Below are 54545 nucleotides of genomic sequence, written 5' to 3' on the forward strand. Positions count from 1 at the left end.
GCGGGCGGCCCTGCAGCAAACGGTCGATGATCTGTACCGAGCCCAGATTGTCCTTGCTCAGCACCGGGCCGAACACCGCACCGGGAAGGATGGTGGTGAATTCGGTCGTGCCGCCGTGGCTGGCCATGAAATCCCAGGCGGCCCGTTCGGCGAGAATCTTCGACAGCCGGTAGGCATCGAAGGTCCGATCGGCGGGATCGGTCCATACGGCTTCATCGCTGACATCATCAGTGCGATGCGGGGGCCGCGCGGCCGCCGCGGCCGATGTCATCACCACGCGTTTGACGCCGGCCCTGGTGGCGGCACGCAGCACGCGCAGTGTGCCTTCGCGCGCCGGCGCGATCAGCGTCTCGGCCTGCCGTGGCGTATTGTTGCCGAGCGGGGAGGCGACATGCAGCACGTAGTCTATGCCAACCATGGCGGCATCCCATCCCTCGTCCCGGGTCAGGTCCGCAATCGCGAAGCTCAGTTTGTCGTCGAACTCATGAGCCTGTGCGACGGCAAGGCGCACGGCGGTCTGCTTGGCCGAACTGCGCACGGTGGTGCGGACGCGATAACCGCGCTGCAGCAGTTCGACGATGCACCAGCCGGCAACGAAGCCTGTTCCACCGGTCACCAGCACTGTCTCTGGCATGGTCAGTCTCCTTGAATGTTCAGCGCGCGCGCACCGCCAGCGCCGCGCCGTTTATGATCCCGGCCGACCCGCCGCCCGGAAAAACGGAATGACGGCGGCGAGCACGGCATCGGTTTCGCCATAGGTGATGGCGTGCCCCTTGCCCTCGAGGGGGACGATTTTCATCTGCGGCACATGGCGCGCCAGCACGCGCGATTGGTCGAACGGGTTGACGGTGTCGGCGGTGCCCCACACGGCGAGCACGGGCAGACCCGATCGGCCGAGCGCCGCATAGTCCTCAGGCTGCCAGGCGGCATCATAATTGCGCAGGTTGTTGAGAAGCCCCTCGGCGTAGCCGCGATAACGGGTCTGCGCGGCCATCCACGCCATCATGGGCTCGCGTGCGGGCGAGTTGGCATAGGCTTTCGCGATCACGTCGCGTGAATAGGAGCTGCCGAACATCCGAAAGGCGACATCGCCGATCACGGGCCAGAGCAGCGCGCCGTTCACCACCGCTACGCGGCCGCCGCCCGCCGGTGCCATCAGCGCCACTGATCGAACGCGCGCCGGAAAGGACGCCGTGAAGGCGGTCGCGATCGCACCGCCCATCGACGCGCCGACCACATGGACCGGTGTCCTGGTCCCGAGCGTGTCAAGCAGCTGGGCCAGCTGGTCGACATAGAACTGACGTGTGTACGGTGTGTCCGGCCGATCGGAGAAGCCGTAACCGAAGAGGTCGGGCACGATGATGCGGAAACCGGCGTCCGCCAGCGGCTTCTGCCAATTCTGGAAACCGTAGCCGCCGACCATGCCGCCGTGAATGAGCAGAACCGGCGGGCCGTTGACGGGTCCCGAGATCCGCACGTGCATGGTCCCCATCGGCAGTGTCACGAACTGCCGCGCCTGTCCGCTGCTCAGCAGGTTCGCACGCGCCGCGTCGTCGAGCTGTTCGCTCGACCAGCCGGCGAGCGGATAACCGATGGCGACGGCGGCCACGAGCGCGACCAGCGCTCTCTTTATCCATCTGATCATGGTGTCCGTGTACCCGTTTCCGCAATAAGTCTTCATGTGTATACTTATCGCGGAGTGTCAAGTCTACATGTGTTTAATTAAAAAGGGTGCGGCTGTTTGTCAGCCGCGGGCGAGTGCCACCTTTGTGGGCAGAAATATTTTGTTTTGTTGCGACCGCATTGTTGCCGGACATGTCCGCCCACATTGGCGCTTTGGGGATGCAGCAGGGGGCCCATTGATGCCGGCTTTTGAAGATTTTCGGCGTGGCAGGTGGTCGCGCGCGATCCAGTTTGGGGCAGTCCAGATCGGGTTGGTTCTGGTCTGGCTGGTCTTGCCGGCGGGAATCGGAGAAGCCCGCGCCCAAGGGCGGCTCGAGGCCCGCTACCAGGCGTGGCTGGCCGGGATTCCGGTGGCCAGAGGCGCCTGGGTCGTCGAGATCGCCGAGGATCGGTTCACGGCGTCCGCCGATGGCGGCTCGAGCGGATTGCGTTTTCCGGCGGCAAGGGCACCGGCGTTGCCCAGGGACGCGTCGTCAACGGTCAGCTCGTCCCCGTCAGCTTCGTGTCGACATACGCATCCGATAAAAAATCGAGCACGCGCATTCAGTTCGCCGGCGGCAACGTGATGGAAGCGTCGATCGAACCGGAGCCCGAGCCTGTGCCCGATCGCATCGCGTTGACCGATGCGCATCGCCGCGGTGTCGTCGATCCCATGACGGCGCTGTTGCTGCAGGTGCCGGGCACCGCCGATCTGGTGAGCCGGGAGGCCTGCACATCCGGCAGCGCGATCTTCAACGGGCAGATGCGGTTTGATCTGCGCTTCGAATTCAAGCGGTTAGAGACCGCCAAGACCAAGGGTTATCAGGGACCTGCGGTGGTCTGCGCCGTCTATTTCACGCCGATCGCGGGACACGTGCCCGATCGTCCCGGCATCAAATACGCCGCGACCCAGCGCGATATGGAGGTCTGGCTGGCGCCGATCGCCGGCACGCGTGTACTCGTGCCCTGCAGGGTTCGGGCGCCGACCCCGCTGGGGTTGGCCGTGCTCGAAGCCACGCAGTTCGTGTCGACGGCGACGGTGCGCACGGCGGCCAAGGTTCAGTAAACCACTCAGGCCGGCGGCTTGAAGTCATAGGAAATGCGGCCCGCCGGCAAATAGAACAGCGCGATCACCGCGCCGCCGCGCACTTCGGGAAAATGGCGGCTGCCCGGATCGGGCGCCGTCCATCCGGCGCCCTGCCAGCCCTGCAGGCCCTTGAGTTCGGCGCCCTCAGTGAGCGGAACCACCAGGTTCAGTTCGCCGTAGGGATGGCCGTGATAGTCCCCGCGCAGCACATCGTCATCGTGGTCGTCCCTGAACGCCTGCGGATCCTTGCTGTCCATGTAGACAGCGGTGATGCTGAAGTGGAATGTCTCGGCGGACGGCTCCTGGATGCGGCTGCGCCGGTAGTTCGGCCCGCCCACCTCGACATTGGCCGCCCATCCCTCCTGCACACCCTGTTTGATCAAGCGCGCCAGGTCCTGGTAGAGCGCGCTGTCCACGCCGTATGTGGTGTTAAGCCATTTCTCCATCGCGGCGCTCGGCGTCATGTCCTTGACCTCGGCGAGAAACGGAACGCTGCGCTGGATCAGGTCTTCGCGGTGTCCCATGATGGGTCTCCTTCAGTCGCGTCGGCGAAGCCGACAAATGTTGTGAACTCGCCGACCGCCACTTTCGGCATCAGGCCGCGGGTATCGGCCTCTTCGGCAAACCCCATCGAGATGCCGCAGACCACCATTTCCTCGGCGGAGATCGGCAGCAATTCCCGCAGTGGTCGGTGATACTTCGCGAACGTCTCCTGTGGGCAGGTCTGCAATCCGCGCGCGCCCGCGGCTATCATCACGGTCTGGATGAACATGCCGAGATCGAGCCAGCTTCCGGTTGCGAGCCTTCGGTCGATGGTCAGGAGCAGCCCGACCGGGGCGCCGAAGAAGCCGTAATTCTTCGCGGTCTGTCCGGCACGTGCCGCGAGATCGGACTGCGCGATACCGAGTGAGCCATAGAAGATACGGCCGAATTCGTTGCGCCGGCTCAAATAAGGCTCCGGCAGCTCGGGCGAATAATACGCATACTCCGATGCGTGCTGGTCGCGTTCGTCGGTATGCGCCCGCAGCAGCGCCTGCGAGACTTTGTCCTTTTCGGGACCGGCGAGAACATAGACGCGCCATGGCTGGATGTTCGCGCCGCTGGGGGTGAATCGAGCGACCTCGAGAATGTCCGTGATCATCTGCTGCGACACCGGACGGCGCGCGTACCGGCGGTTGGCGAAGCGACGCCTGATCACGCTGTCGACGGCGTGCGAATCGGGGCCGTGCGTCACCACAGGCGCGTCGGCGCGCGTCATTTCTTGCTGACCAGCGGGCATTCACCGTTCTCCATCGCTCTGAAGGCATCATCGCCGGGGATCGTGGCGAGAGTGCTGTAATAGTCGAAGCGGTATCTGGACTGCTCCGGCGATTTGACCTTGAACAGATACATGTCGCGGACCAGCCGGCCGTCCTCGCGTATCCTGCCGTTGCGGGTCATGAAATCGTTGACGGGCGTGTCCTTCATCCTGCGCGCCACTGCCGGTCCGTCGATCGTGCCGGCGCTTGCGATCGCCTTGAGGTAGTGCATCACGGCGCCGTAGGTGCCGGCATGGATCATGGTGGGCACCTTCTGGGTGCGGTCGATGAAGCGCTTCGACCACGCCCGCGTCTCGTCGTTCAGGTCCCAGTAGAACGCCGAGCTGAGGATCAGGCCCTGTGCGCTCTTCAGGCCGAGACTGTGAATGTCGGCAATGAACACCAGCAGCCCCACCAGCTTCTGGCGGCCACCGGACAAACCGAACTCGCCGGCCTGCTTGACCGAATTGATGAAGTCGCCGCCGGCATTGGCGAACGAGATCACGTCCGCCCCCGAGGCCTGGGCCTGCAGCAGGAAAGAGGAAAAGTCCGCGGTGTTGATCGGCGCCCGCACCGCGCCGACAACCTTGCCGCCCTCGGCCGCGATCACGCTGCGACTGTCGGCCTCCAGCTGGGTGCCGAGCGAATAGTCCGCTGACAGGAAAAACCAGCTTTTCACGCCAAGCTTCGACACCGCGCGCGTCGTGCCCTGGGCCAGCGCATAAGTGTCGTAGGTCCAGTGGATGCCGGTGGGCGAGCAGGCATCGCCGGTCAGCCGCGAGGTGGCGGCGCCTGTGGCCAGGAACAGCTTCTGCTTCTCCCGCGTGATGCCCTGCACCGCTAGCGCCACCGCCGAATTGGGCACGTCCAGGATCGCTTCCACCTGATCGTTGTCGATCCAGCGGCGGGTGATCGCGCTGCCCACATCGGCCTTGTTCTGGTGGTCGCCGGCCACGACCTCGATCCGGCGCCCCAGCACCGTGCCGCCGAAATCATCGACAGCCATTTGCGCCGCCACCACCGAGCCCTGGCCGCCGTTGTCTGCGTAGAGCGACGACATGTCGGTCAGCACGCCGATCTTCAGCGCCGGCGGAGCCGGTTGCGCGGCAAGATCGCCGGCGGATATCCACGGCAGAAGGGCGAAACCGATCGCCGCGCCAATCATCCGATGCCCTGCCATTATGCTGATCCTCCCACCCGTGCCGGCCATCGGGATATTCGGAGGATCGGAGGGGCGGCGGAAGTGAAAGTCTGGCAGGGTCAAAATGAGCGGTGTTCAGGTTGCCCGGTTGGTTATCCACCGCATGCATAATCCAGCGTGTTCGCGTAATCTCTGTGCATGCCCGTGTCGTTTTCCAGCCTTGACCTGAACCTGCTCCGCGTCTTCGATGCGGTGATGGAGGAGCGCAGCGTGCTGCGCGCAAGCCAGAAGGTGTTCCTGAGCCAGTCGGCCGTCAGCCACTCGCTCGCCCGTCTGCGCGAGCTGCTGGAGGATGAGCTGTTCGTGCGCACGGCCTCGGGCATGCAGCCGACGGCCCGGGCGCTGGCGATGGCGCCGCTGGTTCGCAGCGCGCTCAAGTCGCTGGAGAGCGCGATCGAGTCGCCGACCTTCGTGCCGGCAACGTCAACCCGGACGTTCACCATCGCGGCCAACGATTTCACCACCATGATCGTGGCGCCCCGCCTGCTGCAGATCCTGAAGGCGGAAGCGCCGCTGGTCGATATCGTGATCCGGCCGGTCACGCGCATTGACCTCGCCGAACAGATCGACCTCGGCCGCATCGATGCGGCGCTCGGGACGTTCTCGGCCTTACCGCAGCGGTTCGCGTCCGACCTGCTGTTTGCCTATGACGATGTCCTGATCACGTCGCAAAGCCACGACCGGATCACGACCGACATCCTGTCGCAGATGTCGATCGTGGTGGTGTCGTTCGGTGGCGAGCAGGAAGGCGCCGTCGACGGCTTCATCTCGGAGCGCGGCCTGGCGCGTCGCTCGGAAATGTACGATCGCGCCGCGTTCGAGCGGGCATTCGCGACGGCGGAGCGCGTTCCCCGCATCGCGGTCTCGCTGCCGCATTTTCTGGTGCTGCCGGCGCTGCTCGAGGACTCCTCACTCGCAGCCATCGCGCCGCGGCCGCTTGCCGCGGCGTTCGCCCGCATCCACCCGGTTTCGATCTGCGAGCTGCCCTATGCGACGGCGCGTCTCGAGGTTCGCGCGTTGTGGCACGAACGCCACCGCGGCGACGCCTCGCAGGACTGGCTGCACGGCCTCCTGCGCCGTGCGACCGAGCATCTGCGCGAGACGACGGCGGGATAGGGCTGTGAGAAGCCGCAGCCGTCCGGATCCGCACTACCATTCCCTGCGCCGTCTGTTACTATTTTAACATCGTATTGCGCTCTCCATTCCCATTGGCGCAAAGCCGTTATTGACCGTGCAGTGGACCTCCGCAGAGACATGACCGACATCCAGGGGACCAACCCGAGCGACATGCGCGCGCTGCGCCTGCAGAAGCTGCAACGCGCCGTTGAAAAGGGCGGCGCGCTGCATCTCAAGGAGGCCGCCGAACTGCTCAACGTTTCGGAAATGACGGTGCGCCGCGATCTGGCGGCATCGAATGGCGTGTTGTCCTGCCTGGGCGGCTATGTCGCGCCGCAGCCGACCGGCAAGCGATACACCCTGGAACGGGAAATGGATCAGCACGCGCGGGACAAGCGGCTGGCGTCGCGATCGGCCATCGCCTCCGTCAAAGCAGGGGATACTATTTTTATCGATTGCGGGACGACCATGCAGTCGCTGGCGGACTGTCTGCCCGAAGACCTGCCGCTGTCCGTGATCTGCTATTCGATGAATATCGCGACCATTGTCGCGCGGCGCCCGGCGACGCAGCTGATGCTGATCGGCGGGCTTTATCATCCGTCGTCGCAGTCGTTTTCGTCCGAAGAAGGCATCGCGTACTTGCGCAAACTCGGGATCAACAAGGCTTTCATCTCCGCCGGCGGCGTCCATCCGGTCCGCGGCGCCAGTTGTTCGAATTTTCATGAGGTCGCGATCAAGACCGCCGTCATCGCCACCGCGATGGAGAACATCCTGGTGGTCGATTCCAGCAAGCTCGGCAGCCTCAAGCCGGCGTTCTTCGCCGGTCTCGACGGTTTCGCGCGCGTCGTTGTCGGCGGTTCTGCTTCTCCCGAGCAGCGCAAGCCGTTCAAGCATCTGTCGTTCGACTACGTGACGAAGGCTACGTAGCGGATGGCGGCACGCCGGATCGGCGATGCGCACATGAAACGCACGCATCGCCGGCCAGGTATTAGCGTATGATAAGTTGAAGCTGAATTATGTTCCGTCATCCTGAGGTGCGCGCTCTTGCGCGCCTCGAAGGATGAACGGCCCCGGAATCACCGTTCGGGCCGTCGCCCTTCGAGGGCCATCCCGCGGATGACCGCCTCAGGGTGACGGGTCACGTTGATCGAACTTGAATTCGTCATGACTTTCGTTGCGCGGCGAGCTTCAGTTGCAGGCGGGTTTGGCCTTGTTGCAGGCGTCGAGCAGCTCGGCCGGCGGGTCCTTCTTGAACACCGTCTTGTAGGATTCCAGCACGTTCGACTGCACCACCGGCAACGACTGCACGCCGATCCAGGCCGGCGTGGGCTTGCCGAGCAGGGCGTTCATCATCACCATGGCTTCCGCAACGCCCTGGTCGTAGGGGCGCTGCGATCCGGTCGCCTTCAGCGGGCCGCCCTTGGCGATCTCGATCGCCGACTGCAGGCCGAGGTCGACGGTGGTCATCGGGATGTTGATCCCCTGCGCCCGCATCGAGCTCAGCGTGTCCAGCGCCGGCTGATCCCAGACCGCGTACAGGCCCTTGATATCCGGATTGCCGGTCAGGAAGTCGCCTGCGATCTGCGAGACCTTGGGCGGATCGGTGAAGTCCACCTGCTTGAGCTTGATGTCCGGCCGGTTCTTTCCCATCCAGGCCCTGACGCCCTTGGTGCGTTCATTGGTGCTGAAATAGTCGACCCCGAAATTGACCAGGCCGATGGTGGCGCCCTGGGGGACGCAGGAGGCCAGCACCTGCGCGGCAATCTGGCCGTTGCCCAGGTTATCGGCGGAGACCATGGCGGCATATTCCTCCGGGTGCTTCAGGCCGGTCGGGATGCTGTCCATCAGCACCAGCTTGATGCCCGCCTTCGAGACCTTCTTGTAGGTTGGCGCCGTCGCGGTGAAGTCGACCGGAATCGAAATGATGCCGTGGGGACGCTGCTGGATGGTGTTCTCGATGTCGGCGATCTGCTTGTCCACCTGGTATTCGGCGGAGGCGACGCCCGTGACGGTGACGCCGTATTTCTTCAGGGTGTCGGTGATGCCCTGGATCTGCAGTTGCGCCCAGTCGAGATTGACAGTCTGCATCGAAATGCCGACCTTGAAATTCCCCGCCTTGATCTTCGCGGCCTCGGCCTCCGACAGCGCCAGAACGTCCGGCGATGCCGCCTTTTCGCCATTCGGGCCCTGGCCGATGATTGACGCGGGACCAAGCGTCGAAAGATCGACGCCCTTGACGCAGGACGCAGGAACTTGAGCCGTCGCGGGGGCCGCGATGAGGACGGCGGACGCGGCCGTGACGATGGCCGAGAGCAGAAGCCGGTGTCGCGAATTAAGGGTCATGTGTTTCCTCCAAATCTTTGTAGTTAAAGTTGTTGTCGTTATGTCGTTGTGGTCGCCGGATTGTCGGAGGGCCCGCGACCTCGCCCTTGGAAATTCAAATCGGAGCTCTAGCGTTTGGTGAATGCGACGGCGGCCACGATGATCGCCCCCTTGATGACCAGCTGCATGGGAGAGCTGACCCCGAGCAGCACGAGGCCGTTGTTCAGCGTGCCGATGATCAGGCTGCCGAGCAGTGTGCCCAGGATGAAGCCGCGCCCGCCGAACAGGCTGCAGCCGCCCAGGATCACCGAGGCGATGACGTCGAGCTCCATGCCCTGGACCACGTCCGGCCGCGCCGCATGCGATCGCGCCGACAGCACCAGCGCGGCGAGGCCCGCCAAGAGTCCCGTGAGCACGAAGGCGAGCGTGGTGACGCGCCTGACGCGGATGCCGGAGTACAGCGCCGCGGTCGGATTGCCGCCGACCGCATAGATGCGCCGGCCGAACACGTTGTAATGCAGCAGCAGGATGCCGACGATGACGGCGGCCAGGGTCCAGGCGATCGGCGCCGGCACGCCGAACAGCGAGCCCTCGCCGAAAACAGCGAAATAGGTCTCGTTGGTGATGATCACCGGCTTGGTGTTGGTGATCATCATCGCCAGGCCCCGCGCGACACTCAGCGTGCCCAGCGTCACCAGGAATGACGGGATCGCCAGCTGCGTGGTCAGGATGCCGTTGAGCAGTCCGACGAGCGCACCGGTGCCGAGTCCGGCGATCGCTCCCACCACCCAGTTGTTGTCGATATGCGCCATGGCGAGCGCCGCGGCCATGCCGGAGAGCGCGAGGGTGGAGGCCACCGAGAGATCGATCTGACGCGCGATGATGACGAATGTCATGCCGATCGCGATGATCGACACGAGAGTGGTCTGCCGGCCGATATTGAGGAAATTGTCGACCGACAGAAACCACGGCGAGGCCAGGCTGAAGACGACAAGCAGGATCGCGAACGCAACATAAAGCATGTAGGGCCGCTCGCCGCGCAGCAGTGTGCGCGCCAGCTTGCGCCAGCGGCCCGCGGGGGCGGGCGCAGGCGGCCTGGCAACTTGGGATGCGGCAACTTGGGTGGCGCTCAGGTCGATCATGCGGACAGCTCAAGAGATGTGGGTGGCTCTGCGGCCTGCGACAGCTGCAGCAGATGGTGGAGCTCCTCGGCGTTGCCGAGTTCGCCGCGTTGAAAGGTTTTCGTGACGCGGCCTTGGACCACCAGGGAGATCCGGTCGCAGAGCTGCAGCAGCTCCACAAGGTCGGATGAGACGACGAGAACGCCGGTGCCGCTGGTCGCGGCGTCGCGGATCACGCCATAGATTTCCTCGCGCGCGCCGACATCGACACCGACGGTCGGCTCGTCGAGCAGCAGCACCCGCGGCTGCGGATGACTCCATTTCGCGAACACCACTTTCTGCTGGTTGCCGCCGGAGAGCGTCCTGACCAGGCTGGAGGCGCCCGGCGCCTTGATGGCGAGCCGCCCGATTGCAACCTTCGCCCTGCGCGCGGCGGCGCGCTGCTGCATCCATCCCCACCACGAGAAATGGGGGAGGCGCGCCAGCGTTACGTTGCGCTCGATCGAATGCTCCAGGACCAGGCCCTCCGCATGACGATCCTCGGGCACCAGCGCGATGCCGCGCTCGATCGCGTCAGTTGGTCCCTGCGGTTGTCGCGCCTCACCGCCGATCGCGACTGTGCCGCTGTCGGCGCGGCGCAGACCGAAGATCGTCTCCAGGATTTCCGTGCGTCCGCTGCCGATCAGGCCCGCAAGGCCGTGAATTTCACCACTGCAAACCGTCAGGTCGACTCCGCGCAGCCGATCGTTGCTGACCCTCGCGAGCGTGAGCACCGGCGCGTCGGCCGCGCGGACGGGCGGCGTGGTTTCCACGGGCTGGGACAGTGCAGTCTGTGCCGCGTGGTTCGGGCCGACGATGGCGGTCACCAGGCGCTTCATGTCGGTCTCGGCGGTGGCGAATGTGCCCGCATTGGTGCCGTCGCGCAGCACCGTGACCCGTTGCGAGATGCGAAACACCTCATCCAGGCGATGGGTCACGTAGATCACGCCGACCCCGCGGCGGGTCACCGCGCCGATGGCGTCGAACAGGATCTGGACCTCGTCGCCGGTCAGCGAGGACGTCGGCTCGTCGAGAATGAGCAGGCGGACATCGCCGAGCAGCGCCTTGGCGATTTCCGTCATCTGGCGATAGGCGAAGGGCAGCGAACCGACCGTGGCCCTCGGATCGAGCGGAATGTGGTGCTGCTTCAGGAAGCTCTCGGCTTCCGCCATCAGTTTCTGCTTCCTGAGAAACCCCAGGCGCGTCAGCGGCTCGCGACCGAGCATCAGGTTCGCCGCGACACTGAGGGATTCGACCAGGCTCAGGTCCTGATAGACCACGGCGATGCCTGCCGCGCGCGAGTCCACAGGACTGGTAAAGGCCGCGGGCCGGCCGGCGATCTCGATGGTGCCGCCGTCGTGGGCGTGGACCCCGCTCAGGATCTTGATGAGGGTGGATTTGCCGGCGCCGTTTTCGCCCAGCAGCGCATGGACTTCGCCGGGCCGGACGTCCAGGCCGACACCGCGAAGCGCGAGCACGCCGCCAAAGCTCTTGGTGATGCCTTCAACCTTGACGAGCGGCGCCTGTGGGCAGCCTTCGACCGCGACCGCACAGGGCTGGTCCATCTGTCTCCTCCCGCTCCAGTCGATGTAAGCATCGCAACATCGAATGATATTTTTATAACTTTTTGTGACTATTCTATCATGGGCGGGGGCTGTCAATAGATTAAGCGGGGCCAGGGACGGTTCGGCGGTTTGCATCCCGGAGTTCGGGCTGGCGCGGCGATCGGAAATGTATGATCTCGCCGCGTTCGAGCGCGCGTTCGCGGCGGCGGAGCGCGTTCCCCGCCGTCTCGCTGCCGCATTTTTTGGTGCCGCTTGCCGACTCGGCGCTGGCGGCCATCGCGCCGCGGTCGCTGGCTGAGGCGTTTGCCTGCATCCACCCGGTCTGTGAGCCACCCTATGCGACGGTGCGTCTCGAGGTTCGTGCCTTGTGGCACGAGCGCCGACGCGGTGATGCTTCACAAGACTGGCTGCGTGGTATCCTGCAGCGCGCGACCGACCATCTGCGTGAGACGGCGACGGGATGAGTCAATCCTGGCACTACGCACCGCACGATCTAGATAACATTATGCAAGATTATCTGATTTCACATTTCGTCCAAGCGTTCGGCAGCGTAATCAAAATCAGATAATTGATATTATGCTGCGTAGAAAACGAATTTTGCGGTTAGCGTTTTCACCGAGTGCACCAACACGAATACTTGGTGGCCCTGGGTGAACGATTCTGCGATGCATTCGTGCCTGGTGCCGTTCCGGTCGACGAGAGCGATATTGCGCTTCCCCGAGGACTTTCGTTTTCCTTGGGGGATCAATCGTCCGATGGCGTCGGCCGGCGTGTAGTACGGTGCGGTCCAGAAATTCTCGCCGAAGAGCTGGGTGAAAGACGGAGACTGTACGACCCGGCGGAGATTAGCGCGGAAGCCATCTCCCTCAATCAGTCCCGGCATGTCGAGCACCACGACGGCACAAGCTCGATAGTTTTTTGAGACGTATTGCCGGATAGAGGCATAGATGGACGCCTTGAATTGCTTCGCCAGGCGTACCGGCGTCCACACCTCGAAGGTGCGGCTCTCGGCCATGTCCCGGAACGCGTCTAACTGAAATAACACTTCGGAAGCGAAGACGTTCGCCTCGCGGTCGAACAGGTCTGCCGCGTCGGGATCGAGTGATTTGTCGCAATCCTCCACGACCGCGTACAGCGGTCGTTGCCAGGGTAGAAATCCATGGGCCGATTCATGGAGGCGAACGAACCGTTTTTTCACCTCGATCAAACTCTGGTCGAGATAGACCAATCCGGCGCTTGCGTGAAACAGCCCCATCACTTTCGAGATGGCGCGCTTCAGGATGCCGCCGGCCTTCTCTGCCCCGGCGCGAATCTTGGCCAGAAGTCCCGGCGTTAGAAGATCTTCCTCAACCTCCTCCACGTTGGCCACCGACATGATCCTTTCGACCGGTGTCGGAAATACACCGAGCGCGCCTGCTTCCCGCAGTGCGCGCTCGGCTTCTCTTCTGATGATTGCCAGTTGGCCGGGCGTTAGGGAGCAATCGTCCGGCCGTCTCATTGGTTACTTCCGCTTCGAACGAATGAAATTAAGATAGTCCATCAGTTCCTTTTCTTCGTCGGATGACAGGTTATCGATCGAGTAGGTAGCGGCCTTCCCATGTTTTTGTCCTTCCGCTCGCTGGCCAGAAGGAACGATGTACCCCGCGCGCTCCATTAGCGTCTCGTACGGGACGCCGAGCGAGGTGGAGAGGGCATACAGCACATGGACGGACGGCTTAGAAATTTTTCCGGATTCAAGCTGCGAGAGGTAGGCGTTCGACACCTCTTTTCCGGTTGCTTCCTCAACATCTCGCAGTGTCATTTTGCTCCCTAACCGCGCGCTCTTCAGATAGCGCCCAAGACTCTCGGCCGTGTTGGTTTCATCGGGTTTCTCATCTGACATTCGTCCTCCGTTCCCAGAGGCCGGGACCATCCCAGCCTAGCCGAATTATAGAGGATATGCTAAATATTTCAAGCATGCTAGGTGATTGCTTGACATATTTAGCAAATTCGATAATCTTAGCGAGCCATGAAACACCGGCTCGTCCGGAGATAGGAGACGCTATGACCATCCAGGAAAATGCACCGGAACACCGCGCTGCGGGGCAGGCCATCGAAGTCGCGGACGAAAATCTGAATTTTCGGCAGGTGCTTATCAACGATGCTACCCCGAGTGGAACGCAGATCAGCCGCGGGGCGGGCTTCAGCCCAGCCCAGCAGACCGCGGTGTTGCAGTTCCACCCCGACGGCGATCTTGAAGAGATCCGTCCGAACGAAAGTGCCGATCTCAGCATCGGCCGGCAGTTCATTGTGGTAGAGACGGACCGGCTGTTTTTTCTGACGATCAATGGAGTCCGGTTCGATTGGCCTGCCCGAACGATCTCGAGCGAGGTCGTCCGGAAGCTTGGCAAGATCGCGCCCGACGACGAACTTCTGCTGACGCGCATTGACCAGCCGGACCGAGCTATCGAGCCGCATGAAGTCGTGGACCTCGGTCATCGCGGCACTGAAACGTTCGTCAGCCGACAGCGAGTCTGGAAGTTGAATGTTCAGGGCGTTGTTCTCGAACTGAACGAGCCCACTATCGTTGTCCGGAAGGCGGTCGAACTGGCCGGCTTCGATATCACCAAGCGATGGCAGATTTTCCTTATCGTGAAGGGCGAACCAAAGCGGGCCGTGGGCCTCGACTATACCGTCGACCTGCGGACCCCCGGCATCGAGAAGCTTCGGCTGACCCCGGACGGTGTCCACAACGGAGAAGCTGTCGCCAAGCCGCGGCGGCAGTTCGATCTGCTGGAGGTTGACGAGAAGCACCTGGATGCCCTCGGTTGCTTCTGGGAGACGGTCTTGGACGCCGACCGCCGCTGGCTCCTGATCCACCACTATCAGGTGCCTGCCGGCTACGCGTCTCAGATCGTTCTGCTCGGGCTTGAGATCCCGCCCACCTATCCGGGTGCACAGATCGATATGTTCTACACCAGCCCTCCTTTGCGGCTGACGTCGGGAAGGGCAATCGATAGGACACAGGTCTCTGCGGTGATCTGCGGTACCTCCTTCAACGGCTGGTCGCGCCATCGCGGCCCGGAGGCTCCCTGGAATCCGCGCACCGATAACGTGATCACGCATCTGGCCTTGGTTGAATCTGCGATCGCCAAGGAAGTCGGGCAATGAGTTCGCCCGTGCTGGCCCTGACAGGTGTTTTGTACAAGCGTCTCCAGGCACACCTCTATCCAGGCGACGGCAAGGAGGCCGCGGCGATCCTGATCTGCTCGCGCGCACCCGGACCGCGGTTGCGTCTTCTGGCTAAGGACTTGATTGTTGTCCCGTACGCGGAGTGTGACGTTCGCGAACGGGACGAAATCTATTGGCCCGGCGAATACCTGGAGAAGGCTATCGACCAAGCAGAACAGTTGGGTTGTGCGATCATCCTGGTGCACTCCCATCCCGGCGGCCTGTTGGTGTTCTCGGTGGCCGACGATGCGAGCGACCACATCGTGATGCCGTGCCTGTTCGAAGCTGGGGGAGACCTGCACGGCAGCGCCATCATGACGCCCGACGGAGCCATCCGCACCCGCCTGTACGACCGGCACTTGAAGGAAACGGCCGTGGAGTTAGTCAGTGTGGTCGGCCACAATCTCCTGTTCTTCTGGGAACGGGACGCTCACAAACCGCAACGTGCGCAGCGCCCGATGGCTTTCGCGTCCGGTATGACGGCCGAGCTCAATCGGCTCTCAGCGACCATAATCGGCGTTTCGGGGACCGGATCGATCACGGCCGAGCAGGCGGCGCGTATAGGCTTTGGACACAACCAGTACATCGAATTCGATAAGGTCGAGCGAAAGAACTTGAACAGGATCCTGAACTCCACCCTGGCTGACGCGGCAAAGGGTACGCCGAAAGCCGAGATGTTCGCGAACGCGGTTGCTACCTATCGCGGTCCCGGAGTGGCATTCTCCGTACCGCTTTCGATCACAACTCGGGAGGCCGTCCTCGCGGCGAGCCAATCGGACGTGTTGTTCTGCTGCGTCGATACGTTGGAAGCACGGCAACTCGCCGATCTCATATCCAGCGCATTCCTTATCCCGATGTTTGATGTCGGCGTGGCCATACCGACGAGGAAAAAGCCCGATGGCAGCGCGGCCATCGCGGAAGTTTGCGGCCGCATCGATTACGTCCAGCCTGGACGATCAACTCTGCAGGACCGTGGCGTGTACTCGCCCGAGACGCTTAGAGCGGAGTATCTTGCGAAGTCGTCTCCGGATGCGCATCGCGCGGAAGTGGAGGAAGGATACATCAAGGGCGTGATCGAGGAGGCACCTTCCGTCATCACACTAAACATGCGTGCTGCGTCGGCCCTAATGAATGAGTTTATCGCGCGCGCATACCCGTTCCGGCTAGACTCAAACCAGAAGTACGCCCGTACCGAATTCCGCCTCGCTTCTTGCGAAGAGGAATTCACCGCCGAAGAGGAATTCTCCGTTGCACCAAACCCTGTCCTAGCTCGTGGAGCTCAGGAACCATTGCTTGGTTTGCCGATGTTGGGCAATCGCCGGAAGGAGAGTTCCTGATGTTGCCGAAGTGGCTAAGACGCGCCTGGGACAAGTTCGGACCAAGGCGCGGTCTGAAGGTCGTAGAAGGCGATAGCCTGCCCCAAGTGCTGCCCTGGCGAAACCTAGTCCTTGCTCGCGAAGGCAACGAGGATTGGTGTGTCGGGATGAGATGTCCTTGCGGTTGCGGTGAAACAATCGAACTTTTGGTGATTCAAGAGGCAGAGCCTCGATGGGATCTGCTGGTCGACGGCTCGGGAAGGCCGACCTTGAAGCCCTCTGTATGGATTCAACACGGTTGCCGCTCGCATTTTTGGCTGCGCTGTGGCCGCGTAGAGTGGTGCGACTAGCCCCTACGGGGTCTCTGGCTCGATCGAGAGCAGAGTGTAGCTCTCTCGCACGATCGTATCGTTTCGCAAGACGCGCTTAATCTGCAGGTGAGCGCGAGCGTTAACGTTGACGTAGTCCTTGTTGAAGAGACCAAGTTGATGAGCGGAGAGATCGCGGTGCACCTTACCACGGATTGTTCCGCGCTCATCGACTACTCGAAACTCGAACTGATGGAACTCGGGGAGAACACCGGCAAGCTGTCCAGCCACCGCCTCGTCGAGATCTTCCACCGTCGTTGTCTTTGCGCGCTCTGCCGCGCGGGCGACCGCATCGGCGCTGAAACTGTGATCCGCGTCTCCTGCCACAAGACGCATTGTCGCCCCACTTCTTCGCATGAGGTCAAAGAAGTCGCGCGTTGTACCCAGCACTCGTTGGTCTATGTTCTCAACGGCCGTTCGAAATTTCTCCTCATCGTCTTCCCCGAACGCATCTAGCAGCCGCGTTGCCTCATCGACAGCCACTTTGAGTGACGAATCTACGATTTGCAATTGCGGCTGGATTTCTTCCAACAGAAAGCCGAAAGAGCCCCGCACGATATTCGTGATATGCAATGTCGACGCAGCTTTCCGTGGCACAGTGCCGCGCTCAGCCAACCTTCCAGTGTCGTTGGCCACGATCTTTGCAACGAGATCCTGAAACTGCCCGACTGCCACACCGGCAAATTCGCTCTCAATTCCGTGCGACCCAATGACCGGCTTACCGCCGAAAAAAAGTGCGGCAGATGCCGCCATTTCTGGAGGCACCTCTTCGAGTTGCGCCAGCGAGCTTTGCAACTCCACAAGCTTCTCCTCGAGACCGAAACGGGACATGACATCCTCTTCACCCAGCCGTGCCATCAAGCTGCCGACGGCCTTGATGTCCGCCTTAAGGAAGTCTCGTTCCAGCTTTCGCACGGTGCTCATGGCGGAGATCCCGCTGCTGTCGTTGGTTCAAGGCCTAGAAAATCCAAAGCATCTTGATCCTCTGCGCCATCCATCGACACCTGAAGCATGCCTTTCCAGAGGAAGTCATCCCTGCGGTGGGAGAAAAGGCTGGTGTAATATCGTGTCATGCCGACCAGACCTTCGGGCGTTCCCTGGAGATCGATCGGCATAAAGTCGACGTGAAAGGCAGCCTTTACCTGGGCTCTGCTGAATATTGCGCGATTAGCCTGGCGATGCAGGGCCAACGCCGTCGCGGTCGTTGCGTTCGATGGTCGGCGGAAGAACGTCACGACGTCGATATCCTTTGGTTCCTTACCCTTCTCGACAAAGCTTCCATCGATCCATTGAAACCCGTCATTGAAGCCGATCGCCCGTAGCGCCTTTCGGTGGAGCAACCATCCCCGCAGTATCGTTTTTCTTCCTTCGCTGAAGGCGAGGCCATGAACGATCTCCAGGACTGACACCTGGAAGGGTGAAAGGTCCTCCGGCGAGCCACCTGGGCCATCAGGCCCCACAAACGGAGGCAATACACCGTCGATGTTGAAGTCGGGTAAAGGCATGAACGTCCCGGTCGGCTGGCAGGGCTAGGGCAGCGGGCCGCTTCGGCGTTGGCAGGATTGAGCCTGATGAAATGAAGAATTGAGGCTAAGGGAAACGGGTTAGTTAATAACTAATTGACGCCAAAAGCACCCCGAGAAGTGAATACATCCTATTGGGGTTACGGCACTTTTCAAGGCCGGTGTGTGCTCAGATCTGTGTTTTTTGAGGAAACCGTCGATCTGATCTCGGAAAATCCCTGACACTCTTATGTGTCTTTTGGCACTCTTATGAGTCCCACGACAGGCAGCCGCGCGCGCCTACGGATCCAGCTCCGTATCCCAGTAGAGATAATCCAGCCAGCTGTCGTGCAGGTAGTTCGGCGGGAATAATCTGCCGTTGCGATGCAGCTGGTGCACTGTGGGTGCGTAGGGCGTCTGGCGCGGAAACATGTGGGCCTGCTGCGGCGTCAAATTGCCCTTGCGCAGGTTGCAGGGCGAGCAGGCCGCGACGACGTTTTCCCAGGTGGTCTGGCCGCCCTTGGAGCGCGGGATGATGTGGTCGAACGTCAGGTCGTCGCTGGCGTGACAGTACTGGCAGGAGAACCTGTCGCGCAGGAAGACATTGAACCGCGTGAAGGCCGGATGGGTCGAGGGTTTGACGAACGACTTGAGCGACACCACGCTCGGCAGCTGCATTTCGAAGGAAGGGCTGTGCACCGCGTGGTCGTAATTGGCGACAATATTGACGCGGTCGAGGAACACCGCCTTGATCGCGTCTTGCCACGACCAAAGCGAGAGCGGGTAATAACTGAGCGGCCGGAAGTCCGCATTCAACACCAGTGCCGGCCACCCGCCTTGTGGAACGTGCGCGTTCAACTAACGCTCCTCGTATCCCTTCAACGGCTGCGAAGCAGCTTAGTCCTCACATACTACATGCAGCGTGACGGCATTGTGAAGAGCCGTTTCGGGCATCCCCGCCTCGCGTGCCGCTCAGTCCCAAACCGACAGGATATGCCCTTGATCCGGGCTTGCGCGGCCTTTGAGCGTGTCGAGATAGACCTGCTCGACTGCGGCTTTTCCGCGGCTTTCCACAATGGTCAGGGAGCGTTCCAGCAGGGCCGTGACGCCCGGCCAGACGGCACTGATTCGCTGTTCCAGCCCGCCGGACCCCCATTCCTTGACCCGCTTGCGGATCTGGTCGGGCGCGAAAAACCACACCGGCTTGGCGCCGGGCAGGCCGTCCGGCTCGGGGGCGGCATCCTGATGGGTCAGTCCGATGCGGCCGCTGTAGACCAGCCTGTCGCCAAAGCGGCGATGCAGGTCGGCACGCAGCGTGGCACTGCCGGCCATGTCGACATAGGCCGCGGTGGTCTCGTTCGGCATTGTGGCGATGTCGTCATAGGTCACGACCTCGTCGTAACATCCCAGTGATCTGACAAACGGCACGTTGCCCTTCGAGGTCAGCCCGATCACTTTGATCGGCTTGCGCTGGCTGTGCACGAGAAACGCGAGACCGAACGCGGTCTTGCTCGAGGCACTCGACAGGATCACGCTGTGCGCGCCGAAGAAGTCATTTTCTGCCAAATAGTCGTCGACCAGGAACGACAGCATGAACAGCGGCCGCATCAGCGCCTGCTCGTCGCCCTTGCGCCCAGTGAATGCGGGATCGCTGCTTACCCTAGTATAGGCGTTGTACACTGGCGAGACTTCTTGCCGATGCGCCGCACCGTCGCGCAGGCCCCTCGGCGTGACGCCGGCGGCTTCGATCACCATGTGCGTCGCCATCGGCAGATAGCCGAACAATCGTTCGCCCACGGCGATGTCGGCATGCTGCGATTGCAGCACCTCGGCGAAGCCCCACACCGGGATCTGGCCATAGCCCGAGGGCGCCGGAAACAGCGACCAGTATTTCAATTGCTCGCCGATCACCGCGTAGGTGATGTTGTTGGCGGTGAAGGCGAAGCGATCGACCTTCAGCAACAACCAGTCATCCGGCAGCTCGTTGCCTTCCGGCAGTGTCGTTTCGATGAATTGGCAGTTGGTTAGGTCGTCACGTCTGACAATCAACTCGGACGTTTTCATCTGCTGTCCCTCTCCTGATCCGGCTTATGGTTCGCGCCAACGATGACGGCGATATGACCAAGGAGCGCTGCGATCGAGAGGGATGTGATTCCGTCACCGCGATGGCCGCGCCGCCTTGGCGTTGCGCGTCCGCTGCGGATCGAGTTTCCTCACCGTCGTATCGCTCGATGTCAGCGCACGTCCGTCCCGCGCGCGCAGTTCGAGCCTGCCGACCGGGCGTCCGCTGGTCGTGTCTACCAGAGCGGAATGGGGCTCGTCGCGTTTAAAACAGTAGTCTTCGCCCCATTGTCGCAGGCTCACCACCACCAGAAAAAGTTCGCGGCCCTTTTTCGTGAGCACATAGTCCTGATAGGCGCTGCCGTCGGACGCCGGCACCATCTCCAGCACGCCGAGATCGACCAGGTTGCGCAGGCGTGTGGTCAGGATGCCCTTGGCGATGCCGAGGTTCTTCTGGAATTCGCTGAAGCGGCGCAGCCCGTCGAATGCATCGCGCACGATCAAGAGCGACCACCAGTCGCCGATCGCATCCAGCGCGCGCCCCACCGGGCAGCTCACCGTGGCCAGGCTGACCCGTTTCACCATCGTGTGTTCTCCATCGAGCTTGACTCTGGTTCTAACATAGGACTAGGTGGCATGCAATCGGTCCTATAATAGGACCATATACGAAATGCGAATGGAGCCGAGACATGGAATTCGGACAGACGCCGGTGCGGATCGGCAACAAGGCTGGGTCAGCGGAAACCGCAACGAGCGCGGAGACATTGCCGACACGCGTCATCCTGCTGTTCGCGGTCGCGTGCGGACTGAGTGTCGCCAACATTTATTATGCGCAGCCGCTGCTCGACACCATGGCGCGCGATTTCGCAGTGTCGCCGGCCTCGATCGGCATCGTCATGACCATGACCCAGATCGGTTATGGGGTGGGCCTGATCTTCATCGTGCCGCTCGGCGATCTCATTGATCGCCGGGCGCTGATCGTCGGCCAGGCGGTGCTGTCGGTCGCAGCTCTGATCGCGGTTGGACTGGCGCCGACCGCCGCGGTGCTGCTCACGGCGATGGCCGCCGTCGGCTTGCTTGCGGTGGTGGTGCAGGTGCTGGTCGCCTTCGCCGCCACGCTGGCGGCGCCGCACGAGCGTGGCAGCGTGGTCGGCATGGTGACCAGCGGCGTCGTGATCGGCATCCTGCTGGCCCGTTTTGTGTCCGGCGCGCTCGCCGATCTGGCCGGCTGGCGGTCGGTGTATCTGGTCTCGGCCGTGATGACACTGGTGATGGCGGGCATTCTTTGGCACGTGCTGCCACGTCACGCCAAACCGGCCGCCACCTCGTCCTATCCGCAACTGCTGCTCTCGCTGTTTCAGCTGTTTCGCGAGGAGCCCGTCCTGCGCGTCCGTGCCGTCCTGGCGCTGTTGATCTTCGCCTGCTTCAACGTGCTGTGGACGTCGATGGTGCTGCCGCTCAGCGCGCCGCCATGGTCGCTGTCGCACACCCAGGTCGGGTTGTTCGGTCTGGCCGGTGCTGCGGGGGCGCTCGCGGCGGGCCGGGCCGGGCATCTCGCCGACCGCGGCCTTGGTCAATGGACCACGGGCATCGCGCTGACGCTGATGCTGTTCGCCTGGATTCCGGTCGCGCTGATGGGCGTGTCGTTGTGGGCGCTCATCATCGGCGTGGTGGTGCTGGATTTCGCGATGCAGGCGGTGCACGTCACCAACCAGAGTCTCATTTTCGCGGTCGGGCCGGAGGCGCGCAGCCGCCTGGTCGGCGGCTACATGGTGTTCTATTCCATCGGCAGCGCAACCGGCGCGATCGCGTCGACCATGGTCTATGCCTGGGCCGGCTGGCTAGGGGTCTGTTGTCTCGGCGCCGGCATCAGCGCGACGGCGCTGCTGTTCTGGGCGGCGACCCGTCACCTGACGCCGGCGGGTTCGGCGGATTAAGCGCGGCGGGCGCGACGCGGAGCTGGCGTCTTGGCTTTGATAGATTTGGGTTGCGATGATACTCGCGGCGGCTTGGCCACGGGAGCCTTGGTTGCGGATGCCGCCTCCGGCGGCAGCACCGCGTCAAACCCCGGCGCCTTGGCGACTTTGTAATATGCCCAGAACAGATGCGCGGCCGCGCCGCGCCAGGGACGCCAGGCCTCGCCGAGCACGGCCATCTCCTTCACCGTCGGCCGGGTCTTGAGACCAAAGGCCACCTTGATCGCTTCCTGGATCGCGAGATCGCCTGCCGGCCAGGCGTCGCCGTGGCCCAGACAGAACAGCAGGTAGACGTCGGCGGTCCACGGGCCGATGCCATGCAGCGCCGTGAGACTATTGTGCGCATCGTCGGCCGGCATCTCGGCAAGCTCTGCGAGATCGAGCCGGCTTTTGGCGATTTCGCCGGCGATGAACTTCAGCGTCTTGATCTTGGCCGCGGACAGCCCCAGCCGTCCGAGTCGTTCGGCGCGGGCGCGGCGGATGACGTCATGATGAAACGGGTCGAACGCCTCCGTCACCCGCGCCCAGATGGCGGCCGCGGCCTTGGTCGACAGCTGCTGGCCGCAGATCACGGCCGCGAGGCCTGCAAATCCACCCTCGCGGCGGCGGAGCGCAGGCATTTCGGTCTGCGCGAACAGCGGCTTGAGTCGCGGATCGCGCTCCACCAGCGCGGTGAGCGCGCGCGCGAGGTCGTCTTGGGTATGAAAATGGGTTGTCATGAAGTCCACAGCATGAAGGGATTCTTTTAGCGGTGCAAATCGCCGCAGTTGTCTGTTTCGTCTGTGCCGATCATATTTCGAATCATGCCGCCACCCGTTTACCGATTTGCGCCAAGTCCGAACGGTTATCTGCACCTCGGCCACGCCTATTCGGCGTTGCTGAATTTCGACATGGCGCGGCAGAGCGGCGGCACCTTCCTGCTGCGCATGGAGGATATCGACACCAGCCGTTGCCGTCCGGAGTTCGAGCAGGCGATCTGTGAAGATCTGGCCTGGCTCGGCATTTCCTGGCAGTTGCCGGTGCGGCGGCAGTCCGAGCATCTCGAGGTCTATCGTGCGGCAGTGGAGCGGCTGACCGTGGACGAGCTGGTTTATCCCGCGTTCGAGAGCCGCTCGGAGATCGCGCAGATGATCGCGGCGCGCGATGAGCTCGGGCCATGGCCGCGCGATCCGGATGGCATGCCGCTCTATCCCGGCACCGCGCGTGATGAAGATCCGGCGGAGCGCGACCAGAAACTGCGCGAGGGTCTGCCCTATGCGCTGCGGCTGGACATGGACGCGGCCCGCCGGCAGGCCGAGCAAATCTCGTGGCGGCCGTTCTGGACCGAGGAGGGCTCGGGGCCGGGCGGGGAAACCGGCCGTGTCACGGCGCGGCCGCAGGCCTGGGGCGACGTCATCGTGGCGCGCAAGGACACGCCGACCAGCTATCATATCTCCGTGGTCATCGACGATGCCCTGCAGGAGGTCACCCATGTGGTGCGTGGGCGCGACCTGTTCTGGGCCACCAGCGTGCACCGGCTGCTGCAGGATCTGCTGGAACTGCCCACCCCGCGCTACGGCCATCACGGCCTGATTCTGGACGAAGCCGGCGAAAAACTCTCCAAATCGACCCAGTCGACGTCCCTGCGCCAGCTGCGCGAGGCCGGCGAGACCCCCGAAGACATCCGCCGCCGCGTCGGACTGTCCCCCGCCTGAAGCGTTTTCGAGCGAAGTGGACCCCGGTTCGCGTGAAGAAAACGCGTAAAAACAAAAAGCTATCCGCCCTCGGCGTGACTCGCTGTCCCCGGCCATGCCAAAATGGGAGCCGGGGCAGGGGTTTGTGGATGGCGGCCAAAACGACGCGTTCATTACGCAGCCGGACGCGCAACGCGCGCCCGGGGGCGAAGGCGCGCCTGGTCAAGAAGGCGCGTCCGGTCAAGAAACCGGACGCAAAGCCGCCGGTCCGCAAGATCGCCACCCGCAAGATCGCTGCCAAGACGGCGACCGCCCAAAAGGCCACCGGCCGGGGCACGACACAATCCGCCTCCGCCGTGGTGGAAGCGGCGCTGGCCGCCTTCGCCCACGAGGTGCGCACCCCGCTCACCGGCATTCTCGCCGTCAGCGATCTTCTGGTGACATCGGACCTGGATGAACGCGAACGCCGCTGGGTCGAGACCATTCGCGCCAGCGCCGATCATCTCTCGGCGCTCGCCACGCTGTTCGTGGACGCGGCGCGCAGCAGCAAGGCCGGCCTCGGCCTGCGGCAAGCCTTGCGCAACGAGTTTTTCGATCTGCGCGCACTGGCGCGGACAGTTGCGGATTCGCTCGCTGGCCGCGCCGCCGCCAAGGGATTGCGCTCGTCGGGCGAGATTTCGGACCGGCTTCCGGCCTTCGTCACCGGCGATCCGGTGCGGCTGCGCGCGGCGCTGGAGAACCTGATCGACAACGCGGTGAAGTTCACCGACCAGGGCCGCGTGGCGCTGAAAGTAAGTGTGGTGCGCCGGCCACCGGGCCGGGTTGTCGTGGCCTTCGCGGTGTCCGACAGCGGCATCGGGCTGTCGCTTGCGGAGATCAAGCGGCTGTTTCGTCCGTTTTCCCAGGCCAATGTCGGAATCGCATCACGATTTGGCGGCGCTGGCCTCGGGCTCGCGTCCGCCAGGCAGATCGCACGTGCCATGGGCGGCGACATCACGGTGGCACAACCACGCGGCGGCGGCACCACCTTCACATTGATGGTCACGCTGGCGCGCGCCGCCGATCCCGTTGCGGGTGCGCCCAGTGGGCACGAGCGCAGCAGTGCCGTCGCCAATCCGGCACTTCGCATCCTCAGTGTCGAGGACAATCCGTTCGGACGCGTCGTGCTCAATGCTATCCTCACCGAACTCGGCCACCAGACCGAATTCGCGGGCGAAGGCGAGGCCGCGCTGGAGCGGCTCGCGGCTGGTGGATTCGATGCGGTGCTGATGGACATGGTGCTGCCGGGAATCAACGGCATTGAAGTGATCCGCAGGATCCGGGCGCAGCCGAAGCCGTTGGGACGCGTCGCCATCATCGGCGTGTCCGGCCGTGGCGAGGATGAGGCCGCCGCGCGCCGCGCCGGCGCCGACGGCTTCCTGCTCAAGCCGGTGTCACCCCGCGCGCTGGCGACCGCATTGCTTGAAGCGACGCGCCGCTAACTTCACCTCGCCCCGCTTGCGGGGAGAGGTCGATCGCGAAGCGATCGGGTGAGGGGCGTCACCGCAAAAACAAATGTCGATTGTCGCAAAGCAGGCTCGTACGCGGAAGCTGTCTCAAGGCTGTGCCTGCCGAGAGTGCCCCTCACTCGGATCGCTGCGCGATCCGACCTCTCCCCGCCTTGCGGGAAGAGGTGAAGCCGCCTTCGACTTCGGCACCCGCTCGCGGAACTTGATGATCGATGCGTTCAGTTCGCCGCCATAGACAAAAATCGCGGCCACGAAATACATGAACACCAGCGCGATCACGACCGATGCCAGCCCCGCATAGGTCGAGACGTAATTGCCGGCGAAGCGGGCGAGGTATTGTCCGAACACGATGCCCGAAACCAGCGATGCCACGATGGTGAAGACGATGCCGGGCAGGATCTGGCGCAGGGTGCGCCGGCCTGCCGGCAGCCAGACATGCAGGATGAACAGCGCCACCACCAGCGCCGCGATGGCGATGCCATAACGCGCGATGTTCAGCAGGTTCTCGTTGGAGGCCATCTTCACCGGGAAGTAATGCCGCGCGGTGGCGATGATCAGCGGTCCCAGCACGATCAGGAAGGCCAGCGCCAGCGACACCACGGCGGCGATCAGGGTGTAGCCGATCGATTCCAGGCGCAGCCAGTACCAGCGCCGCGGCTCGACAACGTCATAGGCGCGGTTGAGCCCGACCCGCAGGCTTTCGATGCCGTTGGAGGCGAAGTAGATCGCCAGCACAAGGCCGATGGTCAGCGCGTCGCCGCGGGTGGTGGTCAGCACATTGTGAAGCTCGCCGGACAGCGCATCGGCGACCTGGGTCGGCCAGGTTTCCAGCATCAGGGACACGGCCTGGTCCGCCAGTTCCTTGGTGCCGAGGAACCCGGCCAGCGAGGTGATCACGATCAGGAACGGAAACAGCGCCATCAGCGTCGACAGCGCGATGTGGCTCGCGATCGCCCAGCCGTCGTCGGCGAGGAACGTGTAGAACGCATCCAGCACGACATCGAAGACGTATCGAAGCTGCTTCACCTTGCACCCTGCATCGTATTTACCAGAAATGAGCGATTGCCGCGGTGAAGGCAAGAGTAGCTAAATGGGTAGCCACAAGGGTGGCCCCAACAGGTTGCAAGGGATAGCGAACCAAGGGTGGCCGTGCGGTTGGCGCCGGCGTCCCTGTGGTGGTAAGAACCGCCGATGTCGTCCTTTCTGAGTACCATTCTTCTTCCCGTCGCGGCCGCTGCCGTCGCCCTCGTGCTGTTGCTCGGCCTGCTCAACATGATGCGCGGTGGTTCGCCCAATACGTCCCAACGTCTGATGCGGCTGCGGGTGCTGCTGCAGTTTGTCGCCATTGTCATCGCCATGCTTGCGGTCTGGGCGATGCGAGGCTGAGAGCCTCCGAGTAATTACGTTCCAACGTCAGCGAGGTTGCACATGGTCGTCCTGAACCGGATCTACACCCGCACTGGCGATGACGGCTCGACCGCGCTCGGCAGCGGCGAACGCCGGCCCAAATACGACCTGCGGGTCGCGGCCTATGGAACCGTGGACGAGACCAACGCCGCGATCGGCGTGGTTCGGCTGCACCTCGCCGAGGCGCCCGCGCTCGATGTCATGCTCGGCCTGATCCAGAACGATCTGTTCGATCTCGGCGCTGATCTGGCGGTGCCCCAGCGCGAGGGCAAGGCGGAGCGGCTGCGGGTGCTGTCCACCCAGGTGGACCGGCTGGAACGCGATATCGACAGCCTCAATGCGGCGCTGGCGCCGCTGAATTCATTCATTTTGCCTGGCGGAACGCCGGCCGCCGCATACCTGCATCTCGCGCGCACCGTGTGCCGCAGAGCGGAACGCATGGTGGTCGAACTCGCCGCCAATCCGGACGAACCGGTCAGCGACGCAGCCATCAAGTACTTGAATAGGCTTTCGGACTTCCTGTTTGTCGCCAGCCGTTCGGTGAACGACAACGGCGCTGGGGATGTGCTTTGGGTTCCCGGCCAGAACCGTTAAAATCGGAGCCGTCTGCGGTTTTCGCGCGTTGACCGGGGTTGGCGGGACCTTTAGGTTCCGCCGCCATTAGCTGAGAAAGGGGACCGATGAAGGTTTTGGTGCCGGTAAAGCGGGTCGTTGATTACAACGTCAAGATCCGCGTCAAGAGCGACGGGACGGGCGTCGAGCTCGCCAACGTCAAGATGTCGATGAATCCGTTCGACGAAATCGCCGTCGAGGAAGCCCTGCGCCTGAAAGAGGCCGGCAAGGCGACCGAGGTGGTCGTGGTGTCGATCGGCCCGGCCCAGGCATCGGAAACCATCCGCACTGGATTGGCCATGGGCGCCGACCGCGGCATCCTGGTGAAGGCCGACGGCATCGTCGAGCCGCTGGCGGTCGCCAAGATCCTCAAGGCGATTGCCGAGGAAGAAAAGCCGGGCCTGATCATTCTCGGCAAGCAGGCGATCGACGACGACTCAAATCAGACCGGCCAGATGCTGGCCGCGCTGTTGAACTGGTCGCAGGCGACCTTCGCCTCCAAACTCGAGGTCGATGGTTCCGACTTCAAGGTCACCCGTGAAGTCGACGGCGGCCTGCAGACCGTCAAGGTCAAGGGCCCGGCGATCGTCACCACCGACCTGCGTCTCAATGAGCCGCGTTACGCCAGCCTGCCCAACATCATGAAGGCAAAGAAGAAGCCGATCGCCGACAAGACCGCCGCCGACTATGGCGTCGATCTCGCGCCGCGCCTCGAAATCCTCAAGACAACCGAACCCGCGGGCCGCAAGGCCGGCGTCAAGGTCGCCTCGGTGGCCGAACTGGTGTCGAAGCTGAAGAACGAAGCCGGGGTTCTGTGATGACAACGTTGCTGATTGCCGAACACGACAACGCGTCGATCAAGGACGCGACCAACAAGACGCTGACGGCGGCCACGGCGCTGGGTGCCGAGGTGCATGTGCTGGTCGCCGGCGAAAACGCCAAGGGTGCTGCGGAAGCCGCCGCCAAGCTTGCGGGCGTCACCAAGGTGCTGCTCGCCGACAACGCTGCCTATGCGCACGACCTGGCCGAACCGCTGGCCGCGCTGATCGTCTCGCTCGGCGGCTCTTATGATGCCTTCGTGGCACCCGCGACCTCGCGTTACAAGAACGTGATGCCGCGCGTCGCCGCGCTGCTCGATGTGATGCAGGTCTCGGAAATCACCAAGGTGGTGGCGCCCGATACCTTCGAGCGTCCGATCTATGCCGGCAACGCGATCCAGACCGTCAAGAGCAAGGACGCCAAGAAGGTCATCACGGTGCGCACCTCGACATTCGCTGCGGCCGGCGACGGCGGCAGTGCATCGGTGGAGAACGCGGCTGCGGCCGCCGATCCCGGCCTGTCCAGCTTTGTCGGTGAGGAAGTCGCCAAGAGCGACCGTCCGGAACTGACCTCGGCCAAGATCATCGTCTCCGGTGGTCGCGCCATGCAGAGCCGCGAGAACTTCGCCAAGTACATCGAGCCGCTCGCCGACAAGCTTGGCGCCGGTGTCGGCGCCTCGCGCGCCGCGGTGGACGCCGGTTATGCCCCGAACGACTGGCAGGTCGGCCAGACCGGCAAGGTGGTGGCGCCGGAGCTCTACATTGCCATCGGCATCTCGGGAGCCATCCAGCATCTGGCTGGCATGAAGGATTCCAAGGTGATTGTGGCGATCAACAAGGACGAGGAAGCGCCGATCTTCCAGGTCGCCGATTATGGCCTGGTGGCGGATCTGTACCAGGCGGTGCCCGAACTCACCGAAGAACTGGGCAAACTCGGCCGATAAAGCGCGCTCCGGTGCCCGGCTCTAATGCCATGGGCACTGGTTTGCGTTCAGGAATGCGTCACCTTTCGTGCGCTACCTTTGACGATAGGGACGGGGCCTGGGTCGTAAATCCGGGTCCCGCCTTCGTAACTGACGCGGCAAAACAAAACACAAGACCAAAAAACCGGCCGCGCCACCGGCATGGGCGGGGTGTTCTCCGCAAACGTTCTATGTAAGATGGGCATCCGCCGCGATTTGCGGCGGGGGGCCCGATGAGAAGGCGAGATGGCGGTGACTATCAAGAAGGTCGGTGTGATCGGTTCGGGCCAGATGGGCAACGGGATCGCACATGTGTCGGCGCTGGCCGGTTTCGATGTGGTCCTCAATGATGTCGGCGCCGATCGCGTCAAGTCGGCGCTGGCCACCATCAACGGCAATCTCTCGCGTCAGGTCGCCAAGAAGCTGATCACTGACGACGTCCGCAAGCAGGCGCTGGACCGGATCAAGGCGTCGGAGAATCTGGAAGACCTGTCGGACTGCGACCTCGTGATCGAGACCGCGGTCGAGAAAGAAGAGATCAAGCGCAAGATCTTTCATGATCTGTGCGCGAACCTGAAGCCCGAGGCCATCGTCGCCTCCAACACCTCGTCGATCTCGATCACGCGGCTGGCGGCCTCCACCGATCGTCCGGAAAAATTCATCGGCATCCACTTCATGAATCCGGTTCCGCTGATGGAGCTGGTGGAGCTGATCCGCGGCATCGCCACCGACGACGCCACGTTCGATGCCTCGAAGGAATTCGTCAGCAAGCTTGGCAAGCAGATCGCCGTCTCGGAAGATTTCCCGGCCTTCATCGTCAACCGCATCCTGCTGCCGATGATCAACGAGGCGATCTACACGTTGTATGAAGGCGTCGGCAACGTCGAGGCGATCGATGCCGCGATGAAGCTCGGCGCCCACCATCCGATGGGTCCGCTGGAGCTCGCCGACTTCATCGGCCTGGATACGTGTCTGTCCATCATGCAGGTGCTGCACGAGGGGCTGGCCGATTCCAAGTATCGTCCCTGCCCGCTGCTGGTGAAGTATGTCGAAGCCGGCTGGCTCGGCCGCAAGTCGCAGCGCGGCTTCTACGACTATCGCGGCGAAAAGCCGATCCCCACGCGGTAAGTTCTGCGCTCTGTTTCTTTGTAGCCCGGGTGAGCGAAGCGACACCCGGGAATCGCACGCGCAGGCAGCCCCGGATATCGCTTCGCTCATCCGGGCTACAGCTATTAAACCGATAACCGCTGCCGTTTTGTTCGCGACCCTGCAGTTCGCTCGCTCAGCATGTTACGCCGGATCAGCGGCGTCGCCGCGAACCCGCCCTCACGCGGACTTTCCTTGAATCGACGACCTCGACGCGCCTATCGTCCACCAAGCCATTACGGCGTGGGATTTCGACAAGGCGTGAGCGGACCGTGCGCAACCTGCTGCCAACCCTCATCATGGTGGTTCTCATGAGCTGGATCTCCAACGCGCAGGCCCAGCCGCTCACGGTCGATCCCGAATCCGTCGTCCCGCTGCCGGACACCTTCGACATGGAGACGCCGGCGCCCGACGTGCCGCCGGAGATGGCCCGCTTTCAGGGCATGACGACCGGCATATCCTCGTGGTCGAGCGCATCAGGGCCGATGGGCATGCGAACGTGGTGTTCGCCCAATCGGACTCCGCGTTCTACGGCATGAACCGGGAATGGTGGCGGGACGACGCGACCATCGTCGACGGCGTGCTGACCATGACGGGATTTCGCATTTTCCGATATGCCTTCGACGGCCCGGACCGGCTGTATCTGACCGCGACCATGAAAAACGGCGCCGTCACCTCGGGAACGCTGGTTCGCGCCGATCCGGCACGCCTTGCGGCGGGTGACCGACCGGCCGAGTGGCCATGGCCCGGCGAACGCGTGTCGATTCCGCACCTCACGGTCCGGACGCCCGATGGTGCCAGGCCGATCACGCTCGAGGCGACATTCTATCCGCCTGTCGGCTCCGGGCCGGCGCCGCTCGCGATCTTCACCCATGGGTCCGACGTCGGCCGCAATCAGCTGAAGACCTGGTCGTTCTCGACCGAGGCGCATTGGCTTCGCGACAACGGCTTTGCTGTGCTGGCGCTGATGCGCCGTGGGCGCGGCAGGTCCGAGGGAATCAACGGCGAAGAGAACTTTGGGCGCGAACACGATGGCGGCCTTGTCGATGTGTCGGCAGGGGTCGCGGAAGCCGTGGAGGATCTGGACTCGGCGATCGCCTATGGCCGCAAGCTGTCGGGCGTGCGGCCGGGGCCGGTGCTGCTCGCCGGCCAGTCGCGCGGCGGCTTTCTCGCCATGCATTATGCCGGGCTGAAACCTGGCGAGGTTTTGGGTGTCGTGAATTTCTGCGGCGGCTGGTACCCCTACGGGCCGGTGACGACGCCGTATTATGCGAATGGCGGCCGCGGCGCGGCCGGCAAGGTGCCGCAACTCTGGTTGTATGCGGACAATGACGGCCTCTATAACGAAGCCCTGATCCGCGAGTACGATCGCGCCTTTGTCGCGGCCGGCGGCCGTGCCCGCTTCGAGCTGCTTCACGGCGTTCCCGGCGATGGCCATCTGCTCCGGCTTTATCCCGACAGATGGCGGCTGATCGCGGATCAGTTCCTGGCGACGCTCGATCGGCAGAAGCCCTAAAACGTTGCGGGCGCCGATCGCAGCCGCGGGTCCTATTGCGGCAGGCGGCAGTTCGCTCGTTTCAGCATGTCCCGCAGGATCAGCGGCGTTGCCGCGGTCTCCGCCCACAGCGCCGCGTTCGGCGCGGACGTCTCCAGTGCCTGCAGCGCGCTCTTGTCATCGAGGCTGAGGCGGCCCTTGCAGGCCAGCACCTGTGTCGCCTGTTGTTTCTCCGCATCGATCATTGTCCCGGCTGTCTCTCCGATTCCGGCGAGGTAAGCGGTCAGCACCTGCCGTGCGGTCGGATTGCCGGCGGCCTGCTCCAGCATGGCGCGGGCCTGCGTGACCGAGACCTGGCCGCGGGACGTGGAGGCTGAAGTGGCGGCGGCGGGAAGAATCGGGAGCGCGGCACAAAGCAGAACTGTGAGGACGATGGCGCGCGGGCGTGGATGGAACGGCATGAGTCAAACTCCTGTGATACTGAAACGCAGATAAAAATTATTGTTTCACAGAAATAAATCAAGTATAGATTTGCGAAGGGCTGATGTTGGAGATCACATGAGTACGTTGCATCTGAATAATCCCGTCGCGATCGATCCGCTGCGCCGGGTGCGCCGCCTCAGCCGCGGCATGGCGATCCTGTGTCTGTTGGCCGCCGTCGCACTGCCGCTGGGTCTGTTGGCCTACTGGCTAACCGTGCCGGCGGAGGAACTGTTGCGCGATGCCCGGTTGCAGGTCGCGGGGCAGGAGATCGGCTGGATACAGCGCCTCGCGGCGCTTGTTCTGTCGGCGATCCCGCTCGGGTGTCTCACCTGGGGCCTGCTGCAGGCCCGCCGTTGTTTCGGCGCCTTCGCGGACGGACATTTCTTTGCGGCCGAGGCCATCTACGGGTTGCGCGGCTTCGCGATCGCCCTGTTCGCTTCCGCATTGCTGCAGCCGATCACGGGTGCGGCCCTCTCCGTGCTCCTGAGCTGGGGCGCCGGTCCCGGCAAGCGGGTGCTGGCCGTCAGCGTCGGTTCGGACACGCTGCTGTCGCTGCTGTTCGCCGGCATGGTGGTGGTGATCACCTGGGTGATGGCGGAGGCGCGCGGCCTTGCCGACGAAAACGCGCAGTTCGTCTGAGGATTGCCGTTATGCCGATCCGGGTGCGACTGAATGTGATGCTGGCGGAACGCAACGTGAAGTCGAAAGAGCTCGCCGAGCATGTCGGCATCACCGAAGCCAATCTGTCGCTGCTGAAGCAGGGCAAGGTGAAGGGCGTCCGCTTCGACACCCTGGAGCGCATCTGCGCCTATCTTAATTGCCAGCCCGGCGATCTCCTGCGTTTTGAGCCCGATCCGTCGTGACTTCCTGCCGCAGCAGTCGAGACATTTTCAGCAACATTTCTTAACCAACGGCGACTAGCGTGCCCGCAACCAGTGGGCGGATGTGGCTGTCGCGCTCCCTGCGAATGGAGTTGCGTGATGGATATGAGTTTGGTGATGGCGGCGATGGCGATGCAGCAGGGGAATCTGCAGGGCAAGATCGCCACCAGCGTGATGAAGCAGAATCTCGATTCCCAGGCCGAGGCCGCCCAGGTGCTGCTCGGCGCTCAGCTCAACGCCGGCTCGCAGGCCAACCTTGCCGCTGGCATCGGCGGCAACGTCGACATTTCGGCCTGACCCCCCGCTTCATCCGCTCTTGGCGTGCGATCTCCGCGGCGCTCGGCGTCTCCCGCGCGAACGATCCGGTGCGGATCGGGCCCTCGGGCACATGGTGATGCCGCCGGCTCAAGCTCGCCTGACCGGCAGCCACAGCTCCATGTCGCCGAGGCCGGTCTGCGGATCGAAGCCTCCGCCGTAGCGCTCGATCAGGTCCGGCGCGCCGTCGCCTCCCATCAACTGATAGCCTGAGGTCGGCAGCCACTCCCTCATGATGGCGTCCATGGTCTGGTTGAATTGCGATGCGTGCAGCCGATGCGCAAACACGGCGCATGTCAGCGCCGGCAGTTGCAGGTGGCTGATGCCTTCGGGAAGGCCCGTGACGGCCGCAGCCTCCGTGCCGGCGACATAGTCGAAGCCCGGCTCGTCGCCAAACATGTCGAAGCACAGGCCGTAGGCGACGGCGCTGACGCCGGGGATCTGCCCGATCACGGCGACAAGCCGCTGCCATTGCGCGGGGATGCCCTGCTTGAAGCGCTGGTCGGAGAAAGCGTAGCTCTCGCGAACTCCGGCGATCAGCCTCGCTGAACTCGTCTCAAATCGCGGCGGCTCGAGTGTCGTTGCTGATGATGGATTCATGGGGCGACTCCTTGATGGGCCTGACGATCAATTTTTGGAAGAACCGGCGAGGGCGGCCGGCTCAACCGGAATGTCAACACCGGCACCCGGAACTGCGCGCCACAGCAGCATGAACGCCACCAGCGCGGTGGCGAGCAGGATCGCGGCGCCGGTGCCCGTGGCCCAGATCAGGGCCTGGGAGAACGCCTGCTGCGCGGCGTGCAGCAGATCTGCGCCGAGCGCGCCGGGCAGCTGCTCCGCGACAGCCAGCGCGCCACCGAGCGTGCTGCGCGCGGTATCCATGGCGTCGGGCGGGATGTCGCGCAGGGACGCGCCGGCCATGTTGCCGCGATAGATCGCTGTGATGAGGCTGCCCAGCATGGCGATGCCGAGCGCGCCGCCGAACTCCGAGCTGGTTTCGGACAGTCCCGAGGCCATGCCGGCACGCTCCGGCGGCACGGCCCCGATCACCAGATCGGTCGTCATGGTGACCACCGGCGACAGCCCGAGCGAGAAGATCACGAAACCGGTCACGACGACTGCCAGCGCGTGGCTGCCACCGATCTGCGTGAGGATGCCGAAGCCGATGGCGGCCAGCACGAGGCCTCCCACCAGCACCGCCACCGGACGAATCCGGTGCGCGATCGCGGGTGCAATCATCGATCCCGCGATGAAGGCCAATCCCGACGGCGCAGTCCACAGACCTGCGTCCAGCGGTGTCATCCGCAGCACCAGCTGCAGATACTGGGCGATGAAGAGGAAGCTCGCGAAACCGACGAAGAAGCTGAAGGTGCTGATCGCCAGCGCGGCACTGAAGATGGGGGAGCGAAACAGCCGCAGGTCCATCAGCGGATCGGGCAGGGTCTGCTGCCGGCGGATGAACACCGCGCCGACTGCGAGGCCGGCGACGATGGTGAGCACGGCCGGCCAGCCGACGCCGTATTCGGCGATCCGCTTGATGCCGTAGATCGTGGCCAACACCGCAATCAGTGACAGGATGGCGCTGATCGGATCCAGCCGGCCCGCATTCGGATCGCGGAACTCGGGCAGGAACAGCGGTCCGAGCACCAGCAGCAGCAACATCACCGGCACATTGGCCAGGAACACCGAGCCCCACCAGAAGTGGGTCAGCAGCACGCCGCCGATCAGCGGGCCGATCGCGCCGCCGGTGGAAAAGCTCGCGACCCACACCCCGATGGCAAAAGTGCGTTGTTTGGGATCGCGGAACATGTTGCTGATCAGCGACAGGGTCGAGGGCGCGAGCGTGGCGGCCGCGACGCCCAATAGCGCACGCGACGCGATCAGCATGTTGGCGGTGGTCGAGAACGCGGCAATCACGGATGTGACGCCAAAGGCGGCGGCGCCGATCAGCAGCAATCGCCGCCGACCGATCCGGTCGCCGAGGGTGCCCATGGTCATCAGCGAACCGGCCACCATGAAGCCGTAGATATCGACGATCCACAGCAACTGCGAGCTCGAGGGTTTCAGGTCCGCGCTCAGGTGCGGCACGGCAAGGTTGAGCACCGTGAGGTCCATCGCGTACAGCAGGCATGGCAGCGCGATCACGGCAAGGCCGATCCATTCGCGGCGTGTGGCTTTTGGCGCCTCGGTGTTGTTGGTGTTGTTGCCCATGGCTGCTGTCCAAAGAGGGGGATCGCTGTCGTGGCGCGCTACATCGTGCCGTTTTCGTCCAGCACCGACAGGATGTTGCCGGCGGGGTCCTTGAACCATGCGATGGTCGGGCCGTTGCCGCGCATGATGCCTTTGGCGTCGGTCTTGAGACCAGGCAGGTCGTAGACCTCGAAGCGCACGCCGCGTTGCGTGAGGTCGGCCACCGCCGCATCGACGTTGGCGACTGGGAAGTTGAGCACGGTGAAGCTCGCAGGCGTATGGTTTGGCTTTGGATAGATCAGCACGTCGGTGTCGCCGCCGAGATGCAGGTTGAGCAAGCCATGCGCCTCGGACACCTTGAGTCCGAGCGTGTTGCCATAGAAGTCTTTCGCCTTGGCGATGTCGTCGGCGGAAAATCCGCTGAATGCTTTGCTTGTGGTCAGCATGATCGGTTCTCCTTCTGAAAGACGCCCCACTTGCTGTTGCATGCGTTCCGTCATCCTGAGGCGCGAGCGAAAGCGAGCCTCGAAGGATGAACGGCCAATGAGCTGCCCGGGCCGTCGCCCTTCGAGGGCCGTGCTACGCACGGCCACCTCAGGGTGACGGGATACTTTCACCCCGGATCGTCTTGTGCCGGATCTCAAACACTCACGATGGTCTTGAACCCGCCATAGATCATGCGCTTGCCGTCGAACGGCATGCCCTTCGGAGTCATCATCTTCGCAAGCCGCGGGTCCTTCATCACCAGGGCGTTGACCCGGTCGCGATCCTTGCGTGACTTGTAGACGATGTAGGCGAACACCACGGTTTCGTTGGGTTTCATTTTCACGCTACGTGGAAAAGACGTGAGCTTGCCAACCTTGACGTCGTCGGCGATGCATTCCCGGTAATCCAGCGCGCCGTGCTCGCGCCACACCTTGCCGGCCTTGCGCGACAGGCTGCGGTAGGCGGCGACGTTTTTCTTCGGCAGGGGGACGATAAATCCGTCGATATACATGAGCGTTTCCTCGTTGTTCGATACGTGATCGCGTCGCGGTTTTACCGGCTCGCGTGGGAGGCCGCGCTGCGACACACGTCCGCAGCGCGTCCTATCGCCTCATGCGGCCGCGCGCTGCAGTTCCGCGATGTCGAGCTTCACCATCTTCATGACGGCGGCCATGACGCGGTTGGCCTTGTCGGCATCGCTCATCAGCTCATTCATGATCGACGGCACCACTTGCCACGACAGGCCGAACTTGTCGGTCAGCCAGCCGCACTGGCTCGGTGCGCCGCCGGCGAGCAGGCTGTCCCAGTAATGATCGAGCTCCTGCTGGGTGTCGCAGTTGATCATCAGTGAGATCGCCGGTGAAAACTTGAAGTGAGGTCCGCCATTGATGCCGATGAAGGACTGTCCGTTCAGCTCGAACGCCACCACCATCACCGATCCCTTCGGGCCGGGGCCGGCATCGCCGTAACGCGAGATGCGGGTGATCTTCGAATCCTTGAAAATCGAGGTGTAGAAATTGGCGGCTTCTTCGGCATTGCCGTCGAACCAAAGCGAGGTGGTGATTTTCTTAGACATAGCTTCGCTCTCCATGAAAAATCGTGATCGGTTGGTCAGGGGTGGTGGAGGTTATTTCCGCAATCAGGCGGCTGCTTGCTGCGGATAAGGATCGCGCCAGGCCGGCAGATCCTCGAGCCGCTGATACCAGCGCTTGATCTCGGGAAATTCGTCCAGCGGGATATGCGCCTCGGTCGCATAGGGGAATCCGGTCGCGACGGCGAAATCCGCGACCGTCAAGGCGTCGCCCACCAGCGTGTTGCGTCCCCGCAGATGATCGTTCAGCACCCGCGCGCTGCGGCGGAAAAACTTCGTTGCCTCTCCGATGGCGGCGGCGTCCGGGTTGCCCATGCCGAATTTCGGTTTGATCAGATACTCGAAATAGAGCGTGCCGGTGTGGCGGGAGAAGTGCTGCCCGTTCCAGCTCAGCCAGCGCATGACCTCGATCTGCCGATCGTCGTCAGGCCACAGCTGCGAGTGCGCCGCGCGGGCGAGATGGCACATGATGGCATCGGATTCCCACAGCGCCTTGCCGTCGTCCAGCAGCGCCGGCACCCGGCCGTTGGGATTGATGGCGAGGAAGTCGGGATGCCGATGCTCACCCTTGGTCAGGTCGATGCGCACGAACGTCACCGGCGAATTGAGGTGTTTGGCGACGGCGCAGGCTTTGCGCGGGTTGAAGGTCTCGGCGTAATAAAGCTTCATTGTTTCCTCCTCAGTGTCCCGAATTCGAAGTTCGCACTACCTAGCAGCACCACTGAGCGAACTTCGAATTCGATCAGGACACTGAGAAATTTTGGATTCTAGTGCGGCTTCTATTTCCGAAATTCCCTCGAAGAGATCGCCGCAAGGTTGAGGGAATTTCGGAAATGCCGCACTAGGATGTCAGGCGAACATCTTTTCCAGCTTGTCGAGGGTTCCGGTCCATCCGCGCTTGTGTCCGTCAGCCGCGGCCTGGTCGAAGAACTGGCCGTGGTTCAAAGTCAGAAGGCTGCCGTTGCCGTCCGGCTTGATGGTCACCGTGACCACGGATTCGCGCTCCGGTGTCGAATGCCAGGCCCAGCTGAACACCAGCCGTTGATCCCTGACGACCTCACGGTATTTGCCGCCGACCTGGTGATAGTCACCGTCATCGGTGTTGAACGAAATGCGGAAGCCGCCGCCCACCCGCACATCCATCTCGGCCTTGACGGAGCCAACGATGGTCTGGCTCGGACCGAACCAGTGGATTATTTTTTCGGGGTCCGTCCAGGCGGCGAAGACCTTTGCGGGTGAGGCGTTGAGTCGTCGGGCGAGGGTGAGGCTTGGTTGGGTGAGCATGGTTCCTCCTCAACAAAGGCGGCCAGGCGGTCGAGCGCACTGGTCCAGAAACGCTGGTAACGGGCGAGCCATTCCATCGCTTGCTCCATCGGTGCGGCGTTGAGCTCGCACATCACCGTGCGCCCGGTCTTCGCCCGCGAAATCAGCCCGGCGTCCGACAGGACATCGAGATGCTTCATGATCGCGGGCAGCGACACCGGGAACGGCTGGGCCAGCTCCGAGACAGAGAGACTTTTCTCGCCCTCCAGCCGCGCCAGCAGGGCGCGCCGCGTCGGATCCGACAGCGCGGCAAAGGTGCGATCGAGTGGATTGGATGAATGGTAAACCATGTGGTTAAGTATAGGCGCATAAAGCAGCCCGTCAAGGGGGTTAACCCTGACGGGCCGTTTTTGGAGAAAAGCGTTGCTGGCTTAGGGCTTTAGCGCAGCCTGGATCAGCTTCACCGCGTCGTCGCTGGCCCATTCCGCCGGGCCGGCGATGGTGGCGATCTCGCAGCCGGCGCCGTCGATCAGTACTGACGTGGGCATGCCCAATGCCCGTCCCACGCTCTTAAGATCCTGGAATACCTTTGCTTTCTGGTCCGCAAAAGCGCCGAGGCGGGTCAGGCCGCCCTCGCGCAGGAAGGCTTTCGGCTTCTCGGAATCGCGGGTGTCGATGTTGATCGCCACCACGTCGAAATTCGCTCCCCCGAGCTTGGCCTGGAGCGCATCCAGGGCTGGCATTTCCTTGCGGCAGGGCACGCACCAGGTGGCCCAGAGGTTGACCAGCACGGTTTTGCCGCGCCAGTCGGACAGCTTTTTCGGGGTGCCGGCGCCGTCATCGAAGGTCAAATCGGGAATTTTCAGGGGCTGCGACGCCATGGTCAGGGCGGCCACCTCGCCACGGGCCAGCGGCGCGAGTTTTCGCGACAGATTGACCGCCGGCGCGCAGGTGGCGTCGCCCGATCCATTGCGCAGCGACCCGCCGATCCCGTATACCCCCGCAAATCCGATCGCGGCGCCGACCACGATGGCGCCGAGCACCATGGGTATGCGCTTCGTGGCCTTGGGGGCGGGCGGTTCGGTGTCGGGTGTCTTGTCGGTCATGGGCTCTGGTTTCGCGCGACGCGGGATCTGCGATCGTATGACAGATACGGCGAATGCAATGAGTGGTTTCCAACGGGCAGCAAGCCAAAGAGTGAGAGTCGATGAGTAACAAGATGTGGGGCGGCCGCTTCGGCGAAAGCCCCGATGCGATCATGGAGGAAATCAACGTCTCCATCGACGTCGACCGGCACCTTTACGCACAGGACATCACCGCGTCCAAGGCGCATGCAGCCATGCTGGCCACTCAAGGCATCATTACGGCAAACGATGCAAAAAACATCACCAAGGGTCTAGACACGATTTTGTCAGAAATCGGCAAGGGCACCTTCACCTTCAAGCGCGCGCTCGAGGACATTCACATGAATGTCGAGAGCCGGCTCAGCGAATTGATCGGCCCGGCCTCCGGCCGGTTGCACACCGCGCGCTCGCGCAACGACCAGGTGGCGACCGATTTCCGGCTCTATGTCCGCGATGTGATCGACGAGACCGATGCGGCGCTGGCCGCCTTCCAGCACGCGCTGGTGGAGCGGGCGCTGGAACATGCCGACACCGTGATGCCCGGTTTCACCCATCTGCAGACCGCGCAGCCGGTGACGTTCGGCCATCATCTGCTGGCCTATGTGGAAATGGCATCGCGCGATCGTGGCCGCTTCCAGGATGCGCGCAAGCGGCTGAACGAGAGCCCGCTGGGTGCCGCCGCGCTCGCCGGAACGTCTTTCCCGATCGACCGCGCCGCGACGGCGAAAGCGCTCGGCTTCGACCGCCCGATGGCGAATTCGCTCGACGCGGTGTCGGACCGCGATTTCGTGCTGGAGGTGCTGTCAGCGGCGGCGATCGCGGCCATGCATCTGTCGCGGTTCGCCGAGGAGATCGTGATCTGGACCTCGCCGCTGGTCGGCCTGGTGCGGCTGTCGGACAAATTCACCACCGGCTCTTCGATCATGCCGCAGAAGCGCAATCCGGATGCCGCGGAACTGGTGCGCGCCAAGACCGGCCGCGTCATCGGCGCGCTCACCGGCCTGCTGATCGTGATGAAGGGACTGCCGCTGGCCTATCAAAAGGACATGCAGGAGGACAAGCAGGGGGCGATGGAGGCCTTCGCCGCGCTGTCGCTGGCGGTCCGGGCCATGACCGGGATGGTGCGCGACCTGGTGCCCGATGAAGCCCGGATGAAGGCCGCCGCGGGCGAAGGTTATGCCACCGCGACCGATCTCGCCGACTGGCTGGTGCGGACGCTGAAGATGCCGTTCCGCGACGCCCATCACGTCACCGGGCGGATTGTCGCACAGGCCTCCGCGGACGGGGTGGCACTGCACGATCTGCCGTTACAGGCCATGCAGGCGATCGAGCCACGCATCACCGCCGATGTGCTGGGCGTGCTGTCGGTCGAGAGTTCGGTGAAAAGCCGGACCAGCTATGGCGGCACCGCGCCCAAGAATGTCCGCGCACAGGCCAAGGGCTGGCTCAAGCGCTTGGAAAAAGAGCAAAATTCGGGCTGATCAACAAAAAAATCCTGCCGCCGCAGGGCTCGCCAAAAGCCGGCGATCTTTGTAGGGTGGCGCCGCATTTGGGGAATTGGATTGTGACTCGGGGTTCAAACGTGGGTTCTGCGAAGCTTTCGCAGGGAAGGTTCGCGCTGGTGGTGCTGGCGTCCCTGACACTGGCGCTGGGCGCTTGCGGCCGCAAGGCCGGCCTCGATCAGCCGCCGAGCGCGTCGGCGCCCGCGAGCGACGGGCTGCAGGTCGATCCCACTGTGTCGGCGCAGGAAGATGCCGCCGAGGCGGGCAAGAACGTGTTCAATCCGACCGCGCCCGGCGACAAGGCGAAATACGCGCCCCGCGGCCCGAAAAAACGCATTATCATCGATCCGATCCTGGATTAAGCGCTATGCATCACTTTGACTATCGCAACGGCGTGCTCCACGCCGAAGACGTCGACTTGGCCGCGCTCGCCGAGAGCGTCGGCACGCCGTTCTATTGCTATTCGACGGCGACGCTGGAGCGCCACTACCGGGTCTTTACCGAGGCTTTTGCCGGCGAGAAGACGCTGGTCTGCTACGCCACGAAGGCCAATTCCAACCAGTCGGTGCTGCGCACCCTGGCGAAACTGGGAGCTGGCGCAGACGTGGTGTCGGGCGGTGAAATGCAGCGCGCGCTGGCCGCCGGTATTCCACCGAACAAGATCCTGTTCTCCGGTGTCGGCAAGACCGAAGCCGAACTGCGCGCCGCGCTGTCGCACGACATTCTCTGCATCAACGTCGAGTCGGAGCCCGAACTCGAACTGCTGTCGAAGCTCGCGGTCGAGACCGGTAAGACCGCGCGGATTTCAGTGCGCGTCAATCCCGATGTCGATGCCGGCACCCACGCCAAGATCTCCACCGGCAAGTCCGAAAACAAGTTCGGCATTCCGATTTCGCGCGCCCGCGAGGTCTATGCCCGCGCGGCGAAGCTGCCGGGGATCGAAGTGACCGGCACCGACATGCATATCGGCAGCCAGATCACCGATTTGTCCAAGATGGAAACCGCGTTCCGGATTCTGTCCGAATTCGTGCGGACGCTGCGCGCCGACGGCCACACCATCACGCATATCGATTTTGGCGGTGGCCTCGGCATTCCCTATCACCTGGACCGCGAAGCGCCGCCGCTGCCGTCGGCCTATGCCGCGATGGTCAAGCGGGTGACGCACAATCTCGGCTGCACGCTGATGTTCGAGCCGGGCCGGCTGATCGTCGGCAATGCCGGCATCCTTGTCACGCGCGTCATCTATGTGAAGCCGGGCGAGGCCAAGAATTTCGTCATCATCGATGCGGCGATGAACGACCTGATCCGTCCGACGCTGTATGAAGCGCATCACGACATCCTGCCGGTGCGGCAGCCCGCGCCCGGCGAACGCACCATCCTCGCCGACGTGGTCGGCCCCGTCTGCGAGACCGGCGACTATCTCGCGCTCGATCGCACGCTGCCGGAGCCGAAGGCCGGCGATCTCATCGCCATCATGACCGCCGGCGCCTATGGCGCGGTGCAGGCCGGCACCTACAACACCCGCGCCCTGGTGCCCGAGGTGCTGGTCAAGGGCGACCAGTACGCCGTGGTCCGCCCGCGCATCGAGGTCGAGGCGCTGATCGCGATGGACAAGCCGGCGCCATGGTTGTGAGGCTCTGAGATCAACGCCATGCGGCATTTTACCTCGCTCCGCTTGAGGGGAGAAGGGAGCGCCGCTCGTTGCCGTGCTTTATGCGGCACGATCGGCGCAAATCACTCAATAAAGTCGATCCCTGCGATAGCGGCAGACACAGCGCACTCTCGCGACAGTTTTAACAAAAATGTTTCCCTTTTCACGGGAAAATATTTTGTTGCGCAATCAGGCTTTACAACCTGCGTGCGAACGTTGCAGTTTATGTCTGGGCAGCTGAGGTGAACTGGCGGGTGGTTTTGCCGGCAGCCCAAGGGGCTGTTGATGGCGGAATTGCGTAGCAGGCGTTGCCCGGTGGGAACCGTGTTGCAGCGGCTACCCACGAATTCCTCATCTCGCGTTAGCGACTGTTGTCGTGGGTATGCAATTTCCGCAGCGCAAGTCGCGTTTCCTGCAAACCTTAACTCAGAGGGCTTCAACGGTAGGGCTCCAGACAGACGCTGGACTCAGCAACAGCCCGAACTCGCAGAGATCATCGCTCCTGTTATGCTGCACAACGGACCTCGCGTTGATCTTAATGATAGCGCAGTGCCAGCCCTAAAATGATGTTGTGGTTACAACCTGCGTGCGAACGTTGCAGTTTACCTGCCGGTGGTCTGTAAATTGGCGATAGCTGGAGTTAGTGACCGATGGGGCTGTTTCTTTTAGCGACGACTGAATGCATCGTCGCTTTTGCTGAACACCGTCTACTTCTCATAACCTTGTTTGCCCGGAAGGAAGCACCCCGATCGGCGAGGAATCTAAGCATCCGTGTGAATGTCGTTTGGCCATCGCGTCAAGGGCTCAAAGCGTACGAGAACAACCTTGATGTTTAACGATCTTGCCGTGCTGGCTTTCGTTCTTTTATTGACGCTTTGGCTGGCGGCGGCGGCGGGGCCGATCGTCTGGACTGCGGTTCGTACTGGCAGACTTTTGGCTCGCGGTACCGTCTATCATCGAGACGATCATCCTGCTCTCTTTTACGGGGGGCTTCTTTTTTGGCTGGGAATGCTCGTCGTGATGCTCGTTTTGTCGGTGTTATTGATCATTAAGTTGGTTGTTGCGTTCAAACAGTACTAAACCAACAAAATGGGGGAATCTGATGGGCACGTTTGTCGATGACTTTCTCGGCAATTTTGAGCGAGATTTGGTCAGTAATTCTCTAAATGTGCCTTCTTCTATAACCAACGCCTATAGTGCCTATGTTGCGCTTACCAACGTGGCTGTCGGTGGAACGTATGTTGGGAAATTAGTTCAGGCTGGAAGAATGCTGGAGACGACAGCGGTTGCTTTTGCAACTGGCTCGAATTCAGTTAAGTCAGATTGGAGCGGTGCTGCCAATGCCATAGGGGCGCTTATTGTAGGAGGAGCTTTTATTGTCTTGGCGCCGGCAACTGTGCCCATGGCTTTCCTTGGATTGGGAGTTTCGTTTCTAGGTGGAGTCTTGTCTCAAGCCCTCTATGAAACGATGGCGCAGCACTATCCAAATTTGTCGAGTGAAGTTGTCGATTGGTTGGTAGAATCGGTAACAGAGACTATTGACGATCTAAGCGATGCAATTTCACAAATCGCTGATGACGTTTTGCTTTGGGCCGGTGATCAAATTGTTGATTACCTTCTGGAGCTTCTAGGAAACTTCTTTCCGAATTACGGTGACAGTGCACTAAACTCAGCTGACGCCAACATCAGGCATGGTCCGCCGTCGCCAAGGGCCGCGCCCGTCCGCTAAAACCCCAGCCTGTCCCGGATTCGCCCCGCCAGCACTGCAGCCGTCACCCCGATCGGCCAGAACGCGTGGAACGCCATCGGCTTGATGGCGGTGATCGGCATGTCGATGGCGGCGTCAGCGCCGCCGACAAGGCGCCGCGCGAGCTGTTGTCCCATCGCGGTGCTCAGCGCCACGCCGCGACCGTTGCAGCCGAGTGAGATCAAAAGGTTCGCTGCCGGCTCGTGCACATGCGGATAGTGATCGGCGGTGATCGCAAGGCGGCTGTTCCAGCCGTGGGTCCAGGACGCGCCTTTGAGCCGCGGCCACAGCCGTTCCGCATAACGCATGAGATAACTGACGTCGGACGCCTGGCGGATCCAGCGCATCGGCCCGCGTCCGCCCATCAGCAGGCGATTGTGCTGGTCGATGCGGTAATAAACAGTGATGTGGCCGCTCTCATAGAGCACCGAGCGCGTCGGCATGATTTCGCGGATCACATCGTCGGGCAGCGGTGCCGTTGCCGCGATCGACGAGAACACCGGCACGATGCTGCGCCGCAGCCCCGGCACCAGATCGCCGGTGAAGCCGTTGGTGGCGATCAGCACTTTTTCGGCAAACACGATCGCGCGTGGCGTCTCGATCCGCCAGCGCGTGCCGTCGCGTGTCAGCGACAGCGCCGGCGTGTCGCCGTGCACGGCTGCGCCGGCTGACATCGCCGCGCGCGCGAGGCCGCGCGCATAGCTCAGCGGATGCAGGTCGCCACCGCGCCGGTCGAACATGGCGCAGAGATAGCGATCGGTTCCGGTCATCTCGCGCAGCGCTGCGCGATCGAGCAGCGCGACCGGCATGCCGCGCCGGATGCATTGCTCGGCGGTCGCCGCGACGGTCGCCGCGCTTGCCGCGGTGTAGGCGGCGCGCAGGGTGCCGTTCTGCCGCGCTTCGCACGGGATCTGATAGCGGCTGATAAGATCGAGGGTGAAGTTGGTGGTGCCGTAGGCGAAGGCGATCATGCGGCCGCCGAGATCGGCGCCGAAGTCGGCTTCGATCTGGTCCGGATCGTGCTTCAGGCCGGGGTTGATATGGCCGCCATTGTTGCCCGATGCACCCCATCCCGGCTCCTGGGTTTCCAGCACGATCGTGTCCACGCGTTGCTCGGCGAGATGCAGCGCCGTCGACAGCCCCGTGAAGCCGCCGCCGATGATCGCCACCGAGACGGTTGTGTCCGTATCGAGTGCCGGCGTCGGCGTCGGCGCCACCGCGGTGTCGGCATAGAGGCTCGGCGGCAATGGCAAGCGTACGGGGTTAGACATCGACAGTTCCGGAGACAGGTTAAAGCGGATGCAGCACGCGGCGCAAAAAGTCTTGCGTGCGCGCATGCTGCGGCTGGTTGAGCACGGCGGTGGCCGGACCTTGTTCGACGATGATGCCGCCGTCGATGAACAGCACCCGGTCGGCGACGTCCTTGGCAAATCCCATCTCGTGGGTGACCACCACCATGGTCATGCCGTCGTCGGCGAGCTTGCGCATCACGCCGAGCACCTCGCCGACCAGTTCCGGATCGAGCGCCGATGTCGGCTCGTCGAACAGGATGGCCTTCGGCTGCATGGCCAGCGCGCGGGCAATGGCGACGCGCTGCTGCTGGCCGCCGGAAAGCTGCGCCGGATAGGTGTCGGCCTTGTCGGCGAGTCCCACCTGGGCGAGCAGCGCACGTCCGCGTTCAAGCGCAGCGGGCCGCGGCTCCTTCTTCACGAACACCGGCCCTTCGATGACGTTGTCCAGCGCAGTGCGGTGCGGGAACAGATTGAAGCGCTGGAACACCATCGAGATCTGGGTCCGGATTCCAACGATGGAGCGCGCGGTGCGGTCGACCCTGACGCCGTCCACCCGGATGTCGCCGGCGTCATAGCTCTCCAATCCGTTGATGCAGCGCAGGATGGTCGATTTGCCCGAGCCCGACGGACCGATGATGCAGACCACCTCGCCTTTGGTCACCGAGGCGGTGATGCCCTTGAGCACGTCGACGCGGCCGAAACTCTTGTGGATGTCGTCGAGCGCGATCATCGCCTGGCTGCCCGCTTCTCGAGGTGCCGCACCAGGAGGATGAGCGGAATGCTCATGGTGAGATACATCAGCGCCACCAGCGTAAACACGCTGGTGTTCTTGAAGGTCGACGATGCGATCAGCTTGCCCTGCAGCGCGAGCTCGGCCACCGTGATGGTGGAGGCCTGCGAGGAATCCTTCAGCAGCATGATCATGATGTTGCCGTAGGGCGGCAGCACGATCCGCACCGCCTGCGGCAGCACCACGCGGCGCATGGTCAGCCACCACCCCATGCCGATGGTCTGCGCCGCCTCGATCTGTCCCTTGTCGATCGCTTCGATGCCGGCGCGAAAATTCTCCGCCTGATAGGCCGAATAGCAAATGCCGAGCCCGAGGATCGCCGCCTGCAGCGCCGTCAACGCGACGCCGAACTCGGGCATCACGAAGTAGAGATAGAACAGCACGACGATGATCGGAATGCCGCGGATCAGGTTGATCAGTCCGCCGCTCACCCCCGACAGCACGCGCACGCCCGAAACCCGCATCAGCGCCCAGACCAGGCCGAGTGCCGTCGACAGCAGCAGCGAGCCGACGGTGACCAGGATGGTCAGCGCCACGCCGTGCAGCAGGATCGGCAGGAATTCGACGGCGTCGTGCAGGAAGTTTTGCATCTAGGGCCCGATGCGTTGAAAGTGAATCGTGTTGACCGTCATCCTGAGGTGCGAGCCTTGCGGTGCGCTTGCACCGCTGGGCGAGCCTCGAAGGATGAACGGCCCGGGTATCTAGCGTCGTGGCCGTCGCCCTTCGAGGGCCACGCTACGCGCGGCCACCTCAGGGTGACGGAGTAACTGTTGGAGGGCATCAATCCTGCGTCACGCGCCCTGCGCCTTCAGGCCCCATTTGTCGAGGATCTTGTCGACGGTGCCGTTCGCCTTGAGCCTGGCGAGCGATGTATTGATCTTCTTCAAGAGATCCTGGTCACCCTTGCGCACCCCGATGCCGACCGAGCCGACCATTGTCGGCTTGTAGGACTCGACCAGGCGGGCGCCGGCAAATCCGCCTTGCTTGAGATTGTAGGCGACGATCGGGTAGTCGGCGAAGCCGGCCTTGAGGCGGCCCGCGCCGACGTCGCGCAGGATGTCGGGAATGGTCTCGTAGACCTTGACCTCGCCGAAGGTGCCCGTCTTCTTCAGCGCGTCGACAAATGCCGTGCCGACCTGGGCGCCGACGACTTCGCCCTTCAGATCCTCGAATTTGGCGTAATCCCTGGTGTCGGTCTTCGGCACCAGCAGGCCCTCGCCATAGGTATAGAAGGGATCGGAGAAATCGATCACCTCCTTGCGCGCCGGCGTGATGAACATCGCCGCCGAGATGATGTCGATCTTGTTGGAGGTCAGCGATGCGATCAGCGCCGAGAATTGCATCGGCTCGATCTGGGTCTGGAAGCCGGCGTCCTTGCCGATCTCGGTGATGAGGTCGACCATCACGCCCTGGATGCTGTTGGTCTTGGTGTCGAGGAAGGTGAAGGGCACCCCGGTCGCTGTCGAGCCCACCTTCAGGACTTGCTGGGCCGAGGCCGGCATGACCGCGGCGAGAGCGAGAGCCGCGACGGCGGCGTGGACGAGGCGCTTGAGGAGCATCGCATCACCTTCCAGCTTTGGTGGTTGTCAGCGCGATCCGCCTGCACGAAAAGAGAAATATGCGGCCGGCGCCGTTCAAGCCTGTTTTCATATCCGTGAAATTGTGGTCACATTCCCATGCATCGCGCAAGAGAATTTCATGCACATGAAGAAAGCGGTTTGCTGTGAGCGGTGACACGAGAATGAGCAGCTCAGCCACCCCGGGGGTGGACGAGGCGGTGGGGCAGCGGATCCGCGATCTGCGGCGCGCCCGCAATCTGTCGCTGGAGGCGGTCGCCGCCCGCACCGACCTCTCGATCGGCTTCCTGAGCCAGATCGAGCGCGGCTTGTCCTCGCCCTCGCTGCGGGTGCTGGCGACGCTCGCGGACGTGCTCGGTGTCGGCATCGCCGCGCTGTTCGGCGGCAACGAGAGCGGCGGCGATACGCCTGACGCCGTCGTCACCCGTGAGCCCCAGCGCGCCGAGCTGAACCTGTGGCGCACCGGCATCTCCAAGCAGCTGTTGAGTCCCGCGGGCGCAGACGGGCGCCTCAATTTGTTTCTGGTGCGCCTGGAGCCGGGCGGCTCCACCGGCGACGAGCTCTACACCCACGACGGCGAGGAGGCCGGCCTCGTGCTCGAAGGCGAGATGACGCTCACCGTCGACGCCGAGACCTGGACGCTCAGGGACGGCGACAGCTTCCGCTTCGCCAGCCGCCGCCCGCACCGCTTCAGCAATCCCTCAGGCGATACCAAGACCGTGGTGCTGTGGGTGAACTGCGTGTCGGCGGTGGGGTGATCGAGCGAGACCGGGTTGGGTCGTAGCCCGGATGAGCGAAGCGATATCCGGGACGTGTGTCCCGCATGTCGCTCCGCTCATGCGGGCTACGGTGATGTGTCGGTTCGCTTGCGTTTTGGTTGAAGTCGAAGGCCGCTCGGCGGGTATGTGCGTGGTGATTTCAATTTATTTCGGTCTGTTCTTCCTCACGTCAGCGCATTTTCATCCCGCGCGTTCGCTTGTCATCAACGTGACGTCGGGTTTTGTCGGCGGCGCCCGAGCGGCTCTTCACATGATCAATAAAGGCTCGCAGTTTCGGCATCATTTGATGGCGGCTGGGATAATAGAGAAACACGCCCGGCGTCATCGGCGCGAACGGCTCCAGCACACGCACGAGTTGTCCCGCTTTCACGAGGCTGGCGGCGATCGGCTCGGGCACTTGAGCAAGCCCTAAACCTTCGATGGCCGCGCCAAGCATGGTGGGGATGTCATTGGCAATCAGCGGCCCCGAGACGATCGCTTCGATTGTCTTGTTGCCATCGACAAACGACCAAGGCGCGATCGATCCGTTCGAGCGGCGCATGCGCATGCAGGCATGCTGACGCAGATCGTCGATACGCTCTGGTCGCTTGCGCCGGCGTAGATACTCGGGGCAGCCGACGACCACGAGCGGGATTGGCCGCGTCAGCCGCACGGCGACCATGTCAGCGGCGATGAACTGGCCCAACCGGATGCCGGCGTCAAAGCCTTCGGCCGCAAGGTCGGTCAGCTCCTCGCTTGCGGCGATCTCCACCTCGACCTCGGGATACGCTTGGCAGAAGGATGCAACCAGCGGCTCCAGCAGGATCGGCACCACCGCCCGCGGCACTGTGAGGCGCAACAGCCCGCTCGGTCGCTGCCCAAGATCGCGCGCAATATTGCTCGCGGCGACGAGCTCCTCAAATGCAGGCTTTGCGCGCGACAGGAATCGTTCGCCGGCTTCGGTCAGACCGACACTGCGCGTCGTGCGGATGAAAAGTGCTGCGCCGACGCGCGCCTCAAGTGCGCGGACCGCCTGGCTGATCGCCGACGGCGTCACCCCGAGTTCAGCGGCCGCTTTGCGAAAGTTGCGGTGCTGCGCAACGCTCAGGAACGCTTCCACGCCATCGAGCGCGCCCTGCCTGACTGTGAAGTTCTGCTTCATAGTGCATCGACATTATCGCGGATAGTCGCCGACTGGAAGCGCTCGTACATCTGACCTGCAAATCAGGTCTCGCGCAAATCAGGTCTCGCGGATGTCGAGCCCCAGCATTCGCGACATCGAGGTCTATCTCAACGAACAAAGGTGACCGCCGTGATCCGAGAAGCGAGACCGATCAAAGCGCTCCGTAACGTCGTCCTGGTCCTGACCTTAACTCTGATAGGAGCAACGTCCATGGCTGATCCAGCAACTGCCCAGGCACAAGCCAACTCGCCCACAACCACCGGGGTGATGGTCATCCTGACCGTCAAGGCGGGCGTCACGCGCGAACAAGTCATGGCCGTCATACCGGCTGAAATCCGGCAGACCGTGCAGCTCTACCTCAATGGGAAAATTCGTGAATGGTACTCGCGTGGCGATGGGCGAGGGGCCGTTTTCCTGCTGGATTCCAGGGATGTCGCCGAGGCTCACACGATCATGGATGGCCTGCCGCTGGCCAGGCAAGATCTTATCGACCACGAGTACATCGCCGTCGGTCCGCTTTTGCCGCTCCGCTTGCTCATGACCAATCCCTGAGCGCCCGCAATCAGAACGCGTCTCACATGGAGGGTCCGCCGATGACCACCGACGCTGTTTCCGCTGCCGTGATCCCGCCGCCTCCCGCTTGGCGCGGCCTGCTTTGGGCCGTCCCTTTCACGGTGCTGTGGGCGTGGTTGATCTATTCGCTGCCGGCGCTTCAGGACAGCGGCCTTCCGGCCCTGGCCGTTCGGTTGCTGGTCCATGGGCTCATCGCGCTCGGCTTGTGGCTCGGCCTTGAACGCACCGACCTCACTGCGGGCCAGCGTCGCACGACTTGGCTGGCAATCATGCTCCCGGTCACCCTGTGGGCCGCTGTCGCCTGGACCGCGGCCATCAATGGTGTCTTCCGCGCGGGCGTCTCCCCCTTGCCGTTGCTGCCGTCGGCGATTGTCCTGCCGGTGGTCATCGGTTCTCCGCTGTTGTTGTTGTCGAAGCGGGTGGGACAGTTGCTCGATGCGATGCCGGCGACATGGCTCGTCGCTCCTCAGCTTTACCGCATCGTCGGCAGCCAATGGCTCGTTTACTGGCTGCGCGGGCTGCTGCCCGGCCTGTGGGCATTGCCGGCGGGAACCGGCGACGTGCTGACCGGCCTGTTTGCCGTCCCGGCGGCGATCGCCCTGGCGGCCGGCGCGGCTGAGGGGCGGAAAGCCGCGATCCTCTGGAACATCTTTGGCATCGCGGACTTTGCGGTCGCGGTCACCCTGGGGCTGATCACCTCGCCCGGCCCATTCCAGCTGATCGTTCCGGATGGCCCGAGCATCGGCCTGGACGGATATCCGAATGTGCTGACTCCGGCTTTCGTGGTGCCAAGCTCGATCCTGCTGCACGCGCTGTCGTTGCGCCAGCTGCGCCGCCGCAGTCGGGCGGAGGCTTTGGGACGCTAGACGCGCGCCTCCTGAACTTCGGACGAAATCTCATGCAAGGCCGCCTCGGCATCCTGAACGCGGTGTTCGAGGCCGCGTAACTCAACACCAGAGAGGATTTCACATGTCGCCAGCAATCGTCTTCCAGATCCACCTCGTCCTCGGGTACGTCCCATGGCTGCTTGCCTTTGGCGCGTACATGTGGCCGAGACTGAAGTCGATGGACCGGACCGACGCGCACCGCGCCATCGCCACGCTGCACAGCTTCCGCTTTTTCGGTCTTGTCTTCATCGTTCCCGGCGTCGTCGGCGCCAATCTGCCCACGGACTTCGCCACGTTCGCCGCCTACGGTGACTTCGCGACCGGATTGCTGGCCATGCTGGCGCTGCTCACGGTCAGGAGACGCGCGCTGTTCTGGCCGCTGGTCGTCGCCTTCAATCTGGTCGGCGCCGTCGACATCCTCGTCGACTATTACCATGGCAACCAGCTCGGCCTTCCGGCGCTGGCGGGAGAGCTGGGCGCGACCTACGCGATCCCGATCATCTACGTGCCCCTGCTAATGATCACGCATGTCGCCGCATTCTATCTGCTGGCGCGTCAACAGGGCAGCGCGATGAGCGCGCCGGTGCCGCAGACGTAAGGGGGCGCTCAGAGCCGTGGGGCGGATGAGCTGATGGCGTCATCCGACGCCTGCGTGTCGGCGGTGGCGTGATTGAGCGAGACCGGGGTTGTAGCCCGGATGAGCGAAGCGACATCCGGGGCGTGTGTCCCGCATGTCGCTTCGCTCATGCGGGCTACGGTGATGTGCTGGATCAGGGCGTGTCCCCATCTTGGTTACGCAATCGGCTCCACATCGAGCCGTGCCACCAAGCCCTGCAGCGCCGTCGACGGCGCCGGATAGCGGCGCAGCACGTCGGGATCGTGCCCCGGGATGATGTGGCGTTCCGACGCCGCGAGCGTTTTCAGTTTGTCGTAGCCGCTCAGGACGTCGTCGGCGTTGTAGACGATCGGAAACACCTTGCGCTGTTCCAGATGCGCGTAAAGGTGACTGGCGTCGGAGGCCAGCACCACCGGGCCGCGTTCGGTGTCCACCCGCACGCTCTGCAGGCCCTTGGAGTGACCGCCGATGTGAGGCTTGACGCCTGCGCCTGCTTGGCCGGACCGTCATCAGAGGCCCGAATGGCGATGCTCAAGCGGCCGTCGAACCGACGACACGATCCCGAAGGGCGATGGCAGCATGGCTTCCCCTGGAAACGACGGTCGCCAACAACGCGCGAAAATCCCTCTCCAGATCGGGATCGGCCGAAATCTGCTCGCGCTTGCGCTCCCAGCATGCCCACAGGAATGAAATGAGATTCCCTTCGAGGCCGTTCCGCCAATCATAAGAATCGAAAGTCGGGACAACCGGAGCGAACCATTTGATTGCGGGAACGAGAAGAGCGGCGGCTGAGGTCTGCGTGACCCAGTAGAGAAAACCGGAAACCAGCTTCGACTTCTTAAACCACCGCTCAGCGACCTTCGCGAAAAGACCTTCCATGCCAGAAAGGGCAGCGGCGAACTCCGGCCTTTCGCCAATCCTGTTGATCTTTGTGCCGAGGCCGAGGAGCCAGAAAACGGCGTTATCGAGATCATAAGATCGACCTGACGTGGGATCCCATGCAGGGCTTTGCAGCGCGTGCTCGATCATCGCGCTCCAGATCGCCGTGAAGCGCTGGGGCGTTTGCGTGGCTCGCACACCGACGGTGAACCATTCCCAGAAAAAGCGCTCGATCCATTGATGCGCTGATGGGCCGCGATCGAGGATCGGTTGCCATAGCGTGCGGTGATCCTCGGCAGCTGTCAGGTTGGGGATTGTCCCGGCCACAACACCATAGACCCAGGCATCAAACTCGTCCGGATGATCCTCGGTCCGCTGCCGACGCGGATCGTCGATCTTGGGAATCAGCCCCAGCGTGATGTCGAGAAAAGCGCGAACGAGACCGAGCCAATTGTCCCTCTCGTCGGGTCGCGCAGACGCAAGATCGAGCCAGGTGAATGCCGCTGAAAGAACGCGCGTGTCGACGCTGAGTCGCCCGCGATGAAGGGTTTCGACTTCGCTACCGGGGCGGCGCGTGCTGCTCTCGCGGCGACGTATGCGTGCTAGTTCCGGGGATTGGCGTGTGCGAAGGGCTTCGATCTCTTTCTCGGCCTGTGCACTCAATTCGAGAATATCGGGCAGCTCATTCGGCAGGCGCCGTTCGACAAATTCCTCTATCAGACCCTGTTTGCCAGCATGATTGTCCTCGACGTCGATATCGATCCTTAACCTCTGTGCGACGCCAAGCACAGGACGCTGCCCTGCCCACCGCACGGCCAAGCAAAGCATGCGATCGAAGTCTTTGTCGAGTTGTTGTCGCCGCTGGAAAGCGCTGATGAGCGTCCGGCTTGTCGTGCTGTGATGAAAAGAGACTACGCTGAGAGCGACGAGACGGCGTGCCAAGAGATCGTTCCGATCAAGCGCAAGAAGCGCGACGCCGACCTCGCCTCCGAAAGAATCCCATTTCCGGTCGCCGTCGGCGGTTGCGGAATCGAACCGGAGCGGCGCAGGAGGATGGCTGACCAAGGATTCCAGTTTGGCGCGACACCAAGCCATGCGTTCCAGGTCGGCCGCGAGCCAATCGTGATGTTTGACGACCAGCACAGCAATGGCACCGCAGAGCAGATCCTCGATCTGGTGCAGTGGATCGCCATCGTGGGCAAGCCTCGGCGAGAGGTTTTCGAGACCCTGCACGAACTCCCAAAACCGAGGAAGCTGGTCCTGTGAAAAATGCTCATCTGAATCGAGCAGTTGCCGCATTTGGTTGGAAAAGTTCGCGATCGTCTGGTCCGTGGTGATGCGCTGAAGGTCTTCTTGATTCTTCTGCTTGACCTCCTCCGACCAGTCGAAGCTGACGGCCACACGCTTTCCGTTACGCATCTCGAAAGTGTAGTTGTCAGGATTCAGACGTTCGCTCAGCAGACGAAGGGATTCCGGCATTTCCTCCCCGTTGAGGTCGGCAACCCAACCCAACCGCAACTGTGCGAGAAAGGGACGTTCTGCCTCGTCGGCGACAAGCGTTTCGACGATGCCGCCGCCGATATAGAGCAACATGTTCTGCCGATGCGGCATTCGATACCATGCTCGGCCAAGCTCGATCATGGCACGGGGCTGGTATGTCCAGAGACCCATGACATCGGAGCTCCCTGATCTCCGGAGCGTGGCAATTTGGCGGTCCCAATCGAGAAGCAGCCAATTCTGGAGAAGAGGCCTCAGGACACCGGCGAACAGCGCCGGGCCGTATTTCCCGATAT

Annotated in this window: 63 protein-coding genes (2 of these 63 cut by a window edge); 29 read left to right on the forward strand and 34 right to left on the reverse strand. The window is 63.0% G+C overall.

From position 1 onward, the window contains the following. Together RS897_RS16100 and RS897_RS16105 are read right to left on the reverse strand one after the other, a co-directional pair. Positions 1–634: the 5' portion of an SDR family oxidoreductase gene (locus RS897_RS16100; RefSeq protein WP_315837511.1), read on the reverse strand. Its footprint begins 374 nt before the window's first position; only the first 634 of its 1008 coding nucleotides appear in the window; the start codon lies at positions 632–634; the stop codon falls past the left edge of the window. Between the two features lie 51 nt (positions 635–685). Then, a complete protein-coding gene (locus RS897_RS16105; RefSeq protein WP_315837512.1) occupies positions 686–1645 on the reverse strand; it encodes an alpha/beta fold hydrolase in 960 nt (319 codons plus the stop codon). Between the two features lie 369 nt (positions 1646–2014). Here RS897_RS16105 and RS897_RS16110 point away from each other — a divergent pair, with 369 nt between their 5' ends. Next, positions 2015–2728 carry a DUF3108 domain-containing protein gene (locus tag RS897_RS16110; protein WP_315837513.1) on the forward strand — a complete coding sequence of 238 codons (714 nt, stop codon included), beginning with the start codon at positions 2015–2017 and terminating at the stop codon, positions 2726–2728. 5 nt (positions 2729–2733) lie between these two features. Here RS897_RS16110 and RS897_RS16115 read toward each other — a convergent pair whose 3' ends face one another. The 3 genes from RS897_RS16115 to RS897_RS16125 are packed head-to-tail and all read right to left on the reverse strand — an operon-like array spanning position 2734 to position 5227. After that, entirely contained in the window at positions 2734–3273 is a 540-nt protein-coding gene (locus RS897_RS16115) for a 4-hydroxylaminobenzoate lyase (protein WP_315837514.1), read from the reverse strand. After that, positions 3252–4028: a nitroreductase gene (locus tag RS897_RS16120; RefSeq protein ID WP_315837515.1), complete on the reverse strand. Its 777-nt coding sequence runs from the start codon at positions 4026–4028 to the stop codon at positions 3252–3254. Before RS897_RS16120 ends, RS897_RS16115 begins: the two co-directional genes overlap by 22 nt. Then, positions 4004–5227: an ABC transporter substrate-binding protein gene (locus tag RS897_RS16125; RefSeq protein ID WP_315837516.1), complete on the reverse strand. Its 1224-nt coding sequence runs from the start codon at positions 5225–5227 to the stop codon at positions 4004–4006. The genes RS897_RS16120 and RS897_RS16125 overlap by 25 nt, the downstream gene beginning before the upstream one ends. A gap of 159 nt (positions 5228–5386) precedes the next feature. Between RS897_RS16125 and RS897_RS16130 the strand changes: the two genes are divergently transcribed. Both RS897_RS16130 and RS897_RS16135 read left to right on the forward strand, forming a co-directional pair. After that, entirely contained in the window at positions 5387–6364 is a 978-nt protein-coding gene (locus RS897_RS16130) for a LysR family transcriptional regulator (protein WP_315837517.1), read from the forward strand. A gap of 138 nt (positions 6365–6502) precedes the next feature. After that, entirely contained in the window at positions 6503–7291 is a 789-nt protein-coding gene (locus RS897_RS16135) for a DeoR/GlpR family DNA-binding transcription regulator (protein ID WP_315837518.1), read from the forward strand. Between the two features lie 261 nt (positions 7292–7552). On the opposite strand, the gene RS897_RS16140 is transcribed toward RS897_RS16135, so the two are convergent. The 3 genes from RS897_RS16140 to RS897_RS16150 all read right to left on the reverse strand — a co-directional run bounded on the left by RS897_RS16140 (position 7553) and on the right by RS897_RS16150 (position 11411). Beyond that, positions 7553–8707: a substrate-binding domain-containing protein gene (locus tag RS897_RS16140; RefSeq protein WP_315837519.1), complete on the reverse strand. Its 1155-nt coding sequence runs from the start codon at positions 8705–8707 to the stop codon at positions 7553–7555. Between the two features lie 107 nt (positions 8708–8814). After that, complete coding sequence (locus tag RS897_RS16145) at positions 8815–9828, reverse strand: ABC transporter permease (protein WP_315837520.1); 1014 nt, start codon at positions 9826–9828, stop codon at positions 8815–8817. Beyond that, entirely contained in the window at positions 9825–11411 is a 1587-nt protein-coding gene (locus RS897_RS16150; protein ID WP_315837521.1) for a sugar ABC transporter ATP-binding protein, read from the reverse strand. Before RS897_RS16150 ends, RS897_RS16145 begins: the two co-directional genes overlap by 4 nt. A gap of 245 nt (positions 11412–11656) precedes the next feature. Here RS897_RS16150 and RS897_RS16155 point away from each other — a divergent pair, with 245 nt between their 5' ends. Then, positions 11657–11875, forward strand: a complete 219-nt coding sequence (locus RS897_RS16155; protein ID WP_315837522.1) for a type 2 periplasmic-binding domain-containing protein — start codon at positions 11657–11659, stop codon at positions 11873–11875. Positions 11876–11985: 110 nt separating this feature from the next. On the opposite strand, the gene RS897_RS16160 is transcribed toward RS897_RS16155, so the two are convergent. Together RS897_RS16160 and RS897_RS16165 are read right to left on the reverse strand one after the other, a co-directional pair. Further along, on the reverse strand, positions 11986–12909 hold the full coding sequence (locus tag RS897_RS16160) for an ImmA/IrrE family metallo-endopeptidase (RefSeq protein ID WP_315837523.1): 924 nt from the start codon (positions 12907–12909) through the stop codon (positions 11986–11988). 3 nt (positions 12910–12912) lie between these two features. Further along, positions 12913–13293: a helix-turn-helix domain-containing protein gene (locus RS897_RS16165; protein ID WP_315837524.1), complete on the reverse strand. Its 381-nt coding sequence runs from the start codon at positions 13291–13293 to the stop codon at positions 12913–12915. Between the two features lie 161 nt (positions 13294–13454). Here RS897_RS16165 and RS897_RS16170 point away from each other — a divergent pair, with 161 nt between their 5' ends. The 3 genes from RS897_RS16170 to RS897_RS42460 are packed head-to-tail and all read left to right on the forward strand — an operon-like array spanning position 13455 to position 16287. Beyond that, entirely contained in the window at positions 13455–14561 is a 1107-nt protein-coding gene (locus RS897_RS16170; protein ID WP_315837525.1) for a multiubiquitin domain-containing protein, read from the forward strand. Beyond that, positions 14558–15958 carry a ThiF family adenylyltransferase gene (locus RS897_RS16175; RefSeq protein WP_315837526.1) on the forward strand — a complete coding sequence of 467 codons (1401 nt, stop codon included), beginning with the start codon at positions 14558–14560 and terminating at the stop codon, positions 15956–15958. Before RS897_RS16170 ends, RS897_RS16175 begins: the two co-directional genes overlap by 4 nt. Next, on the forward strand, positions 15958–16287 hold the full coding sequence (locus tag RS897_RS42460) for a ubiquitination-like system serine protease family protein (RefSeq protein WP_484481518.1): 330 nt from the start codon (positions 15958–15960) through the stop codon (positions 16285–16287). Before RS897_RS16175 ends, RS897_RS42460 begins: the two co-directional genes overlap by 1 nt. Before the next feature lie 3 nt (positions 16288–16290). Here RS897_RS42460 and RS897_RS16185 read toward each other — a convergent pair whose 3' ends face one another. From RS897_RS16185 to RS897_RS16205, 5 genes are all read right to left on the reverse strand, one after another. Further along, complete coding sequence (locus RS897_RS16185; RefSeq protein WP_315837527.1) at positions 16291–17229, reverse strand: hypothetical protein; 939 nt, start codon at positions 17227–17229, stop codon at positions 16291–16293. Further along, on the reverse strand, positions 17226–17810 hold the full coding sequence (locus tag RS897_RS16190; protein ID WP_315837528.1) for a DUF6932 family protein: 585 nt from the start codon (positions 17808–17810) through the stop codon (positions 17226–17228). Before RS897_RS16190 ends, RS897_RS16185 begins: the two co-directional genes overlap by 4 nt. A 297-nt stretch (positions 17811–18107) precedes the next feature. Further along, on the reverse strand, positions 18108–18665 hold the full coding sequence (locus RS897_RS16195) for an HNH endonuclease (RefSeq protein ID WP_315837529.1): 558 nt from the start codon (positions 18663–18665) through the stop codon (positions 18108–18110). Positions 18666–18779: 114 nt separating this feature from the next. After that, positions 18780–19871, reverse strand: coding sequence for a DUF2855 family protein (locus RS897_RS16200; RefSeq protein ID WP_315837530.1), 1092 nt, complete (start codon positions 19869–19871; stop codon positions 18780–18782). Between the two features lie 93 nt (positions 19872–19964). Beyond that, entirely contained in the window at positions 19965–20453 is a 489-nt protein-coding gene (locus RS897_RS16205; RefSeq protein ID WP_315837531.1) for a winged helix-turn-helix transcriptional regulator, read from the reverse strand. A gap of 104 nt (positions 20454–20557) precedes the next feature. On the opposite strand from RS897_RS16205, the gene RS897_RS16210 reads away from it, so the two are divergent. Next, positions 20558–21805, forward strand: a complete 1248-nt coding sequence (locus tag RS897_RS16210) for an MFS transporter (protein WP_315837532.1) — start codon at positions 20558–20560, stop codon at positions 21803–21805. Here the strand turns inward: RS897_RS16210 and RS897_RS16215 are convergent. Next, complete coding sequence (locus RS897_RS16215; protein ID WP_315837533.1) at positions 21802–22563, reverse strand: DNA-3-methyladenine glycosylase family protein; 762 nt, start codon at positions 22561–22563, stop codon at positions 21802–21804. The genes RS897_RS16210 and RS897_RS16215 overlap by 4 nt on opposite strands. Positions 22564–22647: 84 nt before the next feature. On the opposite strand from RS897_RS16215, the gene gluQRS reads away from it, so the two are divergent. Both gluQRS and RS897_RS16225 read left to right on the forward strand, forming a co-directional pair. After that, positions 22648–23538 (forward strand): tRNA glutamyl-Q(34) synthetase GluQRS, encoded by an 891-nt coding sequence (gene gluQRS, locus RS897_RS16220; RefSeq protein ID WP_315837534.1) that lies wholly within the window; start codon positions 22648–22650, stop codon positions 23536–23538. A gap of 128 nt (positions 23539–23666) precedes the next feature. Next, positions 23667–24998 carry an ATP-binding protein gene (locus RS897_RS16225; protein WP_315837535.1) on the forward strand — a complete coding sequence of 444 codons (1332 nt, stop codon included), beginning with the start codon at positions 23667–23669 and terminating at the stop codon, positions 24996–24998. Between the two features lie 114 nt (positions 24999–25112). Here RS897_RS16225 and RS897_RS16230 read toward each other — a convergent pair whose 3' ends face one another. After that, entirely contained in the window at positions 25113–26051 is a 939-nt protein-coding gene (locus tag RS897_RS16230) for a YihY/virulence factor BrkB family protein (protein WP_315837536.1), read from the reverse strand. 165 nt (positions 26052–26216) lie between these two features. Here RS897_RS16230 and RS897_RS16235 point away from each other — a divergent pair, with 165 nt between their 5' ends. From RS897_RS16235 to RS897_RS16265, 7 genes are all read left to right on the forward strand, one after another. Further along, positions 26217–26411 carry a twin transmembrane helix small protein gene (locus RS897_RS16235; RefSeq protein ID WP_315837537.1) on the forward strand — a complete coding sequence of 65 codons (195 nt, stop codon included), beginning with the start codon at positions 26217–26219 and terminating at the stop codon, positions 26409–26411. A 42-nt stretch (positions 26412–26453) separates the two neighbouring features. Then, positions 26454–27026 (forward strand): cob(I)yrinic acid a,c-diamide adenosyltransferase, encoded by a 573-nt coding sequence (locus RS897_RS16240; protein ID WP_315837538.1) that lies wholly within the window; start codon positions 26454–26456, stop codon positions 27024–27026. An 86-nt stretch (positions 27027–27112) separates the two neighbouring features. Then, on the forward strand, positions 27113–27862 hold the full coding sequence (locus RS897_RS16245; protein ID WP_315837539.1) for an electron transfer flavoprotein subunit beta/FixA family protein: 750 nt from the start codon (positions 27113–27115) through the stop codon (positions 27860–27862). After that, positions 27862–28806, forward strand: a complete 945-nt coding sequence (locus tag RS897_RS16250; RefSeq protein WP_315837540.1) for an electron transfer flavoprotein subunit alpha/FixB family protein — start codon at positions 27862–27864, stop codon at positions 28804–28806. Before RS897_RS16245 ends, RS897_RS16250 begins: the two co-directional genes overlap by 1 nt. Before the next feature lie 264 nt (positions 28807–29070). Next, the gene (locus tag RS897_RS16255) at positions 29071–29952 is read left to right on the forward strand and encodes a 3-hydroxybutyryl-CoA dehydrogenase (RefSeq protein WP_315837541.1); all 882 of its coding nucleotides are present in this window, start codon (positions 29071–29073) and stop codon (positions 29950–29952) included. A 290-nt stretch (positions 29953–30242) separates the two neighbouring features. Next, positions 30243–30509, forward strand: coding sequence for a hypothetical protein (locus tag RS897_RS16260; RefSeq protein WP_315837542.1), 267 nt, complete (start codon positions 30243–30245; stop codon positions 30507–30509). Then, on the forward strand, positions 30473–31486 hold the full coding sequence (locus RS897_RS16265) for an alpha/beta hydrolase family protein (RefSeq protein WP_315837543.1): 1014 nt from the start codon (positions 30473–30475) through the stop codon (positions 31484–31486). Before RS897_RS16260 ends, RS897_RS16265 begins: the two co-directional genes overlap by 37 nt. Before the next feature lie 32 nt (positions 31487–31518). On the opposite strand, the gene RS897_RS16270 is transcribed toward RS897_RS16265, so the two are convergent. Next, entirely contained in the window at positions 31519–31926 is a 408-nt protein-coding gene (locus RS897_RS16270; protein WP_315837544.1) for a chlorophyllide reductase, read from the reverse strand. 97 nt (positions 31927–32023) lie between these two features. Between RS897_RS16270 and RS897_RS16275 the strand changes: the two genes are divergently transcribed. The 3 genes from RS897_RS16275 (at position 32024) to RS897_RS16285 (ending at position 33126) form a co-directional block, all read left to right on the forward strand. Continuing rightward, the gene (locus tag RS897_RS16275; RefSeq protein ID WP_315837545.1) at positions 32024–32587 is read left to right on the forward strand and encodes a DUF2975 domain-containing protein; all 564 of its coding nucleotides are present in this window, start codon (positions 32024–32026) and stop codon (positions 32585–32587) included. An 11-nt stretch (positions 32588–32598) separates the two neighbouring features. Continuing rightward, entirely contained in the window at positions 32599–32811 is a 213-nt protein-coding gene (locus RS897_RS16280) for a helix-turn-helix domain-containing protein (protein WP_315837546.1), read from the forward strand. Between the two features lie 117 nt (positions 32812–32928). After that, positions 32929–33126 (forward strand): putative motility protein, encoded by a 198-nt coding sequence (locus RS897_RS16285; RefSeq protein ID WP_315837547.1) that lies wholly within the window; start codon positions 32929–32931, stop codon positions 33124–33126. A 108-nt stretch (positions 33127–33234) separates the two neighbouring features. Here RS897_RS16285 and RS897_RS16290 read toward each other — a convergent pair whose 3' ends face one another. The 9 genes from RS897_RS16290 to tlpA all read right to left on the reverse strand — a co-directional run bounded on the left by RS897_RS16290 (position 33235) and on the right by tlpA (position 39279). Continuing rightward, positions 33235–33744, reverse strand: coding sequence for a GyrI-like domain-containing protein (locus RS897_RS16290; RefSeq protein WP_315837548.1), 510 nt, complete (start codon positions 33742–33744; stop codon positions 33235–33237). Between the two features lie 27 nt (positions 33745–33771). Further along, positions 33772–35355, reverse strand: a complete 1584-nt coding sequence (locus RS897_RS16295) for an MFS transporter (RefSeq protein ID WP_315837549.1) — start codon at positions 35353–35355, stop codon at positions 33772–33774. A 38-nt stretch (positions 35356–35393) separates the two neighbouring features. After that, complete coding sequence (locus tag RS897_RS16300; RefSeq protein WP_315837550.1) at positions 35394–35780, reverse strand: VOC family protein; 387 nt, start codon at positions 35778–35780, stop codon at positions 35394–35396. 194 nt (positions 35781–35974) lie between these two features. Next, the gene (locus tag RS897_RS16305) at positions 35975–36331 is read right to left on the reverse strand and encodes a DUF1428 domain-containing protein (RefSeq protein ID WP_315837551.1); all 357 of its coding nucleotides are present in this window, start codon (positions 36329–36331) and stop codon (positions 35975–35977) included. 99 nt (positions 36332–36430) lie between these two features. After that, the gene (locus RS897_RS16310; protein ID WP_315837552.1) at positions 36431–36895 is read right to left on the reverse strand and encodes a VOC family protein; all 465 of its coding nucleotides are present in this window, start codon (positions 36893–36895) and stop codon (positions 36431–36433) included. Positions 36896–36958: 63 nt separating this feature from the next. Further along, the gene (locus tag RS897_RS16315; RefSeq protein WP_315837553.1) at positions 36959–37579 is read right to left on the reverse strand and encodes a glutathione S-transferase family protein; all 621 of its coding nucleotides are present in this window, start codon (positions 37577–37579) and stop codon (positions 36959–36961) included. 180 nt (positions 37580–37759) lie between these two features. Then, positions 37760–38194 carry an SRPBCC family protein gene (locus tag RS897_RS16320; RefSeq protein WP_315837554.1) on the reverse strand — a complete coding sequence of 145 codons (435 nt, stop codon included), beginning with the start codon at positions 38192–38194 and terminating at the stop codon, positions 37760–37762. Continuing rightward, positions 38104–38523, reverse strand: coding sequence for an ArsR/SmtB family transcription factor (locus tag RS897_RS16325; RefSeq protein WP_315837555.1), 420 nt, complete (start codon positions 38521–38523; stop codon positions 38104–38106). Before RS897_RS16325 ends, RS897_RS16320 begins: the two co-directional genes overlap by 91 nt. A gap of 81 nt (positions 38524–38604) precedes the next feature. Further along, complete coding sequence (gene tlpA, locus RS897_RS16330; RefSeq protein WP_315837556.1) at positions 38605–39279, reverse strand: thiol:disulfide interchange protein TlpA; 675 nt, start codon at positions 39277–39279, stop codon at positions 38605–38607. 101 nt (positions 39280–39380) lie between these two features. Here tlpA and argH point away from each other — a divergent pair, with 101 nt between their 5' ends. The 5 genes from argH to RS897_RS16355 all read left to right on the forward strand — a co-directional run bounded on the left by argH (position 39381) and on the right by RS897_RS16355 (position 44179). Beyond that, entirely contained in the window at positions 39381–40778 is a 1398-nt protein-coding gene (argH, locus tag RS897_RS16335) for an argininosuccinate lyase (protein ID WP_315837557.1), read from the forward strand. Between the two features lie 101 nt (positions 40779–40879). After that, positions 40880–41161 carry a lipoprotein gene (locus tag RS897_RS16340; protein ID WP_315837558.1) on the forward strand — a complete coding sequence of 94 codons (282 nt, stop codon included), beginning with the start codon at positions 40880–40882 and terminating at the stop codon, positions 41159–41161. A 5-nt stretch (positions 41162–41166) separates the two neighbouring features. After that, entirely contained in the window at positions 41167–42432 is a 1266-nt protein-coding gene (gene lysA / locus RS897_RS16345; protein ID WP_315837559.1) for a diaminopimelate decarboxylase, read from the forward strand. Positions 42433–43275: 843 nt separating this feature from the next. Further along, the gene (locus RS897_RS16350) at positions 43276–43530 is read left to right on the forward strand and encodes a hypothetical protein (protein WP_315837560.1); all 255 of its coding nucleotides are present in this window, start codon (positions 43276–43278) and stop codon (positions 43528–43530) included. Between the two features lie 22 nt (positions 43531–43552). After that, on the forward strand, positions 43553–44179 hold the full coding sequence (locus tag RS897_RS16355; protein ID WP_315837561.1) for a hypothetical protein: 627 nt from the start codon (positions 43553–43555) through the stop codon (positions 44177–44179). On the opposite strand, the gene RS897_RS16360 is transcribed toward RS897_RS16355, so the two are convergent. The 4 genes from RS897_RS16360 to RS897_RS16375 all read right to left on the reverse strand — a co-directional run bounded on the left by RS897_RS16360 (position 44176) and on the right by RS897_RS16375 (position 47838). After that, complete coding sequence (locus RS897_RS16360; protein WP_315837562.1) at positions 44176–45468, reverse strand: NAD(P)/FAD-dependent oxidoreductase; 1293 nt, start codon at positions 45466–45468, stop codon at positions 44176–44178. The genes RS897_RS16355 and RS897_RS16360 overlap by 4 nt on opposite strands. A gap of 19 nt (positions 45469–45487) precedes the next feature. After that, positions 45488–46219 (reverse strand): amino acid ABC transporter ATP-binding protein, encoded by a 732-nt coding sequence (locus RS897_RS16365; RefSeq protein WP_315837563.1) that lies wholly within the window; start codon positions 46217–46219, stop codon positions 45488–45490. Continuing rightward, complete coding sequence (locus RS897_RS16370; RefSeq protein ID WP_315837564.1) at positions 46216–46869, reverse strand: amino acid ABC transporter permease; 654 nt, start codon at positions 46867–46869, stop codon at positions 46216–46218. The genes RS897_RS16365 and RS897_RS16370 overlap by 4 nt, the downstream gene beginning before the upstream one ends. A gap of 201 nt (positions 46870–47070) precedes the next feature. Next, complete coding sequence (locus RS897_RS16375) at positions 47071–47838, reverse strand: ABC transporter substrate-binding protein (protein WP_315837565.1); 768 nt, start codon at positions 47836–47838, stop codon at positions 47071–47073. A 182-nt stretch (positions 47839–48020) separates the two neighbouring features. On the opposite strand from RS897_RS16375, the gene RS897_RS16380 reads away from it, so the two are divergent. Next, complete coding sequence (locus RS897_RS16380; protein ID WP_315837566.1) at positions 48021–48614, forward strand: cupin domain-containing protein; 594 nt, start codon at positions 48021–48023, stop codon at positions 48612–48614. Positions 48615–48804: 190 nt separating this feature from the next. Here the strand turns inward: RS897_RS16380 and RS897_RS16385 are convergent, their stop codons facing one another. Continuing rightward, positions 48805–49776, reverse strand: coding sequence for a LysR family transcriptional regulator (locus RS897_RS16385; protein WP_315837567.1), 972 nt, complete (start codon positions 49774–49776; stop codon positions 48805–48807). Between the two features lie 231 nt (positions 49777–50007). Here RS897_RS16385 and RS897_RS16390 point away from each other — a divergent pair, with 231 nt between their 5' ends. The 3 genes from RS897_RS16390 (at position 50008) to RS897_RS16400 (ending at position 51855) form a co-directional block, all read left to right on the forward strand. After that, positions 50008–50349 (forward strand): hypothetical protein, encoded by a 342-nt coding sequence (locus RS897_RS16390; RefSeq protein WP_315837568.1) that lies wholly within the window; start codon positions 50008–50010, stop codon positions 50347–50349. Between the two features lie 41 nt (positions 50350–50390). Then, complete coding sequence (locus RS897_RS16395; protein WP_315837569.1) at positions 50391–51236, forward strand: MFS transporter; 846 nt, start codon at positions 50391–50393, stop codon at positions 51234–51236. Positions 51237–51339: 103 nt separating this feature from the next. Beyond that, the gene (locus RS897_RS16400; protein WP_315837570.1) at positions 51340–51855 is read left to right on the forward strand and encodes a hypothetical protein; all 516 of its coding nucleotides are present in this window, start codon (positions 51340–51342) and stop codon (positions 51853–51855) included. Positions 51856–52049: 194 nt separating this feature from the next. On the opposite strand, the gene RS897_RS16405 is transcribed toward RS897_RS16400, so the two are convergent. Together RS897_RS16405 and RS897_RS16410 are read right to left on the reverse strand one after the other, a co-directional pair. Then, a complete protein-coding gene (locus RS897_RS16405; protein WP_315837571.1) occupies positions 52050–52307 on the reverse strand; it encodes an MBL fold metallo-hydrolase in 258 nt (85 codons plus the stop codon). Positions 52308–52404: 97 nt separating this feature from the next. Then, positions 52405–54545 carry the end of an ATP-binding protein gene (locus RS897_RS16410; RefSeq protein ID WP_315837572.1) on the reverse strand. The gene runs 3193 nt beyond the window's last position, so only the last 2141 of its 5334 coding nucleotides appear in the window; its start codon lies beyond the right edge, outside the window; it ends in the stop codon at positions 52405–52407.

This window comes from Bradyrhizobium prioriisuperbiae, assembly GCF_032397745.1.
Classification (GTDB): domain Bacteria; phylum Pseudomonadota; class Alphaproteobacteria; order Rhizobiales; family Xanthobacteraceae; genus Bradyrhizobium_A; species Bradyrhizobium_A prioriisuperbiae.

Bases quoted from the DNA above. Each gene is read 5' to 3' on its own strand.
- RS897_RS16105 (WP_315837512.1), bottom strand. From the start codon at position 1,645: ATGATCAGATGGATAAAGAGAGCGCTGGTCGCGCTCGTGGCCGCCGTC.
- RS897_RS16115 (WP_315837514.1), bottom strand. From the start codon at position 3,273: ATGGGACACCGCGAAGACCTGATCCAGCGCAGCGTTCCGTTTCTCGCC.
- RS897_RS16120 (WP_315837515.1), bottom strand. From the start codon at position 4,028: ATGCCCGCTGGTCAGCAAGAAATGACGCGCGCCGACGCGCCTGTGGTG.
- RS897_RS16125 (WP_315837516.1), bottom strand. From the start codon at position 5,227: ATGGCAGGGCATCGGATGATTGGCGCGGCGATCGGTTTCGCCCTTCTG.
- RS897_RS16130 (WP_315837517.1), top strand. From the start codon at position 5,387: ATGCCCGTGTCGTTTTCCAGCCTTGACCTGAACCTGCTCCGCGTCTTC.
- RS897_RS16135 (WP_315837518.1), top strand. From the start codon at position 6,503: ATGACCGACATCCAGGGGACCAACCCGAGCGACATGCGCGCGCTGCGC.
- RS897_RS16140 (WP_315837519.1), bottom strand. From the start codon at position 8,707: ATGACCCTTAATTCGCGACACCGGCTTCTGCTCTCGGCCATCGTCACG.
- RS897_RS16145 (WP_315837520.1), bottom strand. From the start codon at position 9,828: ATGATCGACCTGAGCGCCACCCAAGTTGCCGCATCCCAAGTTGCCAGG.
- RS897_RS16150 (WP_315837521.1), bottom strand. From the start codon at position 11,411: ATGGACCAGCCCTGTGCGGTCGCGGTCGAAGGCTGCCCACAGGCGCCG.
- RS897_RS16160 (WP_315837523.1), bottom strand. From the start codon at position 12,909: ATGAGACGGCCGGACGATTGCTCCCTAACGCCCGGCCAACTGGCAATC.
- RS897_RS16165 (WP_315837524.1), bottom strand. From the start codon at position 13,293: ATGTCAGATGAGAAACCCGATGAAACCAACACGGCCGAGAGTCTTGGG.
- RS897_RS16170 (WP_315837525.1), top strand. From the start codon at position 13,455: ATGACCATCCAGGAAAATGCACCGGAACACCGCGCTGCGGGGCAGGCC.
- RS897_RS16175 (WP_315837526.1), top strand. From the start codon at position 14,558: ATGAGTTCGCCCGTGCTGGCCCTGACAGGTGTTTTGTACAAGCGTCTC.
- RS897_RS42460 (WP_484481518.1), top strand. From the start codon at position 15,958: ATGTTGCCGAAGTGGCTAAGACGCGCCTGGGACAAGTTCGGACCAAGG.
- RS897_RS16185 (WP_315837527.1), bottom strand. From the start codon at position 17,229: ATGAGCACCGTGCGAAAGCTGGAACGAGACTTCCTTAAGGCGGACATC.
- RS897_RS16190 (WP_315837528.1), bottom strand. From the start codon at position 17,810: ATGCCTTTACCCGACTTCAACATCGACGGTGTATTGCCTCCGTTTGTG.
- RS897_RS16200 (WP_315837530.1), bottom strand. From the start codon at position 19,871: ATGAAAACGTCCGAGTTGATTGTCAGACGTGACGACCTAACCAACTGC.
- RS897_RS16205 (WP_315837531.1), bottom strand. From the start codon at position 20,453: ATGGTGAAACGGGTCAGCCTGGCCACGGTGAGCTGCCCGGTGGGGCGC.
- RS897_RS16210 (WP_315837532.1), top strand. From the start codon at position 20,558: ATGGAATTCGGACAGACGCCGGTGCGGATCGGCAACAAGGCTGGGTCA.
- RS897_RS16215 (WP_315837533.1), bottom strand. From the start codon at position 22,563: ATGACAACCCATTTTCATACCCAAGACGACCTCGCGCGCGCGCTCACC.
- gluQRS (WP_315837534.1), top strand. From the start codon at position 22,648: ATGCCGCCACCCGTTTACCGATTTGCGCCAAGTCCGAACGGTTATCTG.
- RS897_RS16225 (WP_315837535.1), top strand. From the start codon at position 23,667: ATGGCGGCCAAAACGACGCGTTCATTACGCAGCCGGACGCGCAACGCG.
- RS897_RS16235 (WP_315837537.1), top strand. From the start codon at position 26,217: ATGTCGTCCTTTCTGAGTACCATTCTTCTTCCCGTCGCGGCCGCTGCC.
- RS897_RS16240 (WP_315837538.1), top strand. From the start codon at position 26,454: ATGGTCGTCCTGAACCGGATCTACACCCGCACTGGCGATGACGGCTCG.
- RS897_RS16245 (WP_315837539.1), top strand. From the start codon at position 27,113: ATGAAGGTTTTGGTGCCGGTAAAGCGGGTCGTTGATTACAACGTCAAG.
- RS897_RS16250 (WP_315837540.1), top strand. From the start codon at position 27,862: ATGACAACGTTGCTGATTGCCGAACACGACAACGCGTCGATCAAGGAC.
- RS897_RS16255 (WP_315837541.1), top strand. From the start codon at position 29,071: ATGGCGGTGACTATCAAGAAGGTCGGTGTGATCGGTTCGGGCCAGATG.
- RS897_RS16270 (WP_315837544.1), bottom strand. From the start codon at position 31,926: ATGCCGTTCCATCCACGCCCGCGCGCCATCGTCCTCACAGTTCTGCTT.
- RS897_RS16275 (WP_315837545.1), top strand. From the start codon at position 32,024: ATGAGTACGTTGCATCTGAATAATCCCGTCGCGATCGATCCGCTGCGC.
- RS897_RS16280 (WP_315837546.1), top strand. From the start codon at position 32,599: ATGCCGATCCGGGTGCGACTGAATGTGATGCTGGCGGAACGCAACGTG.
- RS897_RS16285 (WP_315837547.1), top strand. From the start codon at position 32,929: ATGGATATGAGTTTGGTGATGGCGGCGATGGCGATGCAGCAGGGGAAT.
- RS897_RS16290 (WP_315837548.1), bottom strand. From the start codon at position 33,744: ATGAATCCATCATCAGCAACGACACTCGAGCCGCCGCGATTTGAGACG.
- RS897_RS16295 (WP_315837549.1), bottom strand. From the start codon at position 35,355: ATGGGCAACAACACCAACAACACCGAGGCGCCAAAAGCCACACGCCGC.
- RS897_RS16300 (WP_315837550.1), bottom strand. From the start codon at position 35,780: ATGCTGACCACAAGCAAAGCATTCAGCGGATTTTCCGCCGACGACATC.
- RS897_RS16305 (WP_315837551.1), bottom strand. From the start codon at position 36,331: ATGTATATCGACGGATTTATCGTCCCCCTGCCGAAGAAAAACGTCGCC.
- RS897_RS16310 (WP_315837552.1), bottom strand. From the start codon at position 36,895: ATGTCTAAGAAAATCACCACCTCGCTTTGGTTCGACGGCAATGCCGAA.
- RS897_RS16315 (WP_315837553.1), bottom strand. From the start codon at position 37,579: ATGAAGCTTTATTACGCCGAGACCTTCAACCCGCGCAAAGCCTGCGCC.
- RS897_RS16320 (WP_315837554.1), bottom strand. From the start codon at position 38,194: ATGCTCACCCAACCAAGCCTCACCCTCGCCCGACGACTCAACGCCTCA.
- RS897_RS16325 (WP_315837555.1), bottom strand. From the start codon at position 38,523: ATGGTTTACCATTCATCCAATCCACTCGATCGCACCTTTGCCGCGCTG.
- tlpA (WP_315837556.1), bottom strand. From the start codon at position 39,279: ATGACCGACAAGACACCCGACACCGAACCGCCCGCCCCCAAGGCCACG.
- argH (WP_315837557.1), top strand. From the start codon at position 39,381: ATGAGTAACAAGATGTGGGGCGGCCGCTTCGGCGAAAGCCCCGATGCG.
- lysA (WP_315837559.1), top strand. From the start codon at position 41,167: ATGCATCACTTTGACTATCGCAACGGCGTGCTCCACGCCGAAGACGTC.
- RS897_RS16355 (WP_315837561.1), top strand. From the start codon at position 43,553: ATGGGCACGTTTGTCGATGACTTTCTCGGCAATTTTGAGCGAGATTTG.
- RS897_RS16360 (WP_315837562.1), bottom strand. From the start codon at position 45,468: ATGTCTAACCCCGTACGCTTGCCATTGCCGCCGAGCCTCTATGCCGAC.
- RS897_RS16365 (WP_315837563.1), bottom strand. From the start codon at position 46,219: ATGATCGCGCTCGACGACATCCACAAGAGTTTCGGCCGCGTCGACGTG.
- RS897_RS16370 (WP_315837564.1), bottom strand. From the start codon at position 46,869: ATGCAAAACTTCCTGCACGACGCCGTCGAATTCCTGCCGATCCTGCTG.
- RS897_RS16375 (WP_315837565.1), bottom strand. From the start codon at position 47,838: ATGCTCCTCAAGCGCCTCGTCCACGCCGCCGTCGCGGCTCTCGCTCTC.
- RS897_RS16380 (WP_315837566.1), top strand. From the start codon at position 48,021: ATGAGCAGCTCAGCCACCCCGGGGGTGGACGAGGCGGTGGGGCAGCGG.
- RS897_RS16385 (WP_315837567.1), bottom strand. From the start codon at position 49,776: ATGAAGCAGAACTTCACAGTCAGGCAGGGCGCGCTCGATGGCGTGGAA.
- RS897_RS16390 (WP_315837568.1), top strand. From the start codon at position 50,008: ATGGCTGATCCAGCAACTGCCCAGGCACAAGCCAACTCGCCCACAACC.
- RS897_RS16395 (WP_315837569.1), top strand. From the start codon at position 50,391: ATGACCACCGACGCTGTTTCCGCTGCCGTGATCCCGCCGCCTCCCGCT.
- RS897_RS16400 (WP_315837570.1), top strand. From the start codon at position 51,340: ATGTCGCCAGCAATCGTCTTCCAGATCCACCTCGTCCTCGGGTACGTC.